This is a genomic window from Curtobacterium sp. NPDC089689 (genome assembly GCF_044749145.1).
In the GTDB taxonomy this organism is placed as follows: Bacteria; Actinomycetota; Actinomycetes; order Actinomycetales; family Microbacteriaceae; genus Curtobacterium.
Map to the genome: position 1 here is coordinate 1,615,868 of NZ_JBIVHJ010000001.1, position 49,411 is coordinate 1,665,278.

At 71.2% G+C, this 49,411-nt stretch carries 51 protein-coding genes and 2 tRNA genes (1 of these 53 only partly in view); 27 read left to right on the plus strand and 26 right to left on the minus strand.

Annotated features, from left to right (window positions below; genetic code table 11):
* Nucleotides 1-266 carry the 3' end of an aldose 1-epimerase family protein gene (locus tag ACIPYW_RS07885; RefSeq protein ID WP_400412412.1) on the plus strand. Its footprint begins 670 nt before the window's first position, so the window shows 266 of its 936 coding nt (coding positions 671-936); its start codon lies off the left edge, out of view; its stop codon occupies nucleotides 264-266.
* A 183-nt stretch (nucleotides 267-449) separates the two neighbouring features.
* Here the strand turns inward: ACIPYW_RS07885 and ACIPYW_RS07890 are convergent, their stop codons facing one another.
* From ACIPYW_RS07890 to ACIPYW_RS07900, 3 genes are all read right to left on the minus strand, one after another.
* On the minus strand, nucleotides 450-767 hold the full coding sequence (locus ACIPYW_RS07890) for a hypothetical protein (protein WP_400412414.1): 318 nt from the start codon (nucleotides 765-767) through the stop codon (nucleotides 450-452).
* Between the two features lie 229 nt (nucleotides 768-996).
* Nucleotides 997-1,069, minus strand: a tRNA-Lys gene (locus ACIPYW_RS07895).
* A gap of 49 nt (nucleotides 1,070-1,118) precedes the next feature.
* Nucleotides 1,119-1,298 carry a hypothetical protein gene (locus ACIPYW_RS07900; protein WP_290134279.1) on the minus strand — a complete coding sequence of 60 codons (180 nt, stop codon included), beginning with the start codon at nucleotides 1,296-1,298 and terminating at the stop codon, nucleotides 1,119-1,121.
* A 108-nt stretch (nucleotides 1,299-1,406) separates the two neighbouring features.
* Here ACIPYW_RS07900 and ACIPYW_RS07905 point away from each other — a divergent pair, with 108 nt between their 5' ends.
* From ACIPYW_RS07905 to ACIPYW_RS07915, 3 genes are all read left to right on the plus strand, one after another.
* On the plus strand, nucleotides 1,407-2,036 hold the full coding sequence (locus ACIPYW_RS07905) for a DNA-directed RNA polymerase subunit beta (protein WP_290133697.1): 630 nt from the start codon (nucleotides 1,407-1,409) through the stop codon (nucleotides 2,034-2,036).
* A gap of 523 nt (nucleotides 2,037-2,559) precedes the next feature.
* The gene (locus ACIPYW_RS07910) at nucleotides 2,560-3,159 is read left to right on the plus strand and encodes a sigma-70 family RNA polymerase sigma factor (RefSeq protein WP_400412415.1); all 600 of its coding nucleotides are present in this window, start codon (nucleotides 2,560-2,562) and stop codon (nucleotides 3,157-3,159) included.
* Nucleotides 3,156-4,043, plus strand: a complete 888-nt coding sequence (locus tag ACIPYW_RS07915; RefSeq protein WP_400412417.1) for an anti-sigma factor domain-containing protein — start codon at nucleotides 3,156-3,158, stop codon at nucleotides 4,041-4,043. The genes ACIPYW_RS07910 and ACIPYW_RS07915 overlap by 4 nt, the downstream gene beginning before the upstream one ends.
* A 431-nt stretch (nucleotides 4,044-4,474) precedes the next feature.
* Here the strand turns inward: ACIPYW_RS07915 and pstB are convergent, their stop codons facing one another.
* The 8 genes from pstB to ACIPYW_RS07955 all read right to left on the minus strand — a co-directional run bounded on the left by pstB (nucleotide 4,475) and on the right by ACIPYW_RS07955 (nucleotide 13,626).
* Nucleotides 4,475-5,254 (minus strand): phosphate ABC transporter ATP-binding protein PstB, encoded by a 780-nt coding sequence (pstB, locus tag ACIPYW_RS07920; protein ID WP_290133700.1) that lies wholly within the window; start codon nucleotides 5,252-5,254, stop codon nucleotides 4,475-4,477.
* A 17-nt stretch (nucleotides 5,255-5,271) separates the two neighbouring features.
* The gene (gene pstA / locus ACIPYW_RS07925) at nucleotides 5,272-6,357 is read right to left on the minus strand and encodes a phosphate ABC transporter permease PstA (protein WP_290133701.1); all 1,086 of its coding nucleotides are present in this window, start codon (nucleotides 6,355-6,357) and stop codon (nucleotides 5,272-5,274) included.
* A gap of 13 nt (nucleotides 6,358-6,370) precedes the next feature.
* The gene (pstC, locus tag ACIPYW_RS07930) at nucleotides 6,371-7,318 is read right to left on the minus strand and encodes a phosphate ABC transporter permease subunit PstC (RefSeq protein ID WP_400412419.1); all 948 of its coding nucleotides are present in this window, start codon (nucleotides 7,316-7,318) and stop codon (nucleotides 6,371-6,373) included.
* Between the two features lie 140 nt (nucleotides 7,319-7,458).
* On the minus strand, nucleotides 7,459-8,562 hold the full coding sequence (locus tag ACIPYW_RS07935) for a phosphate ABC transporter substrate-binding protein PstS (RefSeq protein WP_400412421.1): 1,104 nt from the start codon (nucleotides 8,560-8,562) through the stop codon (nucleotides 7,459-7,461).
* 345 nt (nucleotides 8,563-8,907) lie between these two features.
* Nucleotides 8,908-9,855 carry an NUDIX domain-containing protein gene (locus tag ACIPYW_RS07940; protein WP_400412422.1) on the minus strand — a complete coding sequence of 316 codons (948 nt, stop codon included), beginning with the start codon at nucleotides 9,853-9,855 and terminating at the stop codon, nucleotides 8,908-8,910.
* On the minus strand, nucleotides 9,852-12,017 hold the full coding sequence (locus ACIPYW_RS07945) for an RNA degradosome polyphosphate kinase (RefSeq protein WP_400412423.1): 2,166 nt from the start codon (nucleotides 12,015-12,017) through the stop codon (nucleotides 9,852-9,854). The genes ACIPYW_RS07940 and ACIPYW_RS07945 overlap by 4 nt, the downstream gene beginning before the upstream one ends.
* 89 nt (nucleotides 12,018-12,106) lie before the next feature.
* Nucleotides 12,107-12,946, minus strand: coding sequence for a mycothiol synthase (gene mshD, locus ACIPYW_RS07950; RefSeq protein WP_400412425.1), 840 nt, complete (start codon nucleotides 12,944-12,946; stop codon nucleotides 12,107-12,109).
* Nucleotides 12,943-13,626, minus strand: a complete 684-nt coding sequence (locus ACIPYW_RS07955) for a response regulator transcription factor (RefSeq protein ID WP_058726157.1) — start codon at nucleotides 13,624-13,626, stop codon at nucleotides 12,943-12,945. The genes mshD and ACIPYW_RS07955 overlap by 4 nt, the downstream gene beginning before the upstream one ends.
* A gap of 201 nt (nucleotides 13,627-13,827) precedes the next feature.
* Here ACIPYW_RS07955 and ACIPYW_RS07960 point away from each other — a divergent pair, with 201 nt between their 5' ends.
* From ACIPYW_RS07960 to ACIPYW_RS07970, 3 genes are all read left to right on the plus strand, one after another.
* A complete protein-coding gene (locus ACIPYW_RS07960; RefSeq protein WP_400412427.1) occupies nucleotides 13,828-14,109 on the plus strand; it encodes a hypothetical protein in 282 nt (93 codons plus the stop codon).
* Nucleotides 14,110-14,245: 136 nt separating this feature from the next.
* The gene (locus ACIPYW_RS07965; RefSeq protein ID WP_290133708.1) at nucleotides 14,246-14,848 is read left to right on the plus strand and encodes an FABP family protein; all 603 of its coding nucleotides are present in this window, start codon (nucleotides 14,246-14,248) and stop codon (nucleotides 14,846-14,848) included.
* Nucleotides 14,848-15,918, plus strand: a complete 1,071-nt coding sequence (locus ACIPYW_RS07970; protein ID WP_400412429.1) for a YgfZ/GcvT domain-containing protein — start codon at nucleotides 14,848-14,850, stop codon at nucleotides 15,916-15,918. The genes ACIPYW_RS07965 and ACIPYW_RS07970 overlap by 1 nt, the downstream gene beginning before the upstream one ends.
* An 82-nt stretch (nucleotides 15,919-16,000) precedes the next feature.
* On the opposite strand, the gene ACIPYW_RS07975 is transcribed toward ACIPYW_RS07970, so the two are convergent.
* A complete protein-coding gene (locus tag ACIPYW_RS07975; RefSeq protein ID WP_400412431.1) occupies nucleotides 16,001-16,780 on the minus strand; it encodes a class I SAM-dependent methyltransferase in 780 nt (259 codons plus the stop codon).
* Between the two features lie 44 nt (nucleotides 16,781-16,824).
* Here ACIPYW_RS07975 and ACIPYW_RS07980 point away from each other — a divergent pair, with 44 nt between their 5' ends.
* Nucleotides 16,825-17,571 carry a phosphoglyceromutase gene (locus ACIPYW_RS07980; RefSeq protein ID WP_290133711.1) on the plus strand — a complete coding sequence of 249 codons (747 nt, stop codon included), beginning with the start codon at nucleotides 16,825-16,827 and terminating at the stop codon, nucleotides 17,569-17,571.
* 52 nt (nucleotides 17,572-17,623) lie between these two features.
* Here the strand turns inward: ACIPYW_RS07980 and ACIPYW_RS07985 are convergent, their stop codons facing one another.
* Both ACIPYW_RS07985 and phoU read right to left on the minus strand, forming a co-directional pair.
* Nucleotides 17,624-18,172 carry an AAA family ATPase gene (locus ACIPYW_RS07985; protein ID WP_400412433.1) on the minus strand — a complete coding sequence of 183 codons (549 nt, stop codon included), beginning with the start codon at nucleotides 18,170-18,172 and terminating at the stop codon, nucleotides 17,624-17,626.
* 44 nt (nucleotides 18,173-18,216) lie between these two features.
* The gene (gene phoU / locus ACIPYW_RS07990) at nucleotides 18,217-18,888 is read right to left on the minus strand and encodes a phosphate signaling complex protein PhoU (protein WP_290133713.1); all 672 of its coding nucleotides are present in this window, start codon (nucleotides 18,886-18,888) and stop codon (nucleotides 18,217-18,219) included.
* Between the two features lie 158 nt (nucleotides 18,889-19,046).
* Here phoU and ACIPYW_RS07995 point away from each other — a divergent pair, with 158 nt between their 5' ends.
* The gene (locus tag ACIPYW_RS07995; RefSeq protein WP_400412435.1) at nucleotides 19,047-20,213 is read left to right on the plus strand and encodes a sensor histidine kinase; all 1,167 of its coding nucleotides are present in this window, start codon (nucleotides 19,047-19,049) and stop codon (nucleotides 20,211-20,213) included.
* Entirely contained in the window at nucleotides 20,210-20,890 is a 681-nt protein-coding gene (locus tag ACIPYW_RS08000; RefSeq protein WP_290133715.1) for a response regulator transcription factor, read from the plus strand. Before ACIPYW_RS07995 ends, ACIPYW_RS08000 begins: the two co-directional genes overlap by 4 nt.
* 129 nt (nucleotides 20,891-21,019) lie before the next feature.
* On the opposite strand, the gene ACIPYW_RS08005 is transcribed toward ACIPYW_RS08000, so the two are convergent.
* Nucleotides 21,020-21,637: a hypothetical protein gene (locus ACIPYW_RS08005; RefSeq protein WP_400412436.1), complete on the minus strand. Its 618-nt coding sequence runs from the start codon at nucleotides 21,635-21,637 to the stop codon at nucleotides 21,020-21,022.
* 159 nt (nucleotides 21,638-21,796) lie between these two features.
* On the opposite strand from ACIPYW_RS08005, the gene ACIPYW_RS08010 reads away from it, so the two are divergent.
* Genes ACIPYW_RS08010 through rlmB form a run of 4 tightly spaced genes read left to right on the plus strand, consistent with a single transcriptional unit; the run spans nucleotide 21,797 to nucleotide 25,976 of the window.
* Entirely contained in the window at nucleotides 21,797-22,279 is a 483-nt protein-coding gene (locus ACIPYW_RS08010) for a CarD family transcriptional regulator (protein WP_017888066.1), read from the plus strand.
* Nucleotides 22,280-22,328: 49 nt separating this feature from the next.
* Nucleotides 22,329-23,492 carry a 2-C-methyl-D-erythritol 4-phosphate cytidylyltransferase gene (ispD, locus tag ACIPYW_RS08015; protein ID WP_400412438.1) on the plus strand — a complete coding sequence of 388 codons (1,164 nt, stop codon included), beginning with the start codon at nucleotides 22,329-22,331 and terminating at the stop codon, nucleotides 23,490-23,492.
* A 35-nt stretch (nucleotides 23,493-23,527) separates the two neighbouring features.
* Nucleotides 23,528-24,937 carry a cysteine--tRNA ligase gene (gene cysS, locus ACIPYW_RS08020; RefSeq protein WP_400412440.1) on the plus strand — a complete coding sequence of 470 codons (1,410 nt, stop codon included), beginning with the start codon at nucleotides 23,528-23,530 and terminating at the stop codon, nucleotides 24,935-24,937.
* Nucleotides 24,938-24,965: 28 nt separating this feature from the next.
* Nucleotides 24,966-25,976, plus strand: coding sequence for a 23S rRNA (guanosine(2251)-2'-O)-methyltransferase RlmB (gene rlmB, locus ACIPYW_RS08025; protein ID WP_400412441.1), 1,011 nt, complete (start codon nucleotides 24,966-24,968; stop codon nucleotides 25,974-25,976).
* 185 nt (nucleotides 25,977-26,161) lie between these two features.
* Here rlmB and ACIPYW_RS08030 read toward each other — a convergent pair whose 3' ends face one another.
* Complete coding sequence (locus ACIPYW_RS08030) at nucleotides 26,162-27,469, minus strand: DUF4032 domain-containing protein (protein WP_400412443.1); 1,308 nt, start codon at nucleotides 27,467-27,469, stop codon at nucleotides 26,162-26,164.
* 98 nt (nucleotides 27,470-27,567) lie between these two features.
* Nucleotides 27,568-28,668, minus strand: coding sequence for an ABC transporter ATP-binding protein (locus tag ACIPYW_RS08035; RefSeq protein WP_290133721.1), 1,101 nt, complete (start codon nucleotides 28,666-28,668; stop codon nucleotides 27,568-27,570).
* Nucleotides 28,669-28,913: 245 nt separating this feature from the next.
* Between ACIPYW_RS08035 and ACIPYW_RS08040 the strand changes: the two genes are divergently transcribed.
* Nucleotides 28,914-29,876 carry a thioredoxin domain-containing protein gene (locus ACIPYW_RS08040; RefSeq protein WP_290133722.1) on the plus strand — a complete coding sequence of 321 codons (963 nt, stop codon included), beginning with the start codon at nucleotides 28,914-28,916 and terminating at the stop codon, nucleotides 29,874-29,876.
* A 10-nt stretch (nucleotides 29,877-29,886) separates the two neighbouring features.
* On the opposite strand, the gene ACIPYW_RS08045 is transcribed toward ACIPYW_RS08040, so the two are convergent.
* A complete protein-coding gene (locus tag ACIPYW_RS08045) occupies nucleotides 29,887-30,780 on the minus strand; it encodes a neutral zinc metallopeptidase (protein ID WP_400412445.1) in 894 nt (297 codons plus the stop codon).
* A gap of 132 nt (nucleotides 30,781-30,912) precedes the next feature.
* Here ACIPYW_RS08045 and ACIPYW_RS08050 point away from each other — a divergent pair, with 132 nt between their 5' ends.
* A complete protein-coding gene (locus tag ACIPYW_RS08050) occupies nucleotides 30,913-32,055 on the plus strand; it encodes a glycerol dehydrogenase (protein WP_400412447.1) in 1,143 nt (380 codons plus the stop codon).
* Between the two features lie 24 nt (nucleotides 32,056-32,079).
* Here ACIPYW_RS08050 and ACIPYW_RS08055 read toward each other — a convergent pair whose 3' ends face one another.
* The gene (locus ACIPYW_RS08055) at nucleotides 32,080-32,904 is read right to left on the minus strand and encodes an NAD(P)H-hydrate epimerase (protein WP_400412449.1); all 825 of its coding nucleotides are present in this window, start codon (nucleotides 32,902-32,904) and stop codon (nucleotides 32,080-32,082) included.
* Nucleotides 32,905-32,938: 34 nt separating this feature from the next.
* Here ACIPYW_RS08055 and ACIPYW_RS08060 point away from each other — a divergent pair, with 34 nt between their 5' ends.
* Nucleotides 32,939-33,730 carry an alpha/beta fold hydrolase gene (locus ACIPYW_RS08060; protein ID WP_400412451.1) on the plus strand — a complete coding sequence of 264 codons (792 nt, stop codon included), beginning with the start codon at nucleotides 32,939-32,941 and terminating at the stop codon, nucleotides 33,728-33,730.
* 162 nt (nucleotides 33,731-33,892) lie between these two features.
* A complete protein-coding gene (locus ACIPYW_RS08065) occupies nucleotides 33,893-34,924 on the plus strand; it encodes an aldo/keto reductase (protein WP_400412452.1) in 1,032 nt (343 codons plus the stop codon).
* Nucleotides 34,925-35,126: 202 nt separating this feature from the next.
* Here the strand turns inward: ACIPYW_RS08065 and ACIPYW_RS08070 are convergent.
* Nucleotides 35,127-35,199, minus strand: a tRNA-Thr gene (locus ACIPYW_RS08070).
* A 33-nt stretch (nucleotides 35,200-35,232) separates the two neighbouring features.
* The gene (gene msrB, locus ACIPYW_RS08075) at nucleotides 35,233-35,634 is read right to left on the minus strand and encodes a peptide-methionine (R)-S-oxide reductase MsrB (RefSeq protein ID WP_290133728.1); all 402 of its coding nucleotides are present in this window, start codon (nucleotides 35,632-35,634) and stop codon (nucleotides 35,233-35,235) included.
* Between the two features lie 56 nt (nucleotides 35,635-35,690).
* Here msrB and ACIPYW_RS08080 point away from each other — a divergent pair, with 56 nt between their 5' ends.
* The 7 genes from ACIPYW_RS08080 to ACIPYW_RS08110 all read left to right on the plus strand — a co-directional run bounded on the left by ACIPYW_RS08080 (nucleotide 35,691) and on the right by ACIPYW_RS08110 (nucleotide 41,613).
* Nucleotides 35,691-36,158 carry a GNAT family N-acetyltransferase gene (locus ACIPYW_RS08080; protein WP_400412454.1) on the plus strand — a complete coding sequence of 156 codons (468 nt, stop codon included), beginning with the start codon at nucleotides 35,691-35,693 and terminating at the stop codon, nucleotides 36,156-36,158.
* Nucleotides 36,155-37,156 (plus strand): DUF2332 family protein, encoded by a 1,002-nt coding sequence (locus ACIPYW_RS08085; RefSeq protein WP_400412456.1) that lies wholly within the window; start codon nucleotides 36,155-36,157, stop codon nucleotides 37,154-37,156. Before ACIPYW_RS08080 ends, ACIPYW_RS08085 begins: the two co-directional genes overlap by 4 nt.
* 110 nt (nucleotides 37,157-37,266) lie before the next feature.
* Entirely contained in the window at nucleotides 37,267-37,566 is a 300-nt protein-coding gene (locus ACIPYW_RS08090) for a DUF3263 domain-containing protein (protein ID WP_400412458.1), read from the plus strand.
* Complete coding sequence (locus ACIPYW_RS08095; protein WP_290133732.1) at nucleotides 37,563-38,165, plus strand: LytR C-terminal domain-containing protein; 603 nt, start codon at nucleotides 37,563-37,565, stop codon at nucleotides 38,163-38,165. Before ACIPYW_RS08090 ends, ACIPYW_RS08095 begins: the two co-directional genes overlap by 4 nt.
* Nucleotides 38,166-38,355: 190 nt before the next feature.
* Nucleotides 38,356-38,559 (plus strand): cold-shock protein, encoded by a 204-nt coding sequence (locus ACIPYW_RS08100; RefSeq protein WP_058726184.1) that lies wholly within the window; start codon nucleotides 38,356-38,358, stop codon nucleotides 38,557-38,559.
* Nucleotides 38,560-38,811: 252 nt separating this feature from the next.
* A complete protein-coding gene (gene groL / locus ACIPYW_RS08105) occupies nucleotides 38,812-40,431 on the plus strand; it encodes a chaperonin GroEL (protein ID WP_290133733.1) in 1,620 nt (539 codons plus the stop codon).
* A 291-nt stretch (nucleotides 40,432-40,722) separates the two neighbouring features.
* Complete coding sequence (locus ACIPYW_RS08110) at nucleotides 40,723-41,613, plus strand: hypothetical protein (protein WP_400412461.1); 891 nt, start codon at nucleotides 40,723-40,725, stop codon at nucleotides 41,611-41,613.
* Between the two features lie 122 nt (nucleotides 41,614-41,735).
* On the opposite strand, the gene ACIPYW_RS08115 is transcribed toward ACIPYW_RS08110, so the two are convergent.
* The 5 genes from ACIPYW_RS08115 to ACIPYW_RS08135 all read right to left on the minus strand — a co-directional run bounded on the left by ACIPYW_RS08115 (nucleotide 41,736) and on the right by ACIPYW_RS08135 (nucleotide 48,162).
* On the minus strand, nucleotides 41,736-43,436 hold the full coding sequence (locus ACIPYW_RS08115) for a sensor histidine kinase (RefSeq protein ID WP_400412462.1): 1,701 nt from the start codon (nucleotides 43,434-43,436) through the stop codon (nucleotides 41,736-41,738).
* A gap of 63 nt (nucleotides 43,437-43,499) precedes the next feature.
* On the minus strand, nucleotides 43,500-44,195 hold the full coding sequence (locus ACIPYW_RS08120) for a response regulator transcription factor (RefSeq protein WP_022903465.1): 696 nt from the start codon (nucleotides 44,193-44,195) through the stop codon (nucleotides 43,500-43,502).
* A 133-nt stretch (nucleotides 44,196-44,328) separates the two neighbouring features.
* The gene (locus tag ACIPYW_RS08125; RefSeq protein WP_400412465.1) at nucleotides 44,329-46,023 is read right to left on the minus strand and encodes a DNA repair helicase XPB; all 1,695 of its coding nucleotides are present in this window, start codon (nucleotides 46,021-46,023) and stop codon (nucleotides 44,329-44,331) included.
* Nucleotides 46,024-46,070: 47 nt separating this feature from the next.
* Entirely contained in the window at nucleotides 46,071-47,831 is a 1,761-nt protein-coding gene (locus ACIPYW_RS08130; protein ID WP_400412466.1) for a helicase-associated domain-containing protein, read from the minus strand.
* Nucleotides 47,832-47,862: 31 nt separating this feature from the next.
* The gene (locus ACIPYW_RS08135; RefSeq protein WP_400412468.1) at nucleotides 47,863-48,162 is read right to left on the minus strand and encodes a hypothetical protein; all 300 of its coding nucleotides are present in this window, start codon (nucleotides 48,160-48,162) and stop codon (nucleotides 47,863-47,865) included.
* 55 nt (nucleotides 48,163-48,217) lie between these two features.
* On the opposite strand from ACIPYW_RS08135, the gene ACIPYW_RS08140 reads away from it, so the two are divergent.
* Nucleotides 48,218-48,595: a cold-shock protein gene (locus tag ACIPYW_RS08140; protein ID WP_290133739.1), complete on the plus strand. Its 378-nt coding sequence runs from the start codon at nucleotides 48,218-48,220 to the stop codon at nucleotides 48,593-48,595.
* Nucleotides 48,595-49,257: a DUF3027 domain-containing protein gene (locus ACIPYW_RS08145; RefSeq protein WP_400412469.1), complete on the plus strand. Its 663-nt coding sequence runs from the start codon at nucleotides 48,595-48,597 to the stop codon at nucleotides 49,255-49,257. The genes ACIPYW_RS08140 and ACIPYW_RS08145 overlap by 1 nt, the downstream gene beginning before the upstream one ends.
* Nucleotides 49,258-49,411: the final 154 nt, after the last annotated feature.

A 49,411-nucleotide genomic window follows, 5' to 3' on the forward strand; every position in this document is an offset into this window, starting at 1 on the left:
TCGCGGCCGACGAGCACGGCGTCCGGCGCACGACGCTGCACGGCCCGGAGGGCGACGGCGTCGAGCTCTGGCAGGACGAGTCGTTCCCGTACGTGCAGGTGTTCACTTCCCGGACGTTCCCCCGGGGCGACGGCACCGGGCTCGCGGTGGCGGTCGAGCCGATGACCGCGCCGGCGAACGCCCTGAACTCGGGCGAAGGCCTGCGCTGGCTCGAGCCCGACGAGACGTGGACCGGTACCTGGGGCATCCGCCGCGTCTGGTCCTGAGCCGCACAGCGACGGGTTCGGTGACCCGCGGCCCGAGTCTCGGCCCCGCGGACAGTTTCGCGGCCACCGAGTCGCGAAAGTGTCCGCCGACCCGAGTCTCGCGAGGAGCGATCAAGCGCGACGGTCACCGCACACGACGAAGGCCGCCCCGAACGGGGCGGCCTTCGCGTGTTCTGCGGCAGGTCAGGCGCGGCGCATGCGGAGCGCCTCGACCGCGAGGGCCTCGGTGCCGTACCGGCCGACCTCCTGCGCCCAGGCTGGGTCGTCGCCGCGGAGGGCGATGTACTCGGACCGCTGTCGGCACACGTAGCCGAGGACGGTGGTGGCGTTGGCGACCTCGACGAAGTCCTCGCGGATGTGGCGCGTCGACACCTTCGCGTTGCGGCGGAGCGTGTCGAGGAGCAGTTCGTCGCTCATGGTCGTGTGGGTGGCTGCTGCGAGCTCGACGATGCGGCGCGCGCCGTCGGCGCTGGTGTGCGTGGCTTCGATGGGCTCGATCACGGTGTACCCCGTTCGTTCGCTGGCGGTGCTGTCGTGCAGGACCCGGTGCTCGGATCCGGGAACGACACTATCGGCGCCCACCCAACAGCCTGCTGAACGCGGACCGAACAGCGCCGTGGAACGGACAAGAGTCAGCTGTGGAGGGTTTGTACCCCGATCGTTTCTGAGGTGGGCCCCGTGGGGCTCGAACCCACGACCCTCGGATGAAAAGCCGGAGTCCGGGAAGCTGTGGGCCCCGTGGGGCTCGAACCCACGACCCTCGGATTAAAAGTCCGGTGCTCTACCAACTGAGCTAGAGGCCCTCACCCGCAAGGCTAGCGGGTGAGGGCCTCCAGTCGAGAAACGAGCGCGTCAGCTCCGACGTCCGGTCAACGTCCGCAGCAGCCACATGACGAGCGCGATGACGAGCAGCACGATGCCGACCCACAGCAGGAACTTCAGGCTGGCGGCGAAGCCACCGACGAACAGCAGGATGACCGCGATCACGGCCAGGATGATGAGCAGGGCGTTCATGAGGGTCCTCTCCTTCACGTCCGGGAGGGGTGCCTCCCTGCCGGGACACGGTACGCGCGAGCGGCCCGTTGCGTTCTCGGCGAACGGGGGACGTGCTGCGTCGGTGGCCGCGCCTACACTGTCGCGGTGCCTCGCGATCACCACCGTCCCGTCCACTTCACCGATGCCGAGTTCGCCGCGATCCAGGGCGGGGAGGACCCGGCGGTGGTGAACCGTGTCGCGCACGAGACCGCGAACGCCCTGCTGCACCGCGTGCGCCAGGACCCGGACCCGGCGGTCGTGGAGCGCCTCGTGACCTACACGGACGTGCACGGCATCGACGCGATCGCGGAGCTCTGGGCGCGGGTGGGGGCGCACACGCTGCCGGGGGCGCTCTGGCGGATCTACCTCGTGCGGACGGTCATCCGTCAGGCGCCGGAGGAGATCGCGTACCTCTTCGCGCGCGGCACGGAACGGATCGGCACGATCGACCAGGCGGTCGCCGGTGCCGAGCAGCCGACGGGGCCCGCGGAGATCCTGACCCTCGCGGACCGCATCCTGCACGGCCTGTACACCGGCGACCTCGCGGTGGCGCTCGACCGCGGCGCTGCGTTCTGCCGGCTCACGGCGGCCGGTGCGACGGCGGTGGCGGACGAGTCCGACCTCACCGCGGCGGACCGCGCGAGCGAGCTGACGACCCGGGCGCTCCGGCTCACCGAGCTCGCGGCCGACCTGACGGAGGCGGCGGCGCTCTGGCGCCGCGACAGCCTCGACTGACCAGCCGACCGCCGGACGCGACCCGCACGGACGCCGCGATCCGTGCCTCCCGGCAGGAACGCACCAGCCGGTAGCGGCCAGCCGGCGGCAGAAGCCGACGGACGAACGCCGACAGGCAGAGTGAAGCCGAGCCGCAGAAGCGCCTCTCGGCGCGAGGCCGCTCGAAGCGGCGATATTTGGAGCCCGGGGCTTGCTGCGGCCCGGCGACGACCACTCTACGAAACGACCCCTGGACGCGTCGAATCCGTTCTCGCAGGGAGGACACGGAACCCTCCGGGCGTGCCCGCGAAGGTGCCCGAGCAGTCCTCCAATCCGACCGGACGAGGGCACCGAATCATCACCGTGGCGAGGCCCTGACCTCACCACGGCGAGGGGTCCCGCGCGACCCGGTCCGACACCATTCGGTCAATTCCCTGCGGATCACGCGGGCCCCTCGCTCAGAACGAGCACCACCACACCCGAACAGCTGCGTGAGTCCTGGACACCCGCAGCGCCCCACGCACAGAGAGGGGGGAAACCTGCGATGCTTGCACTCGTGGAACGCGACACGAAGCGCTGGGGCTCTGCGGAGCCGGCGCCGCCGTCGCCCGATGAACTCCTCACCAGGGTTGCGAACGGCGACCAGGCGGCCTTCTCCGACCTGTACGACGAACTGTCCGGGCGGGTGCTCGGCCTCGTGACGCGGCTGCTGAAGGACCGTGCGCAGTCCGAAGAGGTCACGCAGGAGGTCTTCCTCGAGGTCTGGCAGCAGGCCACACGGTTCGACCAGGTGCGGGGCTCCGCGGCGAGCTGGGTGCTCACGATGGCACACCGCCGAGCGGTCGACCGGATCCGGGCATCGCAGGCCTCGCACGACCGCGACACCCGCATCGGCATCCGCGACTTCGAGGCCGGGTTCGACCAGGTGTCCGAGTCGGTGGAGATCCGCATCGAGCACGAGCGGGTGAGCCGAGCGTTGGCGAAGCTCACCGAGTTCCAGCGCCAGGCGGTGCAGCTCGCGTACTACGGAGGCTTCTCGCACAGCGAGATGGCCGAACAACTGGGTGTCCCGATCGGCACCGTGAAGACCCGTCTCCGTGACGGGATGATCCGACTCCGAGACGAGATGGGGGTGACCTCATGACCGAACGACACGACGACCCGTCCACGCTGACCGGCTCGTACGCCCTCGACGCGCTGTCCGACGACGAGCGCACCCAGGTGGAGGTCGCCCTCGCGTCCTCTCCCGAACTCCGGTCCGAGACCGACTCGCTGCGCGAGACCGCGCTGCAGCTCGCGTACTCGACCGCCCCGATCGAGCCGCCGGCGTCACTCAAGGCGTCGCTCATGGCACAGATCCAGAACACGCCGCAGGCGGCTCCGCTGGCTCCTGCTGCTTCCGTTCCTGCGGCGTCCGCCGCTGCGCCGTCCGATCCTGCGTCGTCCGCCGCCGGCCTGGAGGCGCGACCCGCCTCCGCCCCGTCGCCCGCGTCCGCCTCGGTGTCGGGTCCGGCGGAGACCGCGGCTCGCCGCCGGTGGTTCCAGCGTCCGGCAGCCGCCCTGTCCGCCGCTGCCGCCGTCGCGGTGGTGTTCCTCGGCGTCGGACTCGGCGTCGGCGGTGTGCTGAACCCGGGCGACGAGTCGCGGCCGGTGACCTCGCAGAGCGCGAGCGTGCTCGACGGGATCTACGCGGCGTCCGACTTCCAGCGGAGCTCGACTCCCGTGCAGGGCGGCGGGACGGCCACGGTCGTCTGGTCGCAGGACCTCGGCAAGTCGGCGGTCATCCTCGACGGCGTCGAAGCCGCACCGAAGGGCAAGACCTACGAGCTCTGGTACATCGACTCGAAGGCTGCGGGCGGAGCGATCACGTCCGCCGGGCTGATGGACCAGTACGCCGACGGGGTGCACTCCGCGGTGCTGTCCGGCAAGGTCCGGGACGGCGTCACGGTGGGCATCACGGTCGAGCCGGCCGGTGGGTCGAAGCAGCCGACGACGACCCCGATCGCCGCGGTCCCGCTCGACGCGTAGCGGGCTCCCTCTCCCTCCCCGCGCGGAAGGCGCGCGTCCCGACGAAGCACGTGTCGATCGACACGTGCTTCGTCGTCCCGTGTACGCGCATGGGCTGCCGCGTCGTGACTGCGACGATCCACTCGTCGATCGACGGGTGTTTCGTCGATCCCTGCACGCGCACGGAGCCGGCCGACCCGTGCCAGGTCCGGCACTGCGGGCCGGGGCGACCACCGGCCGGACCCACGCGGGCGCGTCGGACGCGACCCGTGCCTCCCGGCCGCCCCTCCTGACCGCAGCGCGGCGTCCGGACCACAGCGCGCCGGCCGCCCACGGCGGGACGGCGACTGCGCGACCAGGGCAGCGCCCCGGAACGCCGACGGCCCCGCCGGACCGAGGTCCGACGGGGCCGAGCGCGCACGACGCGAACGGTGCGCGGCCGCGTCAGCGGATCATCCGAAGCGGCCGGAGACGTAGTCCTCGGTGGCCTGGACGGAGGGGTTCGAGAAGATCGTCGCGGTGTCGTCGTACTCGATGAGCTTGCCGGGGTGACCGGTGCCGGCGATGTTGAAGAACGCCGTCTTGTCCGACACCCGCGAGGCCTGCTGCATGTTGTGGGTCACGATGACGATCGTGTACTCCTTCTTCAGCTCCTCGATGAGGTCCTCGATGGCGAGGGTCGAGATCGGGTCGAGGGCCGAGCAGGGCTCGTCCATGAGGAGCACGTCGGGCTGCACCGCGATCGCCCGGGCGATGCAGAGTCGCTGCTGCTGCCCGCCCGACAGGCCCATGCCGGGCTTCTCGAGACGGTCCTTGACCTCGTTCCAGAGGTTCGCGCCCTGCAGGGAGCGCTCGACGATGTCGTCGGCCTCGGACTTCGAGATGCGCTTGTTGTTGAGCTTCACCCCGGCGAGCACGTTGTCCTTGATCGACATCGTGGGGAACGGGTTCGGGCGCTGGAACACCATGCCGACCTGGCGACGGACGAGCACCGGGTCGACGCCCGCGCCGTAGAGGTCGTCGCCGTCGACCTTGACCGAGCCCTCGACCCAGGCGCCGGGGATGACCTCGTGCATGCGGTTCAGGGTGCGGAGGAACGTGGACTTGCCGCAGCCGGACGGGCCGATGAACGCGGTCACGGTGCGGGGTTCGATCGTGATGTCGACACCCTCGACCGCCTTGAACTTCGAGTAGTAGACGTTGAGGCCGTCGACCTCGATGCGCTTGGACACAGTGGACCTTCCGGGGGCTAGCGGGGGAGCTTGGGGGCGAAGAGGCGGGTGATGAAGCGCGCGAGGAGGTTGAGCGCCATCACGATGAGGATGAGGAGCAGCGCGGCCGTCCACGCCCGGTCGACGAACGGGACCGGGTTGGCGCCCTGCTGCGAGTACTGCGTGTACGCGAAGACCGGCAGGGTCATCATCGGGTCCTTGAACAGGTCGTAGTTCATGCTCGCGGTGAACCCGGCGGTGACCAGCAGCGGCGCGGTCTCGCCGATGACGCGGGCGATCGAGAGCATGACACCGGTCGTGATGCCGGCGAGCGAGGTGGGGAGCACGACCTTCACGATCGTCAGCCACTTCGGCACGCCGAGCGCGTACGAGGCCTCGCGGAGCTCCATCGGGACGATCTTCAGGACCTCCTCGGTGGAGCGCACGACGATCGGGATCATCAGTACGCTCAGGGCGATCGAGCCGACCAGGCCGAAGCGGGCACCCGGGCCGAGGAAGAGCGCGAAGAGCGAGTAGGCGAAGAGGCCGGCGACGATCGACGGGATGCCCGTCATGACGTCGACGAAGAACGTGATGCCCTTCGCGAGCGCGCCCTTGCCGTACTCGACGAGGTAGATCGAGGTGAGCAGGCCGATCGGCACCGAGATGAGCGCCGCGAACAGCGTGATCTCGAGCGTGCCGACGAGGGCGTGGACCGCGCCGCCACCCTCGGAGATGACGCCGCGCATCGAGTACGAGAAGAATTGCGCGTCGAACCGCGCGAGGCCGTCGGCGAGGACGGTCCAGAGGAGCGACACGAGCGGCAGGACGGCGATCACGAACGCGGTGACGACCAGGGAGGTCACCAGGCGGTCGACGGCCTTGCGCCCGCCCTCGACGATGCGGGACACGACGACGATGAGGACGTCGAACAGGACCGTGCCGAGGAACAGCGCCGCGACGACGTTGAAGTCCTTGACCGCACCGCCGGCGTTGAGCAGCGCGAACACGGCGATCAGGGCGACCCACGAGCCGATGAGGAGCAGCCACGGCACCGACTTGTGCAGCTTGCCGTTGGCGTAGACGTTGCCGGCCATGCCGGACTGACGGAGGGCGAGGGACATCGGGTCGTACCTCTCAGCTCACTCGCTTGCGGACGATGTACCGCGCGAGCATGTTGATGACCAGGGTGATGACGAAGAGGACCAGACCGGACGCGACGAGGGCGTTCAGCGCGGTGCCGGAGGCCTCGGCGAACTGGAGCGCGATGTTCGCGGCGATCGTCGACGGGTTGAGCGAGGTGAGCACCTGCAGCGTGACGTTCGTCGACACCGACAGGACGAGCGCGACGGCCATCGTCTCGCCGAGGGCACGTCCGAGGCCGAGCATGATCGCGGACACGATGCCCGACTTCGCGAACGGCAGGACCGACAGGCGGATCATCTCCCAGCGGGTGGCGCCGAGGGCGAGCGCTGCCTCTTCGTTGAGGGTCGGTGCCTGCAGGAAGATCTCGCGCATCACGGCGGTCATGATCGGGATCGCCATCACCGCGAGCACGATCGACGCGGTCAGGATCGTGCGACCGGTGCCGGAGACCTGGCCGGAGAACAGCGGGAACCAGCCGAGGTACTCGTTGAGGAACGCGTAGAAGGGCTTCACGAACGGCGCGAGGACGACGATGCCCCACAGGCCGTAGACGACCGACGGCACCGCGGCCAGCAGGTCGATGACGTACCCGAGCACCGGGGCAAACCGCCGCGGGGCGTAGTGCGAGATGAAGAGCGCGATGCCGAGCGAGAGCGGGACGGCGATCACGAGCGCGATGAGGGCGGACCAGACCGTGCCGAACACGAGCGGCCCGACGTAGTCCCAGAAGTTCGCCGAGTCGTTCGGCAGGGTGCCGGCCTTCGCCACGAGGGCGGGGATGCTCTGCCAGACGAGGAACGCTGCGACGAGCACGAGCACGAGCAGGATGATGCCGCCGGAGATGACCGAGGCGGCGGAGAAGACGCGGTCGCCGACGCGGACGACGGCCTTCGGCTTCGGGATGACGGTGGCCCCTTCGCGGGCCGGTGCGGTCGTCATGGGGCTCCTGTGGCGAGGCGTGCACCCGCAGCGGACGGGCGGGCGAACGGGGAGGTGGAGTGGGAGGTGGTGCCGTGACGGGCGAGTGCCCGGACGCCGGTCGTGTTGGGTGGGACCGGCGTCCGGGCGCTCAGGGGGCGTTACTTGATGGAGGCGACGGCCTTCGCGGCCTTGTCCATGAGGTCACTCGAGAGGGCGGCCGACTTGGCCTCCTTCGCGGCGGCGTCCTGCGCGTCCTTCGAGACGACGTAGTCGAGGTAGCCCTTCACGAGCTCACCCTTGGCCGAGTCCTTGTACTCCTGGCACGCGATGGCGTAGGAGACGAGGACGAGCGGCCACGCGCCGTCCGCGGTGTCGGTGCGGTTCACGTCGATCGCGAGGTCGTTGTCGGCACGGCCGCTGACGACCTTCGAGTCCGCCACGACCTGGGCGGCACCGTCGGCCGAGAGCTCGGTGGCCTTGTCGCCGACCATGAGCTTCGCCTTGTCGAGCGAGCCCGCGCCGGAGTCGTCGATGTAGGTGATGGCGTTCGAGGCGCTGGCCATGGCCGAGGCGACACCCGAGGTGCCCTTGGCCGAGTCACCGATCTGGAACGGGAAGGTCTGGCTCGGGTCCTTGCCCCACGTGTCGCCGGCGTTCGCGTCGACGTACTCGGAGAAGTTCTGCGTGGTGCCCGAGTCGTCCGAACGGTGCACGACGGTGATGTTCGCGTCGGGGAGCGAGGCGTCCTTGTTCAGGTCCTTGATCTCCGAGGCGTTCCACTTCGTGATCTTGCCGGAGAAGATGCCCGCGATGGTCTTCGCGTCGAGGGTGAGGTCCTTGACGCCGTCGACCTTGTACGCGATCGCGATCGGGGAGATGTAGACCGGGATGTCGATCGCCTTCGAGTCCGCGGCGCAGTTCGCGAAGGTGCCGGAGAGCTCCTCGTCGGAGAGGGCGGCGTCGGAGCCGGCGAAGTCCGCCGCACCCGACATGAAGTTCTTGCGGCCGGCGCCCGAGCCGTCGGGCGAGTAGTTGACCGTGACGCCCGAGGCGACGTTCTGGAACCCGGCGGTCCAGGTGGCCTGTGCGGTCTGCTGCGCGGACGAGCCCGAGCCGGTCAGGGTGCCGGAGAGCTTCGAGGTGTCCGAGTTCGACGCGGCGGAGGAGCTGCCGGCGCCGGCCTCGTTCGAGGCGCAGGAGGACAGCGCGACGGCGCCGACGATCGCGATCGCCGCGACTGTGCCGATTCGCTTGATGTTCACAGGGGTCCCTTCGGGAATGTCAGTGCAGGCGGGACCGCTGCTGGTCCCTCGGGCCGGTGCTGACCCGGGAGCGACTGTAGGGACGAGAGATGACCCGGGAGGTGCCCGCGGGTGAACGGCAGGTGAACGAGGCCTTGCCCCGCTCGCGGCACGCGGACACGCACTCGCGCGGGGTGCAGGATCGGGTCACCGCGCCCAGGCGCGGCGCATGCGTTCGCATGGGCGCCGCCCGGCCGCCGGTGCCGTGTCGGAGCGGCCTCCGGGACCGGCCTGGAGGCCCCACTCACCGCCGCCACTCCCGGGTCGCTGGCGACGTAGCTGGTCGGGGCGACTCGGACCGGGGTCCTACGAGGCGATGGTGTTGCGGTGCGTCTCGACGGCGACGAGCTTGCCGTCGGCGATGTGCATCACGGCGAAGTCGCCGACGGACAGCATCGCCGCACGGCGGAGGTCGAAGTGGCGGCTGCCGTCCGCGGTCGCACCGGCGATGCGGGCGATGATGTCCGGCAGGACCGGACCGTGCGAGCACAGGACGGTCGACTTCGCCTTGTCGATCCGCCGCAGCACGACGCCCTTGACGTTCGCGGCCCCGCGGTCGTGGGCGTCCTGGCTGATGTCCGGTGTCGACTGCACGCCGACCTTCGTCCGTGCGGAGAGCGGCTCGACGGTCGCGAGGCACCGTGCCGCTGTGCTCGACACGATCTTCTTCGGGCCGAACGCCGCGACCGGCGCGGCGACGGCCTTCGCCTGCGAGCGGCCGACGGGCAGCAGCGGCCGGGTGGCGTCCGGACCGTCCCAGTCGGAACCGGGGACCGTCTTGGCGTGCCGGAGTGCGATGAGCGCGAACGTCTTGTGCTCACCGGCGGCGGCGCGGTCGGCGAAGCGGTCGAGGATCTCGACGTCCCGGTCGTAGGTGAGCCGGCCGCGGGCGTCGTCGATCGACACCCACTCGACCGAGGCGACCTCGTCGTTGGGGTGGAACTTGCCGGCGCGCTCGAACTCCTTGTTCGACACCCGCGCGGACCAGTAGTGCACGACCTTGTCGCGACCGTTCGGCAGCACGTACTCGGCGGTGCCCAGCGGAGCGCCGAGGTGCACCCGGTAGCCGGTCTCCTCGTCGATCTCGCGGACGGCGGTCGTCGGGACGCCCTCGCCCGGGTCCACCTTGCCCTTCGGGAAGGAGACGTCGTTGTGGTGACCGCGGTGGATCAGCAGCACCAGCGGCCGTCCGTCCTGCTCGCGCCAGACGACGGCTCCTGCCGCGACGACGGGACCGGTGGGACCGCCGCTCACCGAGTCGAGCGCTTCCGGGCCGAGATCTTGCGCATGAGGACATTCTGCACGTCCTGCAGCGGGCGCCCGTCAGCGTCGGTCGAGTGGCGCGTCCACTCGCCGTCGGACTCCAGGTGCCAGGAACTCGTGTCGTCGGCCATGGCGAGGTCGAACATGTCCTGCACCTCGGTCACGTGTGCCGGGTCGGACAGCCGCACGAGGGCCTCGACGCGACGGTCGAGGTTCCGATGCATCATGTCCGCCGAGCCGATGAAGACCACCGGGTCGCCGTCGTTGTGGAACGCGAACGCCCGCGAGTGCTCGAGGTAGCGCCCGACGACGCTGCGGACGCGGATCGTCTCGCTGACGCCCTCCATCCCCGGCTTGAGCGAGCAGATCCCGCGCACCCACACGTCGACCGGCACACCGGCCTGGCTCGCGAGGTAGAGCGCGTCGATGATCTGCTCGTCCACCATCGAGTTCACCTTGATGCGGATGCCCGACGGCTTGCCGGCCCTGGCGTTGTCGGCCTCGGCCTGGATGCGCTTGATGAGCCCCTTGCGGAGGTGCAGCGGGGCGACGAGGAGCCGCTTGAACTTCTTCTCGATCGCGTAGCCGGACAGCTCGTTGAACAGACGGGTGAGGTCCTTGCCCACGGTGTCGTCCGACGTGAACAGGCCCATGTCCTCGTAGATGCGCGAGGTCTTCGGGTTGTAGTTGCCCGTGCCGATGTGGCTGTAGTGCTTGAGCGTCCCGCCCTCCTGCCGGATGACGAGCACGAGCTTCGAGTGCGTCTTCAGCCCGACGAGGCCGTAGACGACGTGGACGCCGGCCTTCTCGAGCTTCCGCGCCCACGTGATGTTGTTCTGTTCGTCGAAGCGCGCCTTGATCTCGACGAGCGCGAGGACCTGCTTGCCCGCTGCGGCCGCGTCGATGAGGGCTTCGACGATGGGGCTGTCGCCCGAGGTGCGGTACAGCGTCTGCTTGATGGCGAGGACGTTCGGGTCCGCCGCGGCCTGCTCGAGGAACGCCTGGACGCTCGTCGCGAAGGACTCGTACGGGTGGTGCACGAGGACGTCCCGTGCCTTGATCGCACCGAAGAGGTCGGGCTTGGTGTTCGGCTCGCCCGGCTGGAACTGCACCGGAGTCGTCGGCACGTGCTTCGGGTAGTGGAGGTCCGGGCGCGCGATCTTCGCGATCTCGAACAGGCCGCCGAGGTCGAGCGGCGACGGCAGGCGGTAGACCTCCTGCTCCGTGATGTCGAGCTCGCGGACGAGCAGGTCGAGGGTCACCGGGTCCATGTCCTCGGTGATCTCGAGCCGGATCGGCGGACCGAACCGACGGCGGAGGAGCTCGCGCTCGAGGGCCTGGATGAGGTTCTCGGCCTCGTCCTCCTCGATCTCGACGTCCTCGTTGCGGGTGACCCGGAACACGTGGTGCTCGAGCACCTCCATCCCCGGGAAGAGGTCGTCGAGGTGGTTCGCGATGAGGTCTTCGAGCGGGATGTACCGCTGGCGCCCGGACCCGTCGTCGGGCAGTGCGATGAACCGGGAGAAGTTCTGCGGCACCTTGAGGCGCGCGAACTCCTGCCGCTGCGACTTCGGGTTCCGCACCCGCACCGCGAGGTTGAGCGACAGCCCGGAGATGTACGGGAACGGGTGCGCCGGGTCGACCGCGAGCGGCATGAGCACCGGGAAGATCTGCTCGTTGAAGTACTCGCGCATCCGGAGGCGGTCGGCCTCGTCGAGGTCGGACCAGTGCTCGATGTGCAGCCCCGCGGCGTCGAGGTCCGGCTTGAGCGAGTCGATGAACGCGTGCGCGTGGCGGTCCTGCAGCTCGTGCGCCTTGCGGGCGATGTCCCGCAGGACGTCGCTCGGCGCACGACCGACGTTGGTCGGGACGGCGATCCCGGTGTCGATGCGTCGCTTCAGGCCGGCGACCCTGACCATGAAGAACTCGTCGAGGTTGGACGCGAAGATGGCGAGGAAGTTCGCCCGCTCCAGCAGGGGCTGCGTGCGGTCCTCGCCGAGCTCGAGCACGCGCTGGTTGAACCGGAGCCAGCTGAGCTCACGGTCGAAGTAGCGGTCCGAGGGCAGCGACTCGTGCTCCACCTCGACGACCTCGTCGAAGTCGTCGAGGTCCGGTGCGACGGAGTCGCCGTCGAGCTGCGGTTCGGTGTCCATGCCCACATCCTGCCACCCGCGGCCTCCGCGACGAGGGCCGCACGTAACGGCTGTGGAAACGCCGCGTGAACGGACCCACCGTGCAGGGATCAGGGAGCGGCGTACTGCACGTCGGTCGCGTGCTGCGTGAAACCCGACCGGCGGTAGAGCGCGAGCGCCGGTTCGTTGTCGCCCTCGACGTACAGCGCTGCCGCGTCGAGCCCCCGCCCGACCAGACGCCCCCAGCCGGCACGCATGAGCACGCCACCGAGCCCTCGGCCCTGCAGGTCGGGGCGGACGGCCACGGCGTAGAACTCCCCGACGCCGTCCTCGACCTTGAGCCAGCACGACGCCGCGAGCCGTCCCTGGTCGTCCCGCAGCAGCAGCAGGTCGTCGCCCGAGAACCACGGGTCGGTTTCCCGCGCGCGGAGGTCCTCGAGCGTCATCCGGCCCTGCTCGGGGTGGTGCGCGAACGCGGCGGCGTTGAGGTCGAGCCAGGCGGTCTCGTCGTCCGGGTCGCCCGAGCGGAACGCCGCGAGCGACCAGCCGTCCGGCACCGCGGGCTCGGGAGCCTCCGACGGGATCGGCGCGCGGAGATGCAGGAGCGTGCGGACGGCCGTCCAGCCGAACCGCGCCGCGAGCGCCCGCGCAGCGGGGTGGTCCCCGTGCGCCCACGCGAGCCGAGGCGCCTCCGCGAGCCGAGGCGCCGACCCGGACCCCGCGGCGGCCCCGCCGCCCAGGGCGAGCGCCTGCGTGACCAGGGCCGTACCGAGTCCGCGGCCACGGGCCTCCAGGCGGACCGCGACCTCGAGCTCACCGTCACGCACCACGGCGACCCCCTGCTCGTCGCCGAGCACCGTCGCGCGATCCGCGCGCACGTCGACCAGGGTCTGGTCGGAGAACGGCCGCGGCTCGCCCGCGACCGTGAACGCGTCGAGCGCGACGGTCACTGGCCTGCCAGCCGGTCGGCCTCGTCCTCGTAGACGTTGAAGCGGTAGCCGACGTTCCGGACCGTGCCGATGAGCGACTCGAGGTCGCCGAGCTTCGCGCGGAGTCGTCGGACGTGCACGTCGACCGTGCGGGTGCCGCCGAAGTAGTCGTAGCCCCAGACCTCGCTGAGCAGCTGCTCGCGCGTGAACACGCGGGAGGGGTGCGTCGCGAAGAACCGGAGGAGCTCGAACTCCTTGAAGGTGAGGTCGAGTGGCCGACCGCGCACCTTCGCGGAGTAGCTGGCCTCGTCGATGACGACGCCGGAGGCCTGGATCTTCGTGCTCGCCGGCTGCTTCGCGGCGCGCCCGGCCGCGAGCCGGATGCGCGCGTCGACCTCTGCCGGACCGGCCGTCTCGAGCACCACGTCGTCGACGTTCCACTCGCTGTTCACCGCGGTCAGACCGCCCTCGGTGACGACGAGCACGATGGGGGTCGGCGAACCGCTCGTCACGAGGATCTTGCAGAGGGCCTTCGCGCCGACGAGGTCGACGCGGGCATCGACGAACACGAGGTCGCTCTGGGGTGCGTTGACGAGCTGGGCGGCCTCGGCGGGGACGTGGCGGATCCGGTGGCTCAGGAGACCGAGACTCGGCAGGACGTCGCCGGGCGCGGCAGAGGTGAGTACCAGGAGCTGGGCCACAGGACCTCCAGAGCGTGGGGGACGTCGTGGACACATCCTAGTGATGCTCGGGAAGTGGCCCGCCGTCCGGGCGGACGGTGTGGACGGGTGGACGGGTGGACGGGTGGACGGGTGGACGGGTGGACGGGTGGACGGGTGGACGGGTGGACGGGCGGTCGGCGCTGACGGACGCCCGTCGCCGCGCCTGTCATGATGGGGCGCGTGACCGAGCCCGTGCCGCCCGCCGACCAGCGTCGCCTCAAGCTGACGTCCGTGCTCCCCGTGTGGCTGCTCGCGGTCGTCGGTGCCGTCCTCGTGATCGCGCTCGCGCAGAAGGACTCCTTCGCGTGGCTGCTGCTCGTCTTCGTGCTCTGCGTCCTCGTGAGCTTCGTGCTCCAGCTCATCACCGCGACGAAGGACGGCCTCGTCGAGCGGATCAGCATCGCGTCGTCCGGGGCCTTCGTCGTCGTCCTCGTCACCGCGGTGGTGCTCCTGGCGCGTTGAGCCGGTCCGCGTAGACTCGCAGCATGGATTCGCTGCTTGCGCTCGAGCTCTTCTACGTGGGCCTCCTCGGCCTGGCGTCGCTCGCGATCGCGTTCGTCTCGGTGACCGTGATCGTGAAGCTGTTCAAGGGTCAGCGTTGATCGAACTGCCCGAGGGTCTCGCGCCCGAACTCGTCCCGCTGTCCTGGCTCGTCGGCGTGTGGGAGGGCACCGGTGTCGTGGAGTACCCGGTCGACCCCGACGGCGAACCGCGGAAGTACGACTTCGGCCAGCGCGTGAGCTTCAGCCACGACGGTCTGCCCTACCTCAACTACTCGTCCACGACGTGGCTGCTCGACGACGCGCACACGCCGCTCGCTGCCGAGATGGGCTACTGGCGACTCGACCGGCCGCACGAGCCCGGTGACCGCGGCCCCGCGATGCTGCTCGGCGACGGACCGACCCCGTTCGGCACGACCCAGAGCGTCGAGACGCTGCGGAACGCGACCGACGGCTTCGACATCGAGGCCGCGATCGTGCACCCCACCGGCGTGAACGAGCTCTACGTCGGTCGGGTCCTCAAGGGCCGGATCGACCTCGCGACCGACGCCGTCATGCGCTCCCCGAACGCGAAGGACTACTCGGCGGCCACGCGCCTCTACGGTCTGGTCGAGGGCAAGCTCTTCTGGGCGTGGGACATCGCGGCGCTCGGGCAGGAGCTCACCTCGCACGCCTCGGGGCAGCTCGCGAAGGTCGACTGATGACGACACCGTTCGCGTCGCGGCCGGGGTTCGTCGCGGGCGACCGAGGGGTGGCCGCGCACTACGGCAACCCGCTCGGCGAGCAGCGGCTGCTCGAGCGCGGCCGAGCGGTCGTCGAGCTCGGGCTCGGCGTCGTCACGGTCACCGGTCCCGACCGGCTGTCCTGGCTCAACTCGATCACCTCGCAGCTCCTGACCGGCCTCCGGCCCGGCGTCTCCACCGAGACCCTCGTGCTCGACGCCTCGGGTCGCGTGGAGCACGCCGCCCGCGTCGTCGACGACGGCGAGACGGTCTGGCTGCTCACCGAGGCCGACGACGCAGCACCGCTCGCCGGGTGGCTCGACTCGATGCGCTTCATGCTGCGCGTCGAGGTCACCGACCGGTCGGCGGACTTCGTCACGCTCGGCCGGTTCGCCGGGGCCGTCGGCCCCGCGGACGCCGCGGTCGAGTGGGTCGACCCGTGGTCCGAGGTCGCGCCCGGTGGGTGGGGCTACGCCGCCCTGGAGGCACACCCCGCCTCCGACTGGACCCTCCGGATCGCCGTGGTCGCCCCCGGCACCGCGGCCGCGATCGCCGCGTCCGACGTCGCCGCCGCGGGGCTCCTCGCGTACGAGGCCCTGCGGATCGCCGCCTGGCGTCCTTCGCTGTCCGACGTCGACGAGCGGACGATCCCGCACGAGCTCGACTGGCTCCGCTCCGCCGTGCACCTGTCGAAGGGCTGCTACCGCGGACAGGAGACGGTCGCCAAGGTCCACAACCTCGGGCACCCGCCGCGTCGTGCGGTCCTGCTCCACCTCGACGGCTCGGACGCCGTGCTGCCGGCACCCGGGTCGCCCGTGCTGCTCGACGAGAAGGAGGTCGGACGGCTCTCGGCCTCGGCGGTGCACCACGAGCTCGGGCCGATCGGGCTCGCGGTCGTCAAGCGCTCCCTCGACCCCGATGCGACGCTGACGCTGCGCGCCGACGACGTGGTCGTGACCGCGGCGCAGCAGGTGATCGTGCCCCCGGGCGCCGGAGCCACTGCGGACGTGCCGCGGCTGCCCCGCCTCGGAGCGGTCCGCCGCTCGTAGCCGCGCGGTCCCGTCCGTCCCGTCCGACCCGTCCTGCTCCACGAAACGCGCAAACCCGACCCCGGACCGGCGACCCCGGCGGTCAGGCGTCGGCCGGTGCGACCGCGTCCCACGGGACGGTGAGCTCGCCGAGGCGCCAGCGCGACACCCCGTGCAGCACCGGCCAGCCGCGGTCCCGCATGCCGCCGACGGCCGCCAGCCACCGCTGCCGCGGGCCGTACGTGCCGAGCGGCGCCGCGACCGCCCACGCCAGGTCGAGATCGCGCAGGAAGCCGTGGACGCGCTCACCGGGCACGTTCCGGTGGATGAGGGCCTTCGGCAGCCGCTCCGCCACGACGCTCGGCACGTCGAGTCCGGCGAGCCGCAGGGACACGGTGAAGGTCCGCGGGGCGACGTCGTCGAGCGTCACCCACGACGCCACCCGGCCGACCTCGTTGCAGGTGCCCTCGACGAGCGCGCCACCCGGCTGCAGACGGTCCTGCATGATCCGCCACGAGTCGACGACGGCGGACTCGTCGTACTGCCGCAGGACGTTGAACGCCCGGATCACCGCGGGGCGCCGGCCACCTGGCGTCGGGGTCTCGAACCCGCCGAGCCGGAACGTGACCCCGTCGCGGGTGCCGGCGTTCGCGAGGGCCACCCGGTCCGGCTCGATCTCGATGCCGGTCACCTCGACGTCCGGCCGGACACGGGCGAGCCGGTCGCGCATCTCGAGCGTCGTCGTCGGTCGGGCGCCGTAGCCGACGTCGGCCACGAGCGGGTCGGACGTCCGGCGGAGGACCGGGAGCGCGGCGATCCACCGGTCGACGCGGCGGAGCCGGTTGTACCCGGTCGTCCCGCGCGTCACGTTCCCGATGGGCATGGACCCCAGGCTACCGAGGCGCACCCGCTCGGTAGACTCGGAGCATGACCTCCACGCTCGTCCTGCTCCGTCACGGCAACAGTGACTGGAACCAGAAGAACCTGTTCACCGGTTGGGTCGACGTCCGACTCAGCGAGCTGGGCGAGAAGGAGGCGAAGCGTGCCGGCGAGCTCATCGCCGAGTCGGGCATCGTCCCCGACGTCCTGTACACGTCGCTGCTCACCCGCGCGATCCAGACGGCGGACATCGCCCTGCTCGAGGCCGACCTCGCCTGGCTCCCGGTGAAGCGCGACTGGCGCCTCAACGAGCGGCACTACGGCGACCTGCAGGGCAAGGACAAGGCCCAGACGCTCGAGGAGTACGGCGAGCAGCAGTTCATGGAGTGGCGCCGCTCGTTCGACGTCCCGCCGCCCCCCATCGCGGACGACGCCGAGTGGTCGCAGGCCGGTGACCGCCGCTACGCCGGCCTCGGCGACCAGCTGCCGAAGACCGAGTCGCTGAAGCTCGTGATCGACCGGCTGCTGCCGTACTGGGAGTCCGACATCACGAAGGACCTCGGCGAGGGCAAGACGGTGCTCGTCACCGCGCACGGCAACTCGCTGCGGGCGCTCGTGAAGCACCTCGACGGCATCTCCGACGACGACATCGCGGGCCTCAACATCCCGACGGGCATCCCGCTCGTGTACGAGCTCGACGACGACTTCCGTCCGACGAAGCCCTCGTACTACCTCGACCCCGAGGCCGCCGCTGCCGGTGCCGCCGCCGTCGCCGCACAGGGCGCCAAGAAGTAATACCCAGCACGACGACGAACGCCCCGCCGGACACCGGCGGGGCGTTCGTGCGTCAGACGAAGTGCGACGCGATCTCCTGCACGAGGGCGCCGACGTCGTAGGGCTCCACGGTGTCGACGCGCACGACCGGCACGCCGGGCAGCCTGACCGGGCCGGCCGTCGCCTCGTGCTCGTCCCAGAACGCGAGCACCGCGGCGAGGTCCCCGTGCACGTCGTGCCGCACCGGGAGGGTGCCGGGCTCGTACCCTTCGCGCAGCCGCTCGTCGGCGGTGGCCCGGTCGACGTCGCACCACACCTCGACGACGCGCGGCGACCCGGCGGAGGCGAGTCCGGACTCCAGGAGGTCGCGATCACGTGACGGGAGCCAGACGGCGTCGAGGACGACCCCGTTCTCGACGGCCCGCGCCATGGACCACATCGTGTCCATGGCGATCGCGCCGAGGTCGCGGGAGGCGATCATCGGACCGGCGAGGTCCGCCAGGGGTTCCTTGATGCGGTCCCTCGACAGGAAGGGGCAGCCCAGCACCTCGGCGAGGGCGGCGCCCACCGTGCTCTTGCCCGAACCGGGCATCCCGTTGACGACGATCGCGACCTGAGCCATGCCACGATCCTCCCGTCAGAGCCGGGAGACCGCAAAACCGCCCGTCAGGCGGGGGAGGTCGTCACCGACGCTGCGCCGGCCCAGTCGCCGGTCGCCAGGTACTCGACCTTCTTCGCGATCGACACCGCGTGGTCGGCGAACCGCTCGTGGTACCGCGAGGCCAGGGTCGCGTCGACGGTGTCGATCGGGTTGCCCTTCCAGGTCTCGCCGAGCACGAAGTCGAAGACGCTCGCGTGCAGCTCGTCGACCTGGTCGTCCTCGTCGCGGATCTCGGCGGAGAGCGCGATGTCCTCGGTGGCGAGCAGCCGGGTGAGCTTCTGCGCCATCGCGACGTCGTGCGCGCCCATCTTCTTGAAGGTGCCGCGGAGGCCCTTCGGCACGACCTTCTCGGGGAAGCGCTGCCGCGCGAGCTGCGCGATGTGCTCGGCCATGTCGCCCATGCGCTCGAGCGAGGAGCTGACCCGGAGCGCGGTGACGACGACGCGGAGGTCGCGGGCCACGGGCGCCTGGCGGGCGAGGATGTCGATCGCGACCTCATCGAGGCTGTTCGCGGCCTCGTCGATCTTGGCGTCGTCGGCGATGACCTCCTCGGCCAGCGCGACGTCGGACTCGCTGAAGGCCTGGGTGGCCCGGGTGATGGCGGACTCGACGAGCCCGGCGATCTCGGTCAGTCGCTCCTGGACGTCCTGGAGTTCCTGCTGGAACACTTCGCGCATGGGGGATGTGCCTCTCGTTGCGGTACCGGACGAGTGTCGTCATCCCAGGTGAACGGACGGTGACGCGCGGTTGAACGTCTGACCGAACGGGGCCGGAACCGTGCGGAACCGGGGTGAACGGCGTCCGAACCGGGCATGACCATCCCTACACTGACGGCATGGACAACGCGTGGCTCGTGCCACTGTCGATGCTCCTCGGCGGGGTCTTCGGCGCGGGCGTCGTGGTGCTGATCATCACCGCCGAGCGCACGGCCCGTGCAGCCGACGTCGCGGAACGGACGCTGCCGGACGGCGTCGCCGCGGTGATCGCCACGATGCACAACCCCGCCGTGGTCGTCGACCCCTCGAACACCGTCGTGGCGGCCTCGCCGCAGGCGCTCACGGTCGGGTTGGTCGTGCGCCGACGGCTCGTGCACAAGGAACTCCGGGACCTCGTGGACCGGGTGCGCGCGAGCGGGGAGATGGGCTCCGAGGACATGGAGCTGCCCCGCGGTCGGCACGGTGAGCTGATCGGCTACCTGAGCTTCCGGGCGGCGCAGCTCGGCAACCGGTACGTGCTCGTCACCGCCGACGACCTCACCGAGAGCCGGCGCATCGACGAGGTCCGGCGGGACTTCGTCGCCAACATCTCGCACGAGCTGAAGACCCCGATCGGCGCCATCGGCCTGCTGTCCGAGACCCTCGTGGCCGCCGCGGACGAACCGGAGCACGTGCGGAAGTTCGCCGCGCAGCTCGTCACCGAGTCCGAGCGGCTCGGCGCGCTCACGAAGGACATCATCGAGCTGTCCCGCCTGCAGTCGGTCGACGCGCTGGAGTCCAGCGAGGAGACGTCGATCGACCGCATCGTGCAGGCGGCCGTCGACGCCAACGAGGTCGTGGCCCGCGCCCGGGACATCGACATCGTCCGCGCGAAGAAGACGAAGCTCCGCGTGATGGGCGACCCCGGACTCCTGCAGGTGGCGGTGTCGAACCTCATCGCGAACGCCGTCAAGTACTCGCCGGACCACACCCGCGTCGGCGTCGGTGTCCGGAGCACGAAGGGCTTCGTCGAGATCGCCGTCACCGACCAGGGCGTCGGCATCCCCGAGGCCGACCTCGACCGCGTGTTCGAACGGTTCTACCGCGTCGACCCCGCGCGGTCGCGGGCCACCGGCGGCACCGGGCTCGGTCTCGCCATCGTCAAGCACGTCGTCGGCAACCACGGCGGCGACGTGCGCGTCTGGTCGCAGCCCGGCAAGGGCTCGACCTTCACCATCCGCCTGCCCGAGGCGGACACCGACCTGACCACCGCACTCGAAGAGCAACTGGAAGAGCAGTCATCGTGACCAAGATCCTCATCGTCGACGACGAGCCGGCCCTGAGCGAGCCCCTGGAGTTCCTGCTGCAGCGCGAGGGGTACGAGACCTCCGTCGCCGCCGACGGCGTGACCGCGCTGTCGAAGTTCGACGCCGAGAACCCCGACCTCGTGCTGCTCGACCTCATGCTGCCGGGGCTCTCCGGCACCGAGGTCTGCCGGCAGATCCGCACCCGCTCGAACGCACCCATCATCATGTTGACGGCGAAGGACTCCGAGGTGGACATCGTCGTCGGGCTCGAGCTGGGCGCCGACGACTACGTGACGAAGCCGTACTCGACGCGGGAGCTCCTCGCCCGCATCCGCGCCGTCCTCCGTCGTCGGACCGAGGACGACCCGGGGGACTCGGGCATCCTGCAGGTCGGCGGCATCCGGATGGACGTCGAGCGTCACACGGTGTCGGTCGACGGCTCGGAGACGCCGATGCCGCTCAAGGAGTTCGAGCTCCTCGAGCTGCTGCTGCGCAACGCCGGGCGGGTACTCACGCGCGGCCAGCTCATCGACCGCGTGTGGGGTTCGGACTACTTCGGGGACACGAAGACCCTCGACGTGCACATCAAGCGCCTCCGGTCGAAGATCGAGCGGGTGCCGAGCGCGCCGGAGCTCCTCGTGACGGTCCGCGGTCTCGGCTACCGCATCGAGGCGTAGCGCGCCGCGTCACGCGGAGGGCGCGCGTCCGCCCCGCGGCCGGGTCGCAACGCACTGGAGGCGCGGTGCCGGTCTCGGGGACCGGCTCCGCGCCTCCAGGCGGTCGCGCTGTGTGACGGGCGCTGGGCGCTACGGGTTGATCGGGGCCTCGGTGGTCGCGTCACCCGACGGCTCGTCGGTGCTGCCCGAGGTCGCTGCGTCGGAGGGCTCCGACGTCTCGCTCGGCGCCGAGGTGGGCGCGAGGGTCGCGTACTCCTCCTGCGCGGTGGTCAGGACCGGCACGTTCACCGAGACACCCTCGGCACCGGAGTAGGAGAAGTAGACCTTGACGAGCGAACCGGGCTTCGCGTCGGCCTGGTCGAACACGACGTCGGTGCCGGGCGCCGGGGTCGAGCCCTGCGTCCCCTCGCCGTTGGACTCGGTGCCCTTGGTCGGGGTGGGCGTCGCGGCCGAGCCGGACGCCGCGAGGTCGACCCGGGAGTTCTTCGGGACGTCGATCATCTCGGTGTCGCCGCCGACCTCGATCGAGAGCGTGACGTCGTCGGAGTCGGAGTTGTTCACGAACGTGCCGATGAAGCGGGCGCTCTCGCCGTCGTCCGAGATGAGCAGGGCGTTCCGGATGTCGATCGAACCCGTCCTGGCGTTCACGCCGTCGGTGACCTGCTGGATCTCGGCAGTGCCGACCGGCGAGACGAACTCGCACCCGGTGGCGCCGAGCGCGATGGTTGCCGCAACGGCGACGGACACGAGTACCCGAGCTCGCAAGAGATTCCTCCGGAAGATCACGTTTGGGGACCGGACGGTCCGACCCCATCCTAGCGATCACCTGGGAGGGCGAGTGCCCAGGGCACCCTTACCCGAACACCCCTTGTGGTAAACTGGGTGTCTCGGAACGGAGCCTGATACATGCAATTCGAGGTCGGCGAGACCGTGGTCTACCCCCATCACGGGGCGGCAACCATCTCTGAAGTGAAGACGCGCGTCATCAAGGGCGAGGAAAAGGTCTACCTGAAGCTGCGTGTGACGCAGGGTGACCTGACGATCGAGGTCCCGGCGGACAACGTCGACCTGGTCGGCGTGCGCGACGTGATCGGCAAGGAAGGGCTCGACAAGGTGTTCGAGGTCCTCCGGGCACCGTTCACCGAGGAACCCACCAACTGGTCCCGCCGGTACAAGGCGAACCTCGAGAAGCTCGCTTCCGGCGACGTCATCAAGGTCTCCGAGGTCGTCCGCGACCTCTGGCGCCGCGACCAGGACCGCGGGCTCTCCGCGGGTGAGAAGCGCATGCTCGCGAAGGCCCGGCAGATCCTGATCTCCGAGCTCGCCCTGGCCGAGAAGACCGACGAGGACAAGGCATCGACCGTCCTCGACGAGGTCCTCGCCTCCTAGCGCGTCCGAAGCACTGGACACCACTGCGACCGCTCTGCTCCCCTCCGGGGTGAGCAGGGCGGTCGTCGTCGTCGCGGCGGGGTCCGGGACGCGGCTCGGCATCGGCACCGCCAAGGCATTCGTCCCCGTCGCCGGGCGGGTGATGCTGACGCGGGCGCTCGAGCCGCTGTTCACCCTCGCGTCACCGGCGCTCGTCGTCGTGGTCGCCCCGACGGCGCTCCTCGACGAGTGTCGTGCGTTGGTCGCCTCGGTCGCGGGCGCGGCGGTCGCCTACACCGCCGTCGTCCCCGGGGGGTCCGATCGCCACGCGTCGGTCCAGGCCGGTCTGGCAGCGCTGCCCGACTCGGTCGACGTCGTGCTCGTGCACGACGCCGCGCGGTGCCTGACCCCGGCCACGCAGTTCGAGCGGGTCTTCGACACGGTGACCACGACGGGCGACGGGGTCGTCCCGGCCCTGCCGGTCGTGGACACCGTGAAGCGCGTGGACGGCGACGTCGTGCTCGAGACCGTCGACCGGTCGGCGCTCGTGGGGGTCCAGACGCCGCAGGGCTTCCCGCTCGCGGCACTCCGCCAGGCCTACGCGGTGTCCGAGCGCTCCGAGACCGACGACGCGGGCGTCTTCCAGGCAGCCGGACGCACGGTCCGGTTCGTCCCGGGTGATGCCGACGCCTTCAAGATCACCACGGCGTGGGACCTCGGTCGCGCCGAGTCGGTCGTCCGGTCGCGTGCGGGTGCCGAGCAGGCGGGCGTCCGGATCGGCCTCGGGGTCGACGTGCACGCGTTCGACGCGGCCGCGCCGTGCCGGGTCGGGTTGCTCGACTTCCCGGGGGAGCCGGGCCTCTCCGGACACAGTGACGGCGACGCGGTCGCGCACGCGGTGTGCGACGCGCTGCTCTCCGCCGGCGGGCTCGGAGACATCGGCGGACGCTTCGGCACCTCCGATCCGCGGTACGCCGGAGCCACCGGGGACGTCTTCGTGCGGGGTGCGGTCGAGCTCCTCGCGTCCGTGGGGCTGGCACCGTCGGCGGTCACGGTGCAGGTGATCGGCAATCGACCGCGCATCGGTCCCAGGCGTGCGGAGATGCAGGACGCGCTCGCAGCCGTCGTGGGTGCGCCCGTCGCGGTGTCCGGCACGACCACGGACGGTCTCGGCTTCACCGGTCGGGGCGAGGGGCTCGCGGCGATCGCGACCGCCGTCGTCCGGCAGGCCTGACGGACCGCGACAGACCGGCGTCCTAGGCTTGGGGCGTGACCGTTCGCCTCCACGACTCCCGCGCCGCCGCCGTCGTCGACCTCGTGCCCCTGGTCGACGGACACGTGAGCGTCTACGTCTGTGGCCCCACGGTGCAGTCGTCGCCGCACATCGGGCACCTCCGCTCCGCGCTCGTCTACGACATCTGGCGTCGGTGGCTCACGTACCGCGGCTACCGGGTGACGCTCGTCCGGAACGTCACGGACATCGACGACAAGGTGCTCGACCTCGCGGCCGGCACCGACGAGGAGTGGTTCGCCCGCGCCTACCGGGTCGAGCTCGAGTTCACCGCGGCGTACCGTGCGCTCGGCATCCTCCCGCCGACGTACGAGCCGCGGGCGACGGCGAGCGTGCCGCAGATGCACGAGATCATCGAGCGGCTCATCGAGCGCGGGCACGCGTACGCCGCGCAGGACGGCTCGGGCGACGTCTACTTCGACACCGGCAGCTGGGCGTCGTACGGCGCGCTCACCCGGCAGCGTCGCGAGGACATGGTCGACGCCGCCGACGCCGATCCCCGTGGCAAGCGCGATCCCCGGGACTTCGCGCTCTGGAAGGGCCGGAAGGACGGCGAGCCCGACACCGCCGTGTGGGACAGCCCCTGGGGTCCCGGCCGTCCGGGCTGGCACATCGAGTGCTCGGCGATGAGCCGGCGGTACCTCGGCCCGGCGTTCGACATCCACGGCGGCGGGCTCGACCTCCGCTTCCCGCACCACGAGAACGAGCTCGCGCAGTCGACGGCCGCGGGGGACCCGTTCGCGTCGTACTGGCTCCACAACGGTCTCGTGACCGTCGAGGGGCAGAAGATGTCGAAGTCGCTCGGCAACTCGATCTTCGCCGCCGACTTCCTCGCCGCCGCGCGTCCCGAGGTCGTCCGCTACTTCCTCGGCGCCGCGCACTACCGCTCGTCGATCGACCACCACGACGGCTCCCTCGCCGAGGCCGAGGCCGCGTACGACCGCATCGCCGGCTTCCTGTCCCGCGCTGCTCCGCGCCTCGAGGGCGTGCAGCTCCACGACGCTCCGGGCGTGCCGGACGCCTTCGCCGAGGCGATGGACGACGACCTCTCGGTGCCGCAGGCCCTCGGGGTGCTGCACGAGACGGTCCGTGCCGGGAACGCCGCCCTCGACGCCGACGATGCGGACGCGCTCGGTCTCGCGTACCATCAGGTGGCCGCGATGGTGGAGGTGCTCGGCATCGACCCGCGAGCGGCCCACTGGTCGAGCGGCGGTCAGGACACCTCGGCCGCCCCGCTCGCAGCCCTCGTCGAACGCCTCGTGCAGGAGCGTGCCGACGCCCGGGCCGCACGGGACTTCGCGACGGCCGACCGCGTGCGTGACGACCTCGCCGCCGCGGGCATCACCATCGAGGACACCGCAGCGGGTACACGCTGGAGCATCGCCTGACCACGGCCGTGCCGAACAGGAGCTGAGCATGAAGAACGTTTCCGGGAGCAAGAAGGGCCGTCCGGGCGCCGTCCGGTCGGGCCGCAAGGGCAACAAGCAGGTCGGCTCCGGCGGCCAGGGCGCACAGGCGCTCGAGGGACGCAAGCCGACGCCGAAGGCCGAGGACCGCCCGTACCACCCCGCCGGCAAGCGCAAGGCGGCGAAGGAGCGGCTCGACGCCGCCCGTGGTCGTCACGGGGCCTCGAGCGCTCCGCAGCAGCGGTCCGGGCGCCCGCCGCAGCGCAAGAGCGACGACTCCGAGCTCGTCACCGGTCGGAACTCCGTGCTCGAGGCCCTGCGCACGAAGACCCCGTCGACCACGCTCTACGTCGCGTCCCGCATCGAGGTCGACGACCGCGTGAAGGAGATCCTCGCGCTCGCCAACCACCGCGGTGTGCCGATCATCGAACTGATGCGGCCCGAGCTCGACCGCATCACCGGGCACGACAGCGTCCACCAGGGCGTCGCGCTCAAGGTCCCCGCGTACGAGTACGCCGTGTCCGAGGACATCGTCGAGCGGGCGTTCGCCAAGGACGAGGTCCCGCTCATGGTCGCGCTCGACGGGATCACCGACCCGCGCAACCTCGGCGCGATCATCCGGTCGACCGCGGCGTTCGGCGGGCACGGGGTCATCGTGCCGCAGCGTCGCTCGGTGGGTGTGACCGCGTCGGCGTGGAAGACCTCCGCCGGTGCCGCCGCCCGCACCCCGGTCGCGATGGCGCCGAACCTGACGCAGACCCTCAAGTCGCTCAAGTCGATGGGGCTGTTCGTCCTCGGGCTCGACGGCGACGGTGACGTGGAGCTCGACGGCCTCGAGCTCGCCGACCGCCCGATCGTGATCGTCGTCGGCTCGGAAGGCAAGGGCCTGTCGCGCCTCGTCACCGAGACCTGCGACGCCATCGTGTCGATCCCGATCTCGTCGGCGACGGAGTCGCTCAACGCGGGCATCGCGGCGAGCGTCACCTTGTGGGAGGTCGCCCGGCGCCGCCGCGCCGTCTAGCGCCTCGCGCCCGAGGACAGGTCGCCTCCCCGAGCGGGAGGCGACGATCCCTGCTCCTGGCGCGGGAAGAGGCCGGTCGAAGGGTCAGGACACGTCGGCTGGTGGTCGTACGCGACACCGTCGGCGACGGTCTGTGACCAGTCGGCGCCCACCCGGCGGGGTGTCGTGACCGAGCGGAGAACGCGTCAGACGCCCGCGCGCCAGTCCTCGACGTCCTCGTCGACTTCAGCGTCCTCGTCCCCGACCACCGGGATCGGCAGCGTCATCGAGGACGTCGGCGGGTTGATGAGGAGCCGCTCGTCCCGCCGGTGCCGGAGCACGTCGTTGATGTACGCGGTCGTGGCCTCGGGCAGCGAGACCGCACGCTCCTCGGCCTGCGACATGAACCAGCGGTGCTCGAGCAGCTCGTGGAACACCTCGGCCGGCTCGAGACGTCCGCGGAGGTCGCGCGGGATCGACCGGACGACGGGCTCGAAGACCCGCGACACCCACTCGTGCGCGACCATCTCCTCGTCGAGGGCCTCCCGGCCGTTCCGCGCGCGGTAGGCGTCGAGGTCGTTGAGGAGCCGTCGGGCCTGGTTCTCACCCGCGTCGAGTCCGGTCAGGCGCAGCAGTCGGCGCTGGTGGTGTCCGGCGTCCACGACCTTCGGCTGGATCCGCACCTGCGAGCCGCCCTCGGTCGTGTGGATCGAGAGCTCCTCGATGTCGAAGCCGAGCGCGTTCAGCCGCTCGACCCGGTCGTTGATGCGCCACCGCTCCTTGATGTCGAACTGCTCGGTGCCCGTGAGCTCCTTCCAGAGGATGCGGTACTGGGCGACGATCCGGTTCGACACGTCGACGGGGTCGGCGTTCTCGTCGAGGCGCCCACCGGCCTCGAGGTCGAGCAGCTCACCGGCGATGTTCACCCGGGCGACCTCGAGGTCGTTCTCGCGCTGCCCGTTCGAGAGCCCGCCGGGGTAGAGCTTCCCGGTCTCGGCGTCGACGAGGTAGGCGGCGAAGGCCCCCGCGTCGCGACGGAAGAGGGTGTTCGAGAGCGACACGTCGCCCCAGTAGAAGCCGATGACGTGCAGTCGGACGAGCAGCAGGGCGAGGGCGTCGACGAGGCGGGTCGCGGTCTCCGGGCGGAGGGTCTGCGAGTAGAGCGCGCGGTACGGGAGCGAGAAGCGCAGGTGCCGGGTGACGAGGACGGGGTGCAACGGCTCACCGTCGGCGTCGACGCGGTTCGTGATGACCGCGACCGGGTCCACGCACGGCACGTCCATGCGCTGCAGGGTGCGGAGCATCTCGTACTCGGCGCGCGCCACCTCTTCTCCGGTCTCCTTCACCGCGGCGACGTACCCGCTCAGGTGCACGAAGCGCACGAGGTGCCGCGAGATGCCCTTCGGCAGCGCGACGATGACGTCGTCCGGCCAGTCCTCGAGCGGCTGGTCCCACGGCAGGTCGAGCAGGCCGGGGTCGACGGTGGCTGCGGTGATGGACAGGGAGTCGGGCACGGTTGGCTCCTGGTGGTGCGGTGGCCGGTGTCGGCGGTCGGACGGACGGGAGGCGCGGTGCCAGCTGGCACCGCGCCTCCTGTTCGGCTGTTCCAGCGTTACGCGCTGACGACGGCCTTGTCGTCGAGACGGTCGCCCGACTCGGTGTCGAAGGCGTGCACGTGACCCTGCTTCGGCGAGATCACGATCGTGTCCCCGATCGACGGGTGCGAACGGCCGTCGACGCGGGCGACGATGTCGGTGCGCTGGCCGTTCACGTCGGCGTGACCGTAGAGGTAGCCGTCGGCGCCGAGCTCCTCGACGACGTCCACCGTGACGGGCAGGCCCTCGCCCGAGGTCGACACGATGACGTCCTCGGGGCGGATGCCGACCGTGATGTTGCCGGAGCGGGCGTTCGACAGGGTGTCGCGGTCGATGGCGTGGTTCAGCGTGCCGAACTTGATGCCACCCTCGACGACGTCGGCCGGGAGGAGGTTCATGGCCGGCGAGCCGATGAAGCCGGCGACGAACACGTTGTTCGGCTTCTCGTACAGGTCACGCGGGGAGCCGACCTGCTGGAGGATGCCGTCCTTGAGCACCGCGATGCGGTCGCCCATGGTGAGGGCCTCGGTCTGGTCGTGCGTGACGTAGACCGTGGTGACACCGAGGCGGCGCTGGAGCGAGGCGATCTGGGTGCGGGTCTGGACGCGGAGCTTGGCGTCGAGGTTCGACAGCGGCTCGTCCATGAGGAACACCTGCGGCTGACGGACGATCGCGCGGCCCATCGCGACGCGCTGACGCTGACCACCCGAGAGGGCCTTCGGCTTGCGGCCGAGGTACTGCTCGAGGTCGAGGAGCTTCGCGGCCTCCTGCACGCGCTGGGCACGCTCTTCCTTGCCGACGCCGGCGATCTTGAGCGCGAAGCCCATGTTCTCGGCGACGGTCATGTGCGGGTACAGCGCGTAGTTCTGGAACACCATCGCGATGTCGCGGTCCTTCGGCGGGACGTCGGTGACGTCGCGCTCGCCGATGCGGATCGCACCGGAGTTGACCTCTTCGAGACCCGCGAGCATGCGGAGCGAGGTCGACTTGCCACAGCCCGAGGGGCCGACGAGGACGAGGAACTCGCCGTCGGCGACGTCCAGGTCGAGGGAGTCGACCGCGGGGCGGGTGCCTCCGGGGTAGAGACGGGTTGCCTTGTCGTAGGTGACGGACGCCATGAGCGTTCGATCCTTCCTTCACCGGCAGGTACGTGCCGGACGATCCGTAGTGAAGCGGTTGCCCGTGGGGGCCCCGGATGGTCGCCGTCGACCATCGATGCTCATACAACACGACTTCCCCGAGGAGCGCCAGTGCCTCTCGGCTGGTTGGGTGGTTCCCAGAGCGGCCCACTACACTCGCCGGGTCCGTCCGCCGAGTGGGGGCACGGTGCGCGCGGACACCCGATCAGGAGGACGACACACCGATGACCAACCGCCCCGAGGGTGACGCCCGTGCCGAGCGGGCAGCTGCCGGTCGCGCCGAGCGGAACGAGCGTCGAGAAGCCGCCCGGCAGCGCGCGCAGAAGCACCGGACCCAGCAGAAGCGTCGCCAGCGCGGTGCCCGGCTCGGCATCCAGATCGGCATCGGCGTCGTGCTCCTCGCCGCGGCGACGGTCGTGACCCTCGTGCTCGTCCAGTCCGCACAGCCCGCCGGCCCCGGCCCGTCGAACATGTCGCAGGGCGGCATCACGATCGGCGAGGGCCTCGAAGCGCAGACGGCCGGTTCGACCCCGTCGGCCTCGGCCTCGGACGGCGCGGGCACCGTGCACATCACGACCTACATCGACTACCTCTGCCCGACGTGCGGCCAGTTCGAGAAGGCCAACGGCGACTACATCGAGGGCCTCGTCGAGTCCGGAGCGGCGACGGTCGACATCCACCCCGTCGCGATCCTCGCGAACCGCTCACAGGGCACGAAGTACTCGCTCCGTGCCGCGAACGCCGCCGCGTGCGTCGCGGACCGCTCGCCCGACCAGTTCTTCGCCTTCAACAAGGCCCTGTTCGCCGAGCAGCCGCAGGAGGGCACCGCGGGACTCAGCGACGCCGACCTCGTCAGCGTCGTCCGGAGCGTCGACGGGATGCGCGGCCAGCGCGCGATCGCGGACTGCATCGAGGACCAGACCTACGCGCGGTGGGTGACCGAGCGCACGAACGACGTCACCGACGGCAAGATCCCGGGCAGTGACCTCACGTCGTTCCCGGGGACGCCGCTCGTCCTCGTCAACGGGCAGCAGTACGAGCTCACCGCACCGATCACGAACGACGACTTCCGCACGTTCGTGCTGAGTGCGGCCGGCTCGACCGACTCGACGCCGACGCCCACCCCGACGACGACTCCCTCGGCCACGCCCACCCGGACCCCGTCGGCCACGCCGTCCGCCGGCTGACACCGGTCCGCTACAGGGCGCTGCCCGGCACGCTGAACGTGTCGCAGGACGTCGCGCCCTGCTGGTAGCCGCGGAGGAACCAGCGCTGCCGCTGTTCGCTCGACCCGTGGGTGAACGAGTCCGGGTCGACCGAACCCGTGGAGCGTCGCTGGATGCTGTCGTCGCCGACCGCGCTCGCGGCAGACAGCGCGTCGTCGATCTGCGCGCGGGTGATCGGCTCGAAGAACGTCCGCCCGTCGGCGTCCTTCGTCGTCGCGGCGTCGCCGACCCACGCGCCGGCGTAGCAGTCAGCCTGCAGCTCGACGCGGACACTGCCCGACGAGGCACCCATGCCCGAGCGGTCGGTGTCGGCGAACGTGCCCTGCAGCTGCTGGACGTGGTGGCCCCACTCGTGCGCGACGACGTACATCTGCGCGAGCGGACCCCCGGACGAGCCGTACCGCGACTGCAGCTCGTCGTAGAAGGACGTGTCGACGTAGAGCGCCCGGTCCGGCGGACAGTAGAACGGCCCCGTCGCCGACGACGCCGTCCCGCAGCCCGTGTCCGTCGAGTCCTGGAAGAGGTAGAACGTCGGCGTCGTGTACGAGATGCCGAGCCGCGGTGCCTCGGCGGACCAGTAGGCGTCGAGCGACTCGGCAGCACCCTCCATCCGGCAGTCGACCGAGGCGTTCGCGTCGCGTCCGGTCCGGCACTCCGGTGCCGCGTCGACGGTGTCCCCGCCTTGCTGGATCGTGGTGAGGCCGTCGCCGCCGCCGAGGACGCCGGTCAGGTCGAACCCCGTGAACTGCGCGATGAGGAACACCACGATCGCGCCGACGCCCACGGCACCGCCGCCGACCGCCGCCGTGCGCCCGCGGCGCTTCACCTTCCCGCCGGAGAGCTGCGAGTCGTCGTTGAACGTCATGCCCCGAATGTACGGACCGGGCGTGCTCCACGTCACAGCGCGCGGAGGCAGGCCGCGTAACGTCGGCAGCGCCCCGCAGTCGACACGTGTCGCACAGATCGCGGGCGTCGCACCGAGGAAGGACGCAGCACCATGGCCACTCCCGTCAGCACCGTCATGAGCCCCGCGCGCTACGTGCAGGGCAAGGACGCCATCACCCGGATCGGCGAGTTCGTGGAGCCGATCGGCAAGCGCCCGCTCATCGTCGCCGACGACGTCGTGTGGGGGATCGTCGAGGACGCCGTGCGCACCGCGTTCGACGCCGCGGGGCTGCCCGTCGAGCGGGTCGGGTTCGGCCGCTTCGCCACGCCGTCGGCGGTCGACGCCCTCGTCGAGGCCATCCGCGAGCACGACATCGACGTCGTCGTCGGTGTGGGCGGCGGGAGTGCGATCGACGCCGCCAAGGCCGCCGGTCACCTCACCGAGATCCGCTGGGCCAGCGTCCCGACCGCGGCGAGCACCGACGCCCCCACCTCGGCCCTCGCCGTCATCTACTCGGAGGAGGGCGAGTTCATCGAGTACCGCTTCTTCCCGCACAACCCAGACCTCGTGCTCATCGACACGAACCTCGTCGCGCACGCGCCGGTGCAGTTCCTCGTCGCCGGCATCGGCGACGCGCTCGCGACCTGGGTCGAGGCCCGCGCGGCGAAACGTGCGAACGCGGACACGATGGCGGGCGGGCTCCAGACCGAGACCGGCGTCGCCCTCGCCGAGCTCTCCTGGCAGCTCCTGCACGACAACGCCCTGCAGGCCATCGAGGCCGTCCGTGCCCAGGTCGTCACACCCGCGCTCGAGAAGGTCGTCGAGGCGAACACGCTCCTCTCCGGCCTCGGCTTCGAGTCGGGCGGACTCGCCGCGGCGCACGCGATCCACAACGGCCTGACCGCGGCCCCCCAGACCCACGGACTCGCGCACGGGCAGAAGGTCAACGTCGGCACCGTGGCGCAGCTCGTCCTCGAGGGTGCCCCCGCGCAGGAGATCGAGGACTTCGTCGTGTTCACCACGAAGGTCGGGCTGCCGAACACCCTCACCGAGATCGGCCTCACGGTCGACGACACCGACGAGCTCCGCGCGGTCGCCGAGGCCGCGACCGAGGCCGGCGAGACCATCCACAACATGCCGTTCCCGGTCACGGCGGAGATGGTCGTCGACGCGCTCGTCGCGATCGAGGGCATCGCGCGCAGCATCCGCGCCGACCACGGCCTGCCCGAGCCGGAGCTCTACCGGCACCACTGAGATCGGCGGTACCGAGCCCGGGGATCAGGTGCGGACCAGCGGCTCCACGGCTGCGAGGTCCGCGCCGATCCCGACGTCCACGAGTTCGATGCGCCCGGCGAGCGTCGCAGCCGGCCCGACCAGGAGCCCCGCCTTCACCCCGCCGAACGTCACCGTGACATCGGCGTGCAGCACGTGGTCGTCTGCGACCCCGCCCGTGTCGACGTCGATCCCGCTCGGCACGTCGACGGCGACGACGAACGGAGCCCGCTGGTCGCGGGCGAGCTCCCGCAGCGCGTCGACGACCTCGCGGGCGGGGGAGCGCAGGGGGCCGCTCGCCCCGATGCCGAGGACGCCGTCGAGCACGAGGTCCGCGTCCGACGCCGCCTCCGCGGCGACGGCCGCCAGGCGGTCGCCCTCGTCGGGTACCGCGGCACGCAGGATGTCGGCCGCACCCGCGTCGGTCCCGCCCGTCGCTGGTGCGGCCGGACCGTCCGGGGCCCCCGCCGCCGGTTCCGGAGCGACGCGCCAGCGGCGGTCCGGCCGTGCCGGTGGGGCGAGGCGCGCCCCGGCCTCCAGCGCCGCTGCCAGGCCCGCCTCGTGGACACGTGAGCCGACGCGCAGCACCGACACGTGCCTCCCGGCCGTCGCCAGCCGCGCACCCGCGAACAGGGCGTCACCGCCGTTGTCGCCGCTGCCCACCAGCAGCAGGACGGACCCCGGCCCGTCACCCGGCCGGACGGCCGGGTCGTCGAGGAGGTCCGACACGATCCGCGCGAGCCCCTCCGCCGCACGGTGCATCAGCGGTTCACCCGCGTCGAGGTGCGGCCGCTCCGCCGCCCGGATCTGATCCGCTCCGTACCCGTCCATGGCGACCACAGTGCCCCGCTAGCCTGGGGTCGCCATGTCACTCGTCCCCGAAGCGCCCCGTCCCCGCGCCGTGATGTCCCCGGACGGCCTCCCGATCGCGACCTACGACTTCGGCGACCCGGACGCACCCGTCGTCGTCGCGGTGCACGGCTTCGCCTCCGGCGCACTGCTCAACTGGCACGCCTCCGGGTGGACGCGCGACCTGCTCCGCGCCGGGTACCGCGTCGTCGCGCTCGACCAGCGCGGGCACGGCGCCTCCGCGAAGCCGCACGACCCGTCCGCGTACTCGATGGAGCTCCTCGTCGCGGACGTCGTCAGCGTGATCGACACCTACCTGCTCGACGACGTCGCGTACCTCGGCTACTCGCTCGGCGCGCGTGTCGGCTGGCACACCGCCGAGCAGCTGCCTGACCGGGTGTCGCGGGCCGTCCTCGGCGGGATCCCGGACGCCGACCCGATGCGACGCGTCGCCGTGGACCAGGCGAAGGCGTACCTCGCGGACGGCACGCCCATCGAGGACCGGGTGACGAACGGGTACCTCACGATGGCCGGGAACGTCGAGGGCAACGACCTCCGGGCGCTCGTCGCGATGGTCGAGGGGATGCGGGACAGCATCGAGCCGACGCCGGAGAACGCGCCGGCACAGCCGCTCCTCATGGCGGCGGGGAGCGAGGACGGCATCAAGGACAGCGCGGTGCGGCTCGCCGCGGCGGCACCGGACGCCGGGTTCTTCGAGATCCCGGGGCGGAACCACTTCAACGCGCCCACTTCCCGCGCGTTCCGCCAGGCGGCGATCGCGTTCCTCCGGGGCGGGACCACGCAGTGACACGGTTCGGCGCCCCGACGTCGCGCGACTCCCGCCAGGCGACGATCGCGTTCCTGACGGACACCGCCCTGTCCGCCTGACGGACACCGCCCTGTCCGTGGGGCGCTGACAGGTACTCGCAGGTCCTCGCTGCCGGAGGGGCCCCGGCGTACCGTCCCGGCCATGGACTACAGACTCCTCGGCCACAGCGGGACATCGGTGTCGACGCTGACCCTCGGCACCATGACGTTCGGCAGCGAAGCCGACGAACCCACCTCCCACCAGATGCTCGACACGTTCGTCGCGGCCGGCGGCACGCTCGTCGACACCGCCGACGTGTACTCCGGCAACGAGTCCGAGCGGATCATCGGCCGCTGGCTCAAGTCCCACCCCACCGAGGCGCAGCAGGTCGTCCTCGCCACCAAGGGCCGCTTCCCCCAGGGCGACGGGCCGAACGACGTCGGGCTCTCCCGTCGCCACCTCTCCCGCGCGCTCGACGCCTCGCTCGAGCGGCTCGGCGTCGAGACGATCGACCTGTACCAGATGCACGCCTGGGACGCCCTCACCCCGATCGAGGAGACCCTGCGCTTCCTCGACGACGCCGTCTCCGCCGGCAAGATCGTCTCCTACGGGTTCTCGAACTACCTCGGGTACCAGATCACCAAGGCGGTCTACGAGGCGAAGGGCCACGGCTGGGCGCCGCCGGTCACGCTGCAGCCGCAGTACAACCTCCTCGTCCGCGACATCGAGCACGAGGTCGTCCCGGCCTGCCTCGACGCCGGCATCGGTCTGCTGCCCTGGTCGCCCCTCGCCGGCGGTTGGCTCTCCGGGAAGTACCAGCGCGACGAAGCCCCCACCGGCGCCACCCGTCTCGGCGAGAACCCGCAGCGCGGCATGGAGGCGTGGGAGGCCCGCAACGGCGACGAGCGGACCTGGGCGGTGCTCGACGCGGTGTCCGCCGTCGCCGACGCGCACGGGGCATCGAAGTCCCAGGTCGCGCTCGCCTGGCTCCTCGCGCAGCCCGCCGTGACGAGCGTCATCCTCGGTGCTCGCACGGTGTCGCAGCTCGAGGACAACCTCGGCGCCGCCGACCTCGTGCTCGACGAGGCCGAGCTGCGGTCACTCACGGAGGCGAGCGCTCCCCGCATCGACGACTACCCGTACGGAACCGCAGGTGTGGCGCAGCGGAACCGCAACATCACGGGAGGCCGCTGACCGCGCGCTGCGACGTCCATGCGGAAAGCCGCGCAATCGGCCCGGACGTGTGGACTTCGGTTCCGATGCGGTGTCATCCTCTTCCCACGACCGGCTGGTTACCGCGTCGAGCGATGAGGAACACCCCCTGATCCGTGTTCCACGTACGCCGGAGGCCCGGGCGATCAAGTCGCCCGGGCCTCCGTCTTCCCCTGGGGATCCGGGCCGGCAGCGGGACTCGAACCCGCAACCCCCGTATTACAAGTACGGTGCGCTACCAATTGCGCCATGCCGGCTGACGCGCCCACTCTACCGGGACGCGTCCGCGCTCACTCGGACGCCGAGAAGTTCAGCGAGATCGAGTTCATGCAGTAGCGGTCACCCGTCGGGGTGCCGAAGCCGTCCGGGAACACGTGCCCCAGGTGGCCGCCGCAGTTCGCGCAACGGACCTCGGTGCGCTGCATGCCGAGGGAGTTGTCCTCGATGAGCTGCACGGCGTCCGGACGGACCGACTCGTAGAACGACGGCCAGCCACATCCGGAGTCGAACTTCGTGCCGCTCTTGAACAGCTCCGCGCCGCACGCCGCACACGTGTAGACGCCGGCACGCTCCTCGTCCAGGAGCTCACCCGTCCACGGGCGCTCGGTACCGGCCTGGCGCAGGACGGCGTACTGGTCCGGGGAGAGCTCCTCGCGCCACTGGGCGTCGGACTTGTCGACGTTGTATGCCATTGCTTCCTCCTGCTCTCGGCCGCTGCTGGACGGCCACCTTCAGTAAACTCGCGCCGATGTCCGAACATTCCGTGCACCGCGCCCGCTGGGACCGTCTGACGACGGACGAACTGTACGGCATCGTGGTGCTCCGGAACCGCGTCTTCGCCCTCGAGCAGCGGGTCACCGCCGAGGACTTCGACGGCCGCGACCGCCATGCGGACACCGAGCACTGGTGGTTCGGAACGGACGCCGGAGCCGTCGGGTACCTGCGCCTCGTCCGACCCGCTCCGGACGAGGCCCACCCGGCCGGCGCCACCCCGCCGGAGTGGGTGATCGGCCGGGTCGCCACCGACCCCCGACACCGCGGGCGGGGCATCGCGGGGCGGCTGGTCGCGGCGGTCCTCGCGGAGCACGGGCACGAGCCGTTCGTCCTGCACGCGCAGGAGTACGTCGCCGGGCTCTACGAACGGCACGGCTTCGTCCGCTTCGGGGAGCCGTACGTGGAGGCCGGCATCGCCCACGTCGGGATGCACCGCCCGTGACGACGCGGGACCGCTACCGCGCCTACGCCGACCGCATCGAAGGGGTCTCCCCGTCCTACGCCGCGTGGGCACGGTCGCTCGACGACGAGCTCGTCGCGCTCCTCGACTCGGTCCCGGAGCAGCGCCGGCAGCCCGAGCTGGTCTTCGCGGTCGCCCGGCGGCTGGGTGCGGACCCGCGGGACCCCGACGCGCTCCGCGCACTCGGCCGGGAGGCACGGCTCGCCCTGGCAGCGCGCCTCCCGTCCGCCACGGTGCAGGCCAACGACCCGCGCCGGGCCGCGCCGGTCGTCCCGCTGTTCGCGGCGCTCGCCGCGCGGTCGTCGCAGCCGCTCGGCCTGGTCGACGCCGGAGCCGCGGCGGGGCTCTGCTCGATCCCGGACCGCGTCACGCTCGACCTCACCCTGGTCGAGCACGGGTCGCAGCGTGTCCGGATGCACACCGCGACCCCCGACGGTCCCGTGCTCCACCTCGTCGCCGAGGCCCGCGGTGCCGTACCCGCTCCGGCAGCGCGCCCGACCGCCGTCGCCGCCCGCGTGGCCCTCGACCCGAACCCGATCGACCTGGCCGAGCCGGGCGCGTTCGACCGTCTCGTCGAGGCCGTTCCGCCCGAGGCGACGGACCGGACCGCCCTGATGCGTGCGGCGGCGTCCGCGGCAATCGCCGTGCCTCCCGTCCGACTGCGGGGGACCCTGCCCGGTGACCTCGACCGCGCACTCGACCACCTGCCGGACGGCTGCGAGCCGGTGGTCCTGACGACGGGGACGCTCGTGTACGTGCCGGGTGCGGACCGGCAGCGGGTCGTCGACCGTCTCGCGGAGCGCGGCGCGCACTGGATCGCCCTCGAGCGGACCGGCATCCTCGACGGTGTCGCGGCGACCCTGCCCGCCGACGTCGACCGGGACGACCCGGACGCGTTCGCGACCGTCTCGCTCGACGGGGTCGCGGTCGCGGTGTGCGACCCGTTCGGGACCCGGATGCGGTGGCTCCGGGACCTGTGACCGGCTTCGCGACAGTCCAGCGGCGTGCCAGGGTCCGGCGACGCGGCACCCCTACGATGTGCGAGACCCGTACCACCCGCCTCGCGCCACCACCTCGTGATCGGACCGTCGTGACCACCACCCCCGCAGACGCGCTCAGTGAGCTCGACCTGCACGTGCTCGCCTTCGAGCACGACCGGGCGCGGCACGACCGCACGAAGGAGGCGGAGATCCGCGTCGAATTCGACATGTCGCCGGCTCGGTACTACCAGGTGCTCGATCGCGTGATCGACTCCCCGGCGGCGCTCGCGTACGACCCGCAGCTCGTCACCCGACTGCAACGACTCCGGCACGCCCGCGTCACGGCGCGAGCGGGGCGCACCTTCGCGCTCCCCGGAGCCGCACCAGAACCCCGTGAAGAGGACCGATGACCGAGAGATTCCCCCGAGACCGGTTCGACGACGCCACCGACGGCCCGCGCGTCGGTGCGCACCGCGGCCCCCAGCGTCGGGGCCGCGGCTGGATCGTGTTCGCGTGGGCAGCCCTCGCCACCGGTGTCCTCGTCGGCCTCGGCGTCCTCGGGCTCGGGCTGGCGACCACCGGACTCTCGGACGGCAACGACTCCGGCGGTGGCGCCTCGTCCCCGACCCCCTCGGCCTCGGCGTCCGCGACCGCGAAGCCGTCTCCGTCCTCGACGCCGTCCGCGTCGTCGGGCTCCGGAGCGGGTGCGTCCGCCGCGACCCCGGCGCAGCAGGGCACCACGAGCGTCGTCGTGCTGAACGGCACCACGACGACCGGGCTCGCAGGCCGTGCCAGCACGGCGCTGACCGGGGCTGGGTGGAAGATCACCTCGACGGGCGACGCCGGCACGACCGGGACCACGCAGACGATCGTGTACTACCGCTCGGCCGAGTCGGCTGCGGTCGCGCAGGGGATCGCGAAGTCGCTCGGCACCACCGCCGTGCAGCAGTCGACGGCCTTCCCGAACGCCGACGTCAGCGTCGTCCTGGGGTCCGACTACACCGGTTGAGGCGCATTCCCGAGCGCCTTCCGTGCGTTTTCGTGACGAACGTGTTTCCGGCGCGTTGCGATTGCACGGAATGGACGTGAAACGACGTCACACCTCTTGTCGGATCGACCTCCGTGCGCAAGAGTCACTGCCAGGTGTCGCACCGACGGCGCCGTCGATCGCAGCAGCACCACCGCAGGGAGCAACAATCATGGCCAACGGAACGGTCAAGTGGTTCAACGCCGAGAAGGGCTTCGGCTTCATCACCGTCGATGGGGGTGGCCAGGACGTGTTCGTGCACTACTCGGCCATCGACATGTCGGGCTACAAGGTCCTCGAGGAGGGGCAGGCGGTCACGTTCGACGTCGGCACCGGCGCGAAGGGTCCGCAGGCCGAGGCGGTCCGCCCCGCCTGATTCACCGAACCACACCGGAACGCGCCGTCCCCTCGGGGGCGGCGCGTTCGTCGTGTCCGCGGGGGCGCCCGCAGTGGGTCGCTGGTGCTCGTGCCGGTGCGCTCGCAGCGGACCCGACCTGGGAAGTCGGCCCGTGCCTCCCAGCTGTGTTGCACTCGCACCCGGCGAGTGCCAGAATCGGCGTTGGCACTCGCTCACGTTGAGTGCCAGCACGACCCCCATGACGACGTCCGGGAGGGACGAGAAACTCACATGGCTAAGATCATTGCTTTCGACGAGGAGGCCCGTCGTGGCCTCGAGCGCGGCCTGAACACCCTGGCCGACGCCGTGAAGGTGACGCTCGGCCCGCGCGGCCGCAACGTCGTCCTCGAGAAGAAGTGGGGCGCCCCCACGATCACGAACGACGGTGTCTCCATCGCCAAGGAGATCGAGCTCGACGACCCGTACGAGAAGATCGGCGCCGAGCTCGTCAAGGAGGTCGCGAAGAAGACCGACGACGTCGCCGGTGACGGTACGACCACCGCGACCGTGCTCGCCCAGGCGCTCGTCCGCGAGGGCCTCCGAAACGTCGCCGCCGGTGCCGACCCCGTGTCGCTCAAGCGCGGCATCGAGAAGGCAGTCGCCGCCGTCTCCGACCAGCTCCTCGCCAACGCGAAGGACATCGAGACCAAGGACCAGATCGCCGCGACCGCGTCGATCTCGGCCGCCGACACCACCATCGGCGAGCTCATCGCCGAGGCGATCGACAAGGTCGGCAAGGAAGGCGTCGTCACCGTCGAGGAGTCGAACACCTTCGGCACCGAGCTCGAGCTCACCGAGGGCATGCGCTTCGACAAGGGCTACCTGTCGCAGTACTTCGTCACGGACCCGGAGCGCCAGGAAGCCGTCTTCGAGGACCCGTACATCCTCATCGTCAACTCGAAGATCTCCAACATCAAGGACCTGCTCCCGGTCGTCGACAAGGTGATCCAGGCGGGCAAGCAGCTCCTCATCATCGCCGAGGACGTCGACGGGGAAGCCCTTGCGACCCTCGTCGTGAACAAGATCCGTGGCATCTTCAAGTCCGTCGCCGTCAAGGCCCCGGGCTTCGGTGACCGCCGCAAGGCCATGCTGCAGGACATCGCGATCCTCACCGGTGGCCAGGTCATCTCGGAAGAGGTCGGCCTCAAGCTCGAGAACGCGACGCTCGACCTGCTGGGCAAGGCCCGCAAGGTGATCATCACCAAGGACGAGACCACGATCATCGAGGGCGCCGGCGACGACGAGCAGATCGCGGGCCGCGTCCGTCAGATCCGCTCCGAGATCGAGGCGACCGACTCCGACTACGACCGCGAGAAGCTCCAGGAGCGCCTCGCGAAGCTCGCCGGTGGCGTGGCCGTCATCAAGGCGGGTGCCGCGACCGAGGTCGAGCTCAAGGAGCGCAAGCACCGTATCGAGGACGCCGTCCGCAACGCGAAGGCCGCCGTCGAGGAGGGCATCGTCGCCGGTGGTGGCGTCGCGCTCATCCAGGCGTCCGTCGCGCTCGAGTCGCTCTCCCTCGAGGGTGACGAGGCGACCGGTGCGAACATCGTCCGCGTCGCCATCGACGCGCCGCTCAAGCAGATCGCGCTGAACGCCGGTCTCGAGCCCGGTGTCGTCGCCGCGAAGGTCCGCGAGCTTGAGTCGGGTCACGGCCTCAACGCCGCGACCGGTGAGTACGTCGACCTCGTGGCCGCGGGCATCATCGACCCGGCCAAGGTCACGCGTTCGGCGCTGCAGAACGCTGCGTCGATCGCCGGTCTGTTCCTCACGACCGAGGCCGTCGTCGCCGACAAGCCCGAGAAGGCCCCGGCCATGCCGGCCGGCGACCCCACGGGTGGCATGGACTTCTAGTCCAGGTGATCGGAAGGGCCCCGCACGCAGCGCGTGCGGGGCCCTTCCGCGCGCGGGGGCGGCGCTCGGCGTGCGGGGTGCGGGGGTGGCGCGTGCGGGTAGGTGCGGCCGGTTGGTCGCGAAACGTGTCTGCTTCGTCGCCGGTAGGCGACAGTTCGCGAGACCACGGCGTTCCGCGCACGGCACGTTGCGCGACCACCGAGTTCCGCACGGGAGGCGCGGCTCGCCCAGTTCTCCACAGGTCGCATCCCGAGGGAGCCCGCGGACTCACCCCGGGGTGATACTCCCGGCATGACCCACCCCCGTTCGCTTCCGCCTGAGCTCGACCGAGCGGGCTTCCTCGTCCGTGACGCCACCGCGGCCGGGGTCGGCGCGAACCGACTTCGTCGTGGAGACCTGCTCCGCCCGACCCACGGCGTGCGCACGACCGACCCGTCGCTCCCGCTGGTCCGTGCTGTCGGTCTGGTGCTGCGCCCGGACCAGCACGTGAGCCACACGTCCGCACTCGCGGTGTGGGGTGCACCGCTCCCTCGCCGGGCGGTCGGCGAGCCGGTGCACGTGTCGACCTTCGGTACCGGTCCACTGATGCGGCGACGAGGTGTCACGGGACACCGGCATCGCGCTCCGGTCGACACGATGGTGCGCGACGGCGTCCGCGTCAGCGCTCCCGCACAGGCCTGGCGAGAGAGCGTCGGTCTCCTCACGGTGCACCAGGCAGTCGCGGTCGCGGACCACTTCGTCCGACCCGGTGGACTGCTGACGGTCGACGACCTCGTCACGGCGATCCGCCCGGGAAGTCACGGCAACGCAGCGGCGCGGGAGGTGCTCGGCCTCGTGCGGGTGGGCGCGGACTCGGCGATGGAGACGTGGCTCCGGCTTGCGGTCGTCGAGGCCGGTTTCCCGGAGCCCCAGCTCCAGGTCGAGGTGTCCGACGCGCGCGATGTCTTCCTCGCGCGGGTCGACATGGCCTGGCCGGAGCACCGGATCGCGCTCGAGTACGACGGCGCGCACCACCGCGAGCGTGCAGCGTTCGAGCACGACCAGCGTCGGGACAACGGTCTCGCGGTGAACGACTGGCTCGTCATCCACGCCACCCGCGCCGACGCGTCGCGCCCGGCTGTGCTCTTCGAACGGCTTCGGCAGGCGTTTGTCGTTCGGCGGGACGCTCGACGGGTCGCGTGAGCGGCGGTTTGGTCGCACGACCTGCCGTCGGCGAGCCGCTCCGGTCGCAGAACCTGTCGGCTCGGCCGGAGTTGAGCGGCACGTTGTGCGACCAACCGGGGTCGCGCGGTGCGCGCGCGGGGTCAGGGGGCGGGGGCGGCCTCGGGGGCCGGGGGCGCCCAGTCGCGGGGGAGCAGGGGGAGCCACACGCGGAAGGTCGCGCCGCCGCCCTCGGTGTCGAACACCTCGACCGACCCGTGGTGTGCCTGCACGATGCCCGACACGATCGCGAGCCCCAGCCCGGAGCCACCGGTGTCGCGCGCCCGCGAGGTGTCCGCACGCCAGAACCGCTGGAAGATCTTGTCGCGGAGCTGCGGCGGGATGCCCTCGCCGTGGTCGATGACGTCGATGTTCGCGAGCCCGCGCTCCTCGTCGACGCCGATGCCGATCTCGATGGGGTCGTCGGACGGCGTGAAGCGCATCGCGTTGCCCATCAGGTTCGTCACGACCTGTCGGATCTTGTTCTCCTCGGCGAGGACGATCGGGGGGCGCTTCGGCAGCACGACGGTGGGCAGCGGGGTGGTCTCGTCGGTCGGCGCGGCGTCGAGGCTCATCGCACGGTTCCGACGGGCACGGAGCCGAGCGATCGTCTGGCGCGAGAACGCGATCGGTCCCGTCGTGTTGGCGGAGGCGGACGTCGGCGACGCGGGGACCTCGCCGGTCTCGGACATCGCCGGGCGGACGGCCTGCGGGATGCTCTCGCCGGTGACGCTGTCCTCGACGAGCACCTGGATCTCGCGGTCGGGGTTCGACGCCATGGTGTCGAGCGCGGAGTCGCGAGCGATCGACACGAGGTCGACCGGGCCGAGCTCGAGCGGCTTGGACTCGTCGATGCGGGCGAGCTGGAGCAGGTCCTGCACGAGGAGCCCCATGCGCTGGGCCTCTTTCTCGATGCGCTCCATGGCCTGGGCGACGTCCTCTTCCTTGCGGAGGGCACCCATGCGGTACAGCTCGGCGTACCCACGGAGCGAGACGAGCGGCGTCCGGAGTTCGTGGGAGGCGTCACCGACGAACCGGCGCATCTGGTCGATCGTGCGCTCCCGGTCCTCGAACGCGGTGTCGATGCGCTCGAGCATGGCGTTGAGGGAGCGGTTGAGGCGCCCGACCTCGGTGTTCGGGGTGTCCGCCTCGAGTCGCTGGTTGAAGTCCCCGGCGGCGAAGCGCGCAGCGGTGTCCTCGACGTCGCGCAGAGGGTCGAACGTGGCCGTCACGAGGAGCCTGGTCAGCATGGCGCCGAGCAGCATCACCGAGATGCCGAAGAACAGGAAGATGACGGTGAAGCGGAGGATCGTCTGGTCGTTGTCGGCGCTCGAGACCGCGACGAGCACGTACCCGGTCTCGGTGGTGCCGTCGGACCGGTTCTGCAGCGCGGCGGGGATGACCTGCGCGCGCCACTCGTGGTCGTGTGCGCTGTCGTAGAGCGAGAACCGCTGCGTGCTCTGCGAGGCCTGCGCGAAGTCGAGCATCCGGATGTCGGGCCGGCTGCTGGTCTTCGTCTGGCAGATCTGGTCGCCGTCGGCGTTGTAGGCGGCGACGTAGGCACGCTGCGACAGCACGACCGACAGTTCGCAGTACTGCTTGCCGTCGCTGATGTTCTGGCCCTCGAGCTGCTCCGTCGTCTGCTTCACGGTGTCGTCGAGCTGGGTGAGCAGGTACGTCGACAGCACGGTCATCGTGCCGAGCCCGGCGACGAGCAGGCCGAGCGCGACCAGGAGCACCGTGATCCCGGTGATCTTGGTGCGCAGGGAGATCCCGTCCCACCAGCGGCTCATTCGCGTGTGCATGCTGCCCCAACGATAGACAGCGACCGCCCGGTGAAACCGGACGGCCGCCGTGAAGACCTGCGCCTAGGAGGCCTTCGCCGCCTTGAGCATGTAGCCGAAGCCGCGCTTTGTCTGGATGACCGGCTCGGCCGAGTACTGGTCGAGCTTGCGGCGGAGGTACGAGATGTACGACTCCACGATGCCCGCGTCGCCGTTGAAGTCGTACTCCCACACGTGGTCGAGGATCTGCGCCTTGGAGAGCACCCGGTTCGGGTTGAGCATGAGGTAGCGGAGCAGCTTGAACTCGGTCGGGGAGAGCTCGATCTGCGCGTCGCCGATGGTGACCTCGTGGGTGTCCTGGTCCATCGTGAGTTCGCCGGCACGGATGATGGCGTCCTCTTCGTCGTTCATCGTGCGACGGAGGATGGCCTTGATGCGGGCGACGATCTCGTCGAGCGAGAACGGCTTGGTCACGTAGTCGTCGCCGCCGACGGTGAGGCCGGTGATCTTGTCCTCGGTGTCGTCCTTGGCGGTGAGGAACAGGATCGGCGACGTGTAGCCCGAGGACCGGAGGCGCTTGGTGACGCCGAAGCCGTTCATGTCGGGGAGCATGACGTCGAGGATGATGAGGTCCGGCTCTTCCTCGAGCACGGCGGAGATGGCCTGCGCGCCGTTGCCCACGGCACGCACGGCGAAACCGGCGAAGCGCAGGGAGGTCGTCAGCAGGTCGCGGATGTTCGGTTCGTCGTCGACGATCAGGATCTTGGGGCCATCGCTCATGCGCCCATCTTCTGACCGTTCCTTGTGGCTTTCCTGTGAGCGGTGCGTGCGTGAGCACGGGACGGCCTGGAGGCGCGGTGCGGGCTGGCACCGCGCCTCCAGGCCGCCCTTCGGGAACCCCGCAAGGAGGCCGCTACGCGGCGGCCGCCACCTGGTCGGCGTCGAGGATGGTGTACGAGTAGCCCTGCTCGGCGAGGAACCGCTGCCGGTTCTGCGCGAAGTCCTGGTCGACGGTGTCACGCGTGACGAGGGTGTAGAACGAGGCCGGCAGGCCGTCCTTGTTCGGACGGAGGAGCCGTCCGAGGCGCTGCGCTTCTTCCTGCCGGGAGCCGAACGAGCCCGAGACCTGGATCGCCACGGTCGCGTCGGGCAGGTCGACCGAGAAGTTCGCGACCTTGGACACCACGAGCACGTCGATCGCGCCCGTGCGGAAGGCCTGGAAGAGTCGCTCACGCTCGTCGACGGGCGTCGCCCCGGTGATCTCGGCGGCGTCCAGCGACGCAGCGAGGTCGTCGAGCTGGTCGATGTACTGCCCGATGACGAGGATCTGCTCGCCCCGGTGCTTCTCGATGAGCTCACGCACGACCGGGGTCTTCGCGGGCGTCGTCGCGGCGAGGCGGTACCGCTCGTCGTCACCGGACGCCGCGTACTCGAGCCGGTCGCCGTGCGGCAGGTCGATGCGGACCTCGTAGCAGGACGCCGGCGAGATGTAGCCCTGCGCCTCGATCTCCTTCCACGGGGCGTCGTAGCGCTTCGGCCCGATGAGCGAGAACACGTCGCCCTCGCGCCCGTCCTCGCGCACGAGCGTCGCGGTCAGGCCGAGGCGTCGACGCGCCTGCAGGTCGGCCGTGAGCTTGAACACCGGCGCCGGCAGGAGGTGGACCTCGTCGTAGACGATGAGCCCCCAGTCGAGCGCGTCGAGGAGCGACAGGTGCGTGTACTCGCCCTTCCGCCGCGCGGTGAGGATCTGGTAGGTCGCGATCGTGACCGGGCGGATCTCCTTCACGGAGCCGGAGTACTCGCCGATCTCGTCCTCGGTCAGGCTGGTCCGCCGCAGCAGCTCGTCACGCCACTGCCGCGCAGAGACGGTGTTCGTGACGAGGATGAGCGTGGTCGCCTTGACGGTCGCCATCGCTCCGGCACCGACGAGCGTCTTGCCGGCACCACAGGGGAGCACGACGACGCCGGAGCCCTGCGCGAAGAAGGTGTCGACGGCCTGCTCCTGGTACGGCCGGAGGTGCCAGTCGGCGGTCGCGAGGTCGATCGCGTGCGGCTGACCCGGCGTGTAGCCCGCGAGGTCCTCCGCCGGCCAGCCGAGCTTCACGAGCTCCTGCTTGACCTGACCGCGGGCCCACGGCTGGAGTTCGATCTCCTGCGGGGAGCGCTGGTCGCCCAGGAGCGGCTTGATGCGCTTCGACCGGGTGACCTCGGCGAGGATCGTCGGGTCGGTGGCGGTGAGGAGCAGCATCGGCTGACGCTCGAGCTCTTCGCCGGGGGCGTTCGCGATCGCGGGTGCGTCCGGCCGGTCCTCGCGCCGGATCACGAGTCGACCGTAGCGGGACACCGTGTCGCGGATGTCGACCGTGACGCTCTGCGGGACGGGGAACTTCGCGAACCGCTCGAGCGTGTCGATCATCGCCTCGGCGTCGTGCCCGGCGGCACGGGCGTTCCACAGACCGAGCCGCGTGATGCGGTAGGTGTGCACGTGCTCCGGGGCACGTTCGAGCTCTGCGAACACCGCCAGTTCGTGGCGCGCGTCCTCGGCGTCGGGGTGTGCCACCTCGAGCAGCACCGTGCGGTCGCTCTGCACGATCAGCGGTCCGTTCATGACGGATCAGCCTAGGCGCTCCGCCTGCGCACGGGCCGGGGTGTGGATCAGGCGTCGCTCTCCACAGCCACGACGAGGGAGAGCGGGAGTGTCCGCTCGACGTCCACCGCCGTGTCCTTGCCGCGGACGCGACCGGCCGCGACCGAGGTCGGGACGATCGAGAACGGTCGCTCCGAGCCGTCCGGCATGCGCACCGTGAGCCGGATCGGCGTGCGTCCGCGCACTGCGAGGTCGATCTGCCGGCCGAGCCACTCCTGCTCCGGCTCGCCCTCCGCCCGCTGGGTCGTCAACCGGAGGCGCTCCACGAGTGCACGGGCCGCCTCCTGCGGGTCGCGTCCCGCTGCGCGGCGGACGGGAGGCGCGGCCTCCACGGTCGCCTGGGCTGCGGTCGTCAGCACGGCCGGGTACCGCGCGTCGCGCAGCGCGGCGTGCACGACCTGCGCCGGGTAGCGGGTGGTCAACGTGGTGAGGTCCGGACGCTCCCACGACACCTGCCGGAGCTCGGCGTCCACACCGATCAGGTCGAGCTGGTCGGCCGTGCCCCGGACGACCGAGCCGACGCCGCCCGGACCGAGGTCGACCACGATGCTGCCGTCGCGCTCGGCGACCTGGTGGACGAGGTAGGCGAGCGGTTGGGGCACGCCGGACACCGAGAGCCGTTCGAACCGCCCGAGCACCGCGTCGCGGTCGAGTCCGGACCGGAAGGCCCGGGCGAGCGACTCCTCCGACACGCGGTACCGCGCTGCGAGGCCCGGGGCCTCGAGCGTCGCGACGGCTCGGAGTTCGGCGTCGTCCGCCGGGGCGAGCGGCCCGGGCGCGATGACGGTGAGGTCGTGCTGGAGGTACACGCCCGGCACGGTGTCGGGGAGGTCCGCGGCGGCACGGTCGGCCGCGTCCGTGGCGCCGGCGAGCAGGGCGGCACCCGTGGTCGTGAGGGCGCCGTCGACCACGAGGCCGAGCGCGCTCCCCGTGCCCGCGACCGTGAGGAGTTCGGCGTCGAGCCACCGTGCACCGGCCGGGTACGCCCAGCGCCCCGTCGCGACGAGGTCGTGCCAGTCGGCGCCCGCGAGGTCGAGCACCTCGCGCACGGCGGGGTCGAGCGCGCCCCGCCAAGCGCCCGTGAGGGTGGTCCACCGCTCGGCCCACGGCGCGAGGAGCCACGCGTCACCATCGTCCGAGACGTTCCACGTGCCGCGCTCGAGCGACGCCAGGCCGGTCCGGCGCAGCAGGCTGAGGCGTTCGGGGACGACCTCGGGGTCGGTGCCCAGCCGTTCGCCGAGCGTCCGGGCGAGCGGGGTGCCGATGCCGCCCTTCACGAGCTCGCGCACCTCGCCGGCGTCGACGGCCCGGAGCAGCTCGGCGAGCACGGTCATGGTGCGGAACGCGTGCTCGGCGCCCCTCGCCCGGGCCGTGTGGTCGTCGACGGGGGCGGCGTGGCGGGCCGGCGCCGGGCCTCCCGGCTGGTCCACCGCGACCGCCAGGTCGGGGTGGGCGGTCAGGCGGGCGGACACCGCGTCGTCGACGCCGCCGTCCGTGTCGGCGAGGCCGAGCGCGACCGCCGGCGCGAGCGCGTCCGTGGCGACGCCGTCGCGGAGGGCGAGGAGCGCCGCCCGCGGCAGGTGTTCGATCGCGGCGTCGACCGCGTCGTCCGTGCGGAGCGCCTCGGCCAGGTCGAAGAAGTCCGCGATGTGCTGCGGCCCGCTCTCTGCGAGTGCGGCCGCGGGCAGCCGGCGGGCCACGACGAGGCGCTCGAGGGCGTCGTCGGGCATCGCCCGGAGCCGGGCGGCGAGGTCGGCGGTGGTCGTCATCGTCCGTCCGCTCGGTGCCGGGTCCGGGTCCTCAGTGAGACGTCCGGTTCTCGCGGGCCCGGCGTGTCCAGACGACGCCGAGGAGCACGAACAGGAGCAGCATGCCGATCGGGAAGCCGTACAGCGGGATCGCGAGCACCACCGGCCACGGCATCGACGCGCGGGCATCTGGCGCGACCAGCCACATGACGATCGTCGCGATGAAGCAGAGCAAGCCGAGGCCGATGATGCCGCCGACCATGAACGCGAGGACGCGTTCGGTACGATTGAACGTCACCGAGGACTCCGCTGCGTAGCGGGGGGTCCCGGTGGATCGGGTCGGCTTGGCCATCGACCCAGGATATCCGACGCACCACGGCCGTTCCACGACCACGAGGAGTCCACGCATGCCCACCGGCAAGGTCAAGTTCTACGACGACCAGAAGGGGTTCGGGTTCATCACCGGCGACGACGGCGACCAGGTGTTCCTGCACGCCTCCTCGCTGCCGGACGGCGTCACCACGGTGAAGGCCGGTTCGCGACTCGAGTACGGCGTGGTCCAGGGCAAGAAGGGGTCGCAGGCGCTCAGCGTGCGGTTCCTCGACCCGCAGCCGTCGCTGTCGAAGATGTCCCGTCGCTCGGCCGACGACATGGCCGTGATCGTCGAGGACCTCGTGAAGGAGCTCGACCGCATCAGCGGCGACCTCCGCCACGGCCGTTACCCGAAGAACGGGGAGCGCCTCGCCGCGATCCTCCGCCACGTCGCCGACCAGTTGGACGCCTGATGCCCACGCACGAGTACGAGCGCCTCGCGCGCACCGCCCTGCTCGAGGTCACGCCGGACTCGACCGTCGGCGCCTTCGTCGACGCCGTGGACGAGGGCGACGACGTCGTCTCGCTCCGCTTCGCCAACCGGATGCCGGGGTACCCCGGCTGGCGGTGGACCGTGTCGGTCGCGAAGATCGGCGACGACGATCCGACCGTGCTCGAGGTCGAGCTCATGCCCGGCGACGGTTCGCTCGTCGCGCCCGAGTGGGTGCCCTGGTCCGAGCGACTCGCGGAGTACCGCGCCGCGCAGGAGGGCGAGGACGGCCACGGGGACGGCGACGACGAGTCCGACGAGGACGACGACGAGTCGGACGAGGACGACGACGCCGACTACGACGACCCGGACGACGACGAGGCCGACGACGACGAATCGGACGATGACGACTTCGACACCGACGAGGACGACCTGAGCGAGTCGGACGACGACGACCTCGACGGCGTGGACGTCGACGAGCTCGACGACGCGGAGGACTCCGACGACGACGAGCCGGAGCCGGTCGCACCGCCGCGCGCACGCCGGCGACGCGCGCAGCGCGTCCGCCCCGTCGATCCGGACGACGACCTCGAGGTCGATCGTCTCGACGCGAGCGAGGTCGACCCGGACCACCACCGGTCCTGACGCGACGCGCGTCGTCCGCGACGCGACCGGCAACGGACGGGAGGCGCGGGGGCCGCGGGGCCCCCCCCCCCCCGGGGGGGGGGGGGGGCGGGGGCGGCCCCCCCCCCCCCCGGGGGGGCGCGCCCCCCGCCGGGGCGGCGGGGCGGTCGTCGGC

What these genes read in the sequence shown, in the direction of transcription:
- ACIPYW_RS07985 (WP_400412433.1), bottom strand. Translation starts at nt 18,172, where the DNA reads ATGGCTCAGGTCGCGATCGTCGTCAACGGGATGCCCGGTTCGGGCAAG.
- ACIPYW_RS08125 (WP_400412465.1), bottom strand. Translation starts at nt 46,023, where the DNA reads ATGAACGGACCGCTGATCGTGCAGAGCGACCGCACGGTGCTGCTCGAG.
- rlmB (WP_400412441.1), top strand. Translation starts at nt 24,966, where the DNA reads ATGAAGAACGTTTCCGGGAGCAAGAAGGGCCGTCCGGGCGCCGTCCGG.
- ACIPYW_RS08115 (WP_400412462.1), bottom strand. Translation starts at nt 43,436, where the DNA reads ATGCACACGCGAATGAGCCGCTGGTGGGACGGGATCTCCCTGCGCACC.
- ACIPYW_RS07975 (WP_400412431.1), bottom strand. Translation starts at nt 16,780, where the DNA reads ATGCCCATCGGGAACGTGACGCGCGGGACGACCGGGTACAACCGGCTC.
- ACIPYW_RS08100 (WP_058726184.1), top strand. Translation starts at nt 38,356, where the DNA reads ATGGCCAACGGAACGGTCAAGTGGTTCAACGCCGAGAAGGGCTTCGGC.
- ACIPYW_RS07980 (WP_290133711.1), top strand. Translation starts at nt 16,825, where the DNA reads ATGACCTCCACGCTCGTCCTGCTCCGTCACGGCAACAGTGACTGGAAC.
- ACIPYW_RS08110 (WP_400412461.1), top strand. Translation starts at nt 40,723, where the DNA reads ATGACCCACCCCCGTTCGCTTCCGCCTGAGCTCGACCGAGCGGGCTTC.
- ACIPYW_RS08135 (WP_400412468.1), bottom strand. Translation starts at nt 48,162, where the DNA reads ATGGCCAAGCCGACCCGATCCACCGGGACCCCCCGCTACGCAGCGGAG.
- ACIPYW_RS08050 (WP_400412447.1), top strand. Translation starts at nt 30,913, where the DNA reads ATGGCCACTCCCGTCAGCACCGTCATGAGCCCCGCGCGCTACGTGCAG.
- pstC (WP_400412419.1), bottom strand. Translation starts at nt 7,318, where the DNA reads ATGACGACCGCACCGGCCCGCGAAGGGGCCACCGTCATCCCGAAGCCG.
- ACIPYW_RS07945 (WP_400412423.1), bottom strand. Translation starts at nt 12,017, where the DNA reads ATGGACACCGAACCGCAGCTCGACGGCGACTCCGTCGCACCGGACCTC.
- ACIPYW_RS08140 (WP_290133739.1), top strand. Translation starts at nt 48,218, where the DNA reads ATGCCCACCGGCAAGGTCAAGTTCTACGACGACCAGAAGGGGTTCGGG.
- msrB (WP_290133728.1), bottom strand. Translation starts at nt 35,634, where the DNA reads ATGGCATACAACGTCGACAAGTCCGACGCCCAGTGGCGCGAGGAGCTC.
- ACIPYW_RS08010 (WP_017888066.1), top strand. Translation starts at nt 21,797, where the DNA reads ATGCAATTCGAGGTCGGCGAGACCGTGGTCTACCCCCATCACGGGGCG.
- ACIPYW_RS08040 (WP_290133722.1), top strand. Translation starts at nt 28,914, where the DNA reads ATGACCAACCGCCCCGAGGGTGACGCCCGTGCCGAGCGGGCAGCTGCC.
- ACIPYW_RS08055 (WP_400412449.1), bottom strand. Translation starts at nt 32,904, where the DNA reads ATGGACGGGTACGGAGCGGATCAGATCCGGGCGGCGGAGCGGCCGCAC.
- ACIPYW_RS08095 (WP_290133732.1), top strand. Translation starts at nt 37,563, where the DNA reads ATGACCGAGAGATTCCCCCGAGACCGGTTCGACGACGCCACCGACGGC.
- groL (WP_290133733.1), top strand. Translation starts at nt 38,812, where the DNA reads ATGGCTAAGATCATTGCTTTCGACGAGGAGGCCCGTCGTGGCCTCGAG.
- ACIPYW_RS07970 (WP_400412429.1), top strand. Translation starts at nt 14,848, where the DNA reads ATGACGACACCGTTCGCGTCGCGGCCGGGGTTCGTCGCGGGCGACCGA.
- pstA (WP_290133701.1), bottom strand. Translation starts at nt 6,357, where the DNA reads ATGTCCCTCGCCCTCCGTCAGTCCGGCATGGCCGGCAACGTCTACGCC.
- ACIPYW_RS08120 (WP_022903465.1), bottom strand. Translation starts at nt 44,195, where the DNA reads ATGAGCGATGGCCCCAAGATCCTGATCGTCGACGACGAACCGAACATC.
- ACIPYW_RS08045 (WP_400412445.1), bottom strand. Translation starts at nt 30,780, where the DNA reads ATGACGTTCAACGACGACTCGCAGCTCTCCGGCGGGAAGGTGAAGCGC.
- ACIPYW_RS08060 (WP_400412451.1), top strand. Translation starts at nt 32,939, where the DNA reads ATGTCACTCGTCCCCGAAGCGCCCCGTCCCCGCGCCGTGATGTCCCCG.
- phoU (WP_290133713.1), bottom strand. Translation starts at nt 18,888, where the DNA reads ATGCGCGAAGTGTTCCAGCAGGAACTCCAGGACGTCCAGGAGCGACTG.
- ACIPYW_RS07910 (WP_400412415.1), top strand. Translation starts at nt 2,560, where the DNA reads ATGCTTGCACTCGTGGAACGCGACACGAAGCGCTGGGGCTCTGCGGAG.
- ACIPYW_RS08130 (WP_400412466.1), bottom strand. Translation starts at nt 47,831, where the DNA reads ATGACGACCACCGCCGACCTCGCCGCCCGGCTCCGGGCGATGCCCGAC.
- ACIPYW_RS08065 (WP_400412452.1), top strand. Translation starts at nt 33,893, where the DNA reads ATGGACTACAGACTCCTCGGCCACAGCGGGACATCGGTGTCGACGCTG.
- ACIPYW_RS08080 (WP_400412454.1), top strand. Translation starts at nt 35,691, where the DNA reads ATGTCCGAACATTCCGTGCACCGCGCCCGCTGGGACCGTCTGACGACG.
- ACIPYW_RS08145 (WP_400412469.1), top strand. Translation starts at nt 48,595, where the DNA reads ATGCCCACGCACGAGTACGAGCGCCTCGCGCGCACCGCCCTGCTCGAG.
- ACIPYW_RS07915 (WP_400412417.1), top strand. Translation starts at nt 3,156, where the DNA reads ATGACCGAACGACACGACGACCCGTCCACGCTGACCGGCTCGTACGCC.
- ACIPYW_RS07995 (WP_400412435.1), top strand. Translation starts at nt 19,047, where the DNA reads ATGGACAACGCGTGGCTCGTGCCACTGTCGATGCTCCTCGGCGGGGTC.
- ACIPYW_RS08035 (WP_290133721.1), bottom strand. Translation starts at nt 28,668, where the DNA reads ATGGCGTCCGTCACCTACGACAAGGCAACCCGTCTCTACCCCGGAGGC.